We start from the raw sequence: 55,726 nt of genomic DNA on the forward strand, positions 1-55,726 counted from the left end.
TTTGTGCCAACCAAGGTTGGCACCTACCAAAGGCGGTTCCAGGGCGGTGCGGCTGGCGGCATTGCCCGCAGTTGGTGGGTACCAACCTTGGTTGGCACGATCCGTCCGGCGCCTGGGCCCCAGATGGGGTGAAGGTCTCTGGCTGTTTGTGCCAACCAAGGTTGGCACCTACCAAAGGCGGTTCCAGGGCGGTGCGGCTGGCGGCGTTGCCCGCTGTTGGTGGGTGCCAACCTTGGTTGGCACGATCCGTCCGGCGCTTTTTGAGCCCCATATGGGGTAGGGCCTCTCCCTGTTTGTGCCAACCAAGGTTGGCACCTACCAAAGGCGGTTCCAGGGCGGTGCGGCTGGCGGCGTTGCCCGCTGTTGGTGGGTGCCAACCTTGGTTGGCACGATCCGTCCGGCGCTTGGGCCCCCTATGGGGTAGGGCCTCTCCCTGTTTGTGCCAACCAAGGTTGGCACCCACCAAAGCGGTAGCCGGGCCGCTGAACCAACCACCGTCCGCGCGACACTGCGTCGCATCTACCCCCTGCCACAGGGCACGAAAACAGGGTAAAATGTCGCGCTTCCCCACATCTCGGGTATGCCGATGCTGCGCATCCAGGCTGAAGCACTCACTTACGACGACGTCTCGCTCGTCCCCGCCCATTCGACCATCCTGCCCAAGGACGTCAACCTCGAAACGCGGTTGACTCGCGACCTGAAGCTGAAGCTTCCGATCCTGTCCGCAGCCATGGATACCGTCACCGAAGCCCGCCTGGCCATCGCCATGGCCCAGCTTGGCGGCATGGGCATCATCCACAAGAATCTCAGCCTGGAACAGCAGGCCGCGGAAGTGGCCAAGGTCAAGAAGTTCGAGGCCGGTGTCATCCGCGACCCGATCACCGTCGGCCCGGAAACCACCATCCGCGACGTGCTGGCCCTGACCCAGGCGCACAACATCTCCGGCGTGCCGGTGGTGGGCAGCGACGGCCTGCTGGCCGGCATCGTGACTCATCGCGATATGCGCTTCGAGACCGAGCTGGACGATCCGGTCCGCCACATCATGACCAAGAAGGATCGCCTGATCACGGTCAAGGAAGGCGCCGCGTCTGACGAAGTGCTGCAGCTGCTGCACCGCAACCGCATCGAAAAGGTGCTGGTGGTCAATGATTCGTTCGAACTGCGTGGCCTGATCACCGTCAAGGACATCCAGAAGAACACCGACTTCCCGAACGCTGCCAAGGATCTGTCGACCCGCCTGCTGGTCGGCGCTGCCGTCGGCGTGGGTGGCGATACCGACCGCCGCGTGGAAGCGCTGGTCGCCGCCGGCGTGGACGTGATCGTGGTCGATACCGCGCACGGCCACTCGCAGGGCGTGCTGGACCGCGTCAGCTGGGTCAAGAAGAACTTCCCGAACGTGCAGGTCATCGGTGGCAACATCTGCACCGGCGAAGCCGCACTGGCGCTGCTGGACAGCGGCGCGGACGCAGTGAAGGTCGGCATCGGCCCGGGCTCGATCTGCACCACCCGCGTGGTTGCCGGCGTCGGCGTGCCGCAGGTCACCGCCATTGATCTGGTAGCCGAAGCGCTGCAGGACCGCATCCCGCTGATCGCCGACGGTGGCATCCGCTACTCGGGCGACATCGGCAAGGCGCTGGCCGCCGGTGCTTCGACCATCATGGTCGGTGGCCTGCTGGCCGGTACCGAAGAATCGCCGGGCGAGACCGAGCTGTACCAGGGCCGTTCGTACAAGAGCTACCGCGGCATGGGTTCGCTGGCTGCCATGGAGAAGGGGTCGAAGGACCGCTACTTCCAGGACGCCGCCACCGCCGACAAGCTGGTGCCGGAAGGCATCGAAGGCCGCGTGCCGTACCGCGGCCCGGTGGGCGGCATCATCCACCAGCTGATGGGCGGCCTGCGCGCCACCATGGGCTACGTGGGCTGCGCCACCATCGAAGACATGCGCAGCAAGCCCAAGTTCGTGAAGATCAGCGGCGCCGGCCAGCGTGAGAGCCACGTCCACGACGTGACCATCACCAAAGAGCCGCCGAACTACCGCGCCTGATGCGCTTGCAAACTGCTCTTGCGATCACGGGCAGCCTGCTGATGGCAGGCTGTTCGTTGTCCGAACCGCCGCCGCGCTCCGGGTTTCCGGGCGCGGCGGTTTCGCAATTGCAGGACGTACAGGCCTGCCAGAACGCGTTCTCGCTGCCGAAGGGCTGGCAGGTGCAGGCCGCTGGCGAACAGCGCTGGCTGCTGAAGGGCACTGGCGAGCGCCCGCTGCAGGTCACGCTGCAGTGCATTACCGAGCTGCTGCACGGGCCGGATGATCCGGTGCTGACGCCGGTCCTGGGTGCGCTGGAGCCCGCGCGGATGAGCGTGCGCTGGGCGTCCTGGGGCGCTGCGGGTTCGGGCGTCTCGATGGCGGCGCTGCAACGGCGCATCGTGCCCGGCACCGAAGTGCAGGAAATCGCCGAGCTGCCGCGCGCCGACCGCTCCAACCCCAACGCGCCGCATGGCCTGCTGATGCTGCGCTGGGACGAGGAAGACACCTCACATATTCAACAACGCGAGGCATTCATCGCCACGCTGACGCAGAGCCTTGAAGCGCCGGGCGCTGCGAAAAACACCACTGGAACGGCACCATGACCAACATCCATAACGACAAGATCCTCATCCTCGATTTCGGCGCGCAGTACACGCAGCTGATCGCCCGCCGCATCCGCGAGCTGGGCGTCTACTGCGAAATCTGGGCGTGGGACCACAACCCGGCCGAGATCGCCGCGTTCGGCGCCAAGGGCATCATCCTGTCCGGTGGCCCGGAATCGACCACGCTGCCCGGTGCTCCCGCCGCACCGCAGGAAGTGTTCGACAGCGGCCTGCCGATCTTCGGCATCTGCTACGGCATGCAGACCCTGGCCGCGCAGCTTGGCGGTGCCACCGAAGCCGCGGACCAGCGCGAGTTCGGCCACGCCGAAGTGAACGTGATCAACCCGGATGCACTGTTCAAGGGCCTGAGCGACCACGGCGGCGAGCCGAAGCTGAATGTCTGGATGAGCCACGGCGACCACGTCTCCGTGGCACCGCCGGGCTTCACCATCACCGCCACCACCGACCGCATTCCGGTGGCCGCCATGGCCAACGAAGAAAAGCGCTGGTACGGCGTGCAGTTCCACCCGGAAGTGACCCACACCCTGCAGGGCCAGGCGCTGCTGCGCCGCTTCGTGGTGGACGTGTGCGGCTGCCAGACCCTGTGGACCGCCGCCAACATCATCGACGACCAGATCGCCCGTGTGCGCGAACAGGTGGGCGATGACGAAGTGATCCTGGGCCTGTCCGGCGGCGTCGATTCGTCCGTGGTGGCCGCGCTGCTGCACAAGGCCATCGGCGAAAAGCTGACCTGCGTGTTCGTGGATACCGGCCTGCTGCGCTGGCAGGAAGGAGACCAGGTGATGGCGATGTTCGCCGAGCACATGGGCGTGAAGGTGGTGCGCGTGAACGCCGCCGACCGTTACTTTGCCGCGCTGGAAGGCGTGAGCGACCCGGAAGCCAAGCGCAAGATCATCGGCAACCTGTTCGTTGAGATCTTCGACGAAGAGTCGAACAAGCTGAAGAACGCCAAGTGGCTGGCGCAGGGCACCATCTACCCGGACGTGATCGAGTCGGCCGGCAGCAAGACCGGCAAGGCGCATGTGATCAAGAGCCACCATAACGTGGGCGGCCTGCCGGAGCACATGAAGCTGGGCCTGGTGGAGCCGCTGCGCGAGCTGTTCAAGGACGAAGTGCGCCGCCTGGGTGTTGAACTGGGCCTGCCGCGCAGCATGGTCTACCGCCATCCGTTCCCGGGCCCGGGCCTGGGCGTGCGTATCCTGGGCGAAGTGAAGCGCGAATACGCCGAACTGCTGGCCAAGGCCGATGCCATCTTCATTGACGAGCTGCGCAAGGCGGATCTGTACGACAAGACCAGCCAGGCGTTTGCCGTGTTCCTGCCGGTGAAGTCGGTGGGCGTGGTGGGCGATGCGCGGGCTTATGAGTGGGTGATTGCGCTAAGGGCCGTGGAGACGATTGACTTCATGACCGCGCATTGGGCGCATCTGCCGTATGAGTTCCTGGGTACGGTGAGCAACCGGATCATCAATGAGTTGCGGGGGGTGTCGCGGGTTGTCTATGACATCTCGGGGAAGCCGCCGGCTACTATTGAGTGGGAGTGAGTTGAAAGAACGAGGGCGCCGAGAGGCGCCCTTGTTGTATGCGGCGCGCGCCCTCGTGTTCTCATTTTGAAGCTCTTGGCGCGTTGAAGCTCTTGGCGCGTCGCGCTGGACTTGTACCAAGGCCAGAATCTGCGGGCTCGCCCCGGGAGAGTTGCCAGGGATATGTACCGTTCATCGACGTGGTGGGAATGACTTAGGAGAGGTTCCATCCTCAGATACCTTGGCTTTGGATGCCTGATATCTGCTGATGGCTGGAAATGAACGTCAAGACTGGCTTTCGGCGTATACGAAAACTAGTGTGAATCAGCTTACGATAGATGCGAGTCTGTCCACGTGCTGGATCATGTTCCTGCGCATGGAGAAGGCGGCGCAAAGGCTTGGATAAGAGCGAGGTGCAGCAAATGCTACTTCCGGAAGATATTGAGCTGGGATTTTCATTCTCTGGCTACGATAAGAGAAGTCGAGTACGCGTGATGCTGTTTCACCCAAAATGGGGAAGTTACCCACGGGGAACTTTTTTCTGCGACGATGGCTTCTTCCATGCTGATGAGGATCTGGTCTTCTCCGTTGTGCGCTGCACTGGCTGGCGGTCCATCAACGAAGATGTTCCATTTTCCGAGTTCGCTTGGGCTTCGCCTGCCCAGGTAAGGGTGTTGGGTGCGCTTCTTTTTTGTCAGACCTTTGACGGGGCTAGGATCCTTCTCTACCCGGTGGTTGGGCAGGAGTTGACTTTGAGTGCGGATGGGCTCTGTCTCGATGGACAGGACTCGGTCCGAATGATCAAAGAGAAGCTGCTGCTATCTGCGAAAGAGCAGCATCATCGAGCGAACATTCCGTGTGTTCCGGCCGGATTGGTGAGTGAGCCTTACGACCTGTTGGATCACGACCTTGATATGGGCCGCTTCCTGTCGTCGTATCAGAGGATAGATCCTTCAAACTTTGTACTTGTGCGAGGAATTCAGGCGTTAGTGAAGTCAGATATGTTGGGGCGGCATCGAGAGTTCGGTGAGGAATCGGTCATTGCCGCATTCATCGCGTTAGATGCTTCGTTCTCACTTGTCTTGCGGGAACTAAGGCTGGAGGGGCTGAATAATCCATCGGCGAATGATGCAGCCCGTTGGCTACATCGTGTTCTCTACGAGGCGTTTGGGCATGAGCCGCCCGGAGCACTGGAGAAATACTTTGAGGAATTCTACGCAAGTAGGATTTCAACGATGCATCCAAGCAATCGGTTCGGGGACTTTCCGTACTCGCCGACCATGTGGGACGACGCAATTTACTTGAGATCGCAGCTAAGGCAGGTCTTCTCATTCCTCGTGCATGGAAGGCATTTCACGGACTTCAAAGATGCGGTCGACGATTTCCGTGCTCAGCGCAATCTTGGGTCTGCGGTGTTAAATGGATGAAATTCCAATATTAAAGGGAGCGAGGGATGGGGGATGATGCCTTTAGCATCTGGGTGCCGCACCAGGCGTTCTACATTCAGTCGATGCTCTTCAATACGACATCGACCTTCGAGTCGTGCGGAATTGCGGAGGGGATCATCAAGAGAATATTGAATGACGAGATTGATCCGCAAGAGGAGAAAGACGTTCTGCTGGACTGCTTGCAAAATATAGTAAACCAGTCCGGATCTATATCGCGGTACTTCTTCCCATCGCGTGATGGGGTGAAGGCGGGAGATAAGAAGAGTATTCACAAAGATCGCGGACGTTACCTATCAAAGGTCTTCGGTGTGGAGGGCGACAGCCCCCTGATGAATCGATCATTGAGGAATTCGATTGAGCACTTCGACGAGCGGCTTGATCTCTATCTTCAAGGTGGGATAGTTGGATGCATTTTTCCTAGCCTTGTTCTCCCTGAGCCTGAAGACTCGGATGTGCCTCATCACATCTTCAGGGCTTACTACTTGAGGGAAGGAATATTCCAAGTGTTAGATGAGAGATACAAAATACAGCCGATTATTGATGAGGTGGCCAGAATTCATGATCTCTTAGTAAGATTTGATGGCAACGGTGGGGTCTTTCGTTTGTAGGAGTGAAATTTGCGCCTTGTCATTATTGTGCCCTAGGTGGCTCTCCAATGCTCTTGAGTAGGGCATTGTATTGATGGGGGTCTGAGGAGAATATTTTATCTAAGACAAAGTTGGCCACTTTGGATATCTCTGGAATTTCTATAGGTTTGAATCCACGATCTGGTGTCGATTCAAGATGAGAAAATTCATTGTTGAGTCGATTAATTAGGGATATTGCAGTTGCGTCTTCATTTCCAAAGAATTTCTTGATTCGCTCAAGCGCATCGTTCTTGTCGTCGTGGTAGGGGAGCTTGAAGAACAAGAAGGCTTCTAGGAACTTGCGAAGGTTGTTCCCAAAGCTATAGAACGGCTCGTGCGCATCATGCGCGGTGTGTTGGTTCCGGCATTTGTATATCTGATGGAAGAGGTAGTTGAACTCAGTGACGTAGTCCTTCAGATAGGACGGCATCAGTAATATGTCGCTTGTGGGGCCATTTCGCTCCACCATGAAATGCTCACTGTCATCAACGCTCTTGGCCTTCCCTTCCCCAGTTGGCAACTTTTTTTTAGGTGTCGACAACCTCTTGAGATATTTTAAGAAGTCAAGGTTGTGAGTGGAGATGAAGAGCTGACGGTAGCGATAGCCATTAGATCCGTCCGCATTCTTGAACGGCTTGGCAATCAGGCTCTCGATCAGGCTGAACATGAAGAAGATGTGGTTCCCGTCTAGGCTGGAGATCGGATCGTCAATGTAGACAATCAAATCCTTGCCCTTGCTTTCAGGTTCTTCCAGTCTGGCAATGAAGTAGCAAAAGGCAATCAGACTGCATTCGCCTTCACTTAAGTTGTAGGCGGGTTTCCCATCTCGAACTATCTCAAATTTGACGACGTTCCTCTCCGCATTGTCCCTGGCCTCAAGCTTGATTCCATCATGACCAAAGAAATGGTTGAGCAAGGAATTGACATGCTCCGCACCTTTGCGTTCATCCTTTTGTTGGCTTAGGAGGAGGGAGATATGGGCTTCGAGCTTGATAATCTCGGCTTCCGCGTCACCATACGCAGTACTGGTAATGTCGGCGTCTGTCTTAAGGTCCGCTATGCGGGCCACCTCTGCATCGTAGTTGATGGCGCTGATGAAGGAGGCAACATCGGCGAGTCGTAATGCCTCTCGCGCGGAGCCCTTGTCCTTCTCTAGGGAGTCGGTTCGGCCATTGCTCTTTCCGATTAGATCATTTATATCGTGGGCACATCTCTGAATTGCCTCTGGATCATGCTTGGAGAGCGGCATGGCAACCTGCTGAAAGAGGTTGCTCTTTCTCGCATTTAATGCGGCCTTGAGCATTTCCAAGTCTTGCTTGTAAACCACTAGGCATTCAGTGAGTAATCCTTTGCTGGCCTCAAACGAAGCCATTTCCTCTGCATAGAACTTGTCGCCACTTAAAGTCAAGAAGCTAGGTATGGCTTGAATTTCGCTGGTGAGCAAGGCCATGCATGAATCGATGGATGACTCAAGATCAGATGATTCCTTGCTGAAATGTGAGTCCAGAACCTCCCACATGTTATGAGGAAGGCTCTGACGACAAAAGGCGCACGTGTCTCGCTTGTCTTTGTGCAGTGCTATGCCTTGCTTCACCCACGCTTGAAGGGTGGCCTCAATCAATAGCTCCTGAATCGCTTGAGTTGGCTTGATTAATCTTGAAAGTAGCTCTTCAGCGGTCTTGCTCAGTGAGTCGTGCTTGAGGCTGATCGTTACGGTGTCGGCAATGTCAGGTAGGGCCTCTTGCTTTAAGAGGTTTACCTTTATTGCTTGTTCTTCGGTTGTCAATGGCGTGAATCCGGCCTTTTTGACGGAAGTGATGTCCCTCTTGATGCTTTCTATGTTATAGACGGCGGGGCCATAGGTGCGGTTCTGCTTAATGTTCTCGTTGGCATGAGAGCGAAGCTTGCTTTCCAGTGCATCAAAAGCACTCTTATGGTTGTTCTTGTTCCGATCTCTTTCTTTCCTCTTGGTAGCTAGATCGTGCCGAAGGCCCGTCTTGGATTCTGAGCTGCCAAGTTTTTCCTGGATGGCTGTGATTTCATTCTCGATCTCCTTGTTCTTCTCACCGACGATTGCGAAGGACTTTATCTCCCCTCCAACGTCCTGATTGATCAGGAAGCTAAGATTTTCACTGACGAAATCCCGGTTGTAGACTCGGATATCGTAGTCATGGTCAGCGATGCTAGTCTGAGTTACATCACCTTTGTCTCCGCGGATGGTGAAGGTCGCGCCAGCGTAGTTTGAAGGCATGCGTCCCGTTTCGAGCGCCCGGAAGATTCGGGAAAGAGTGGTTTTACCAGAATAATTGCGACCATAGAGGATATTCAGACGCTTGAAATCCTGGACTGCGTTGCCACGATCACGCACGCTCTTCTTCCAGTTAAGACCACTGAAGCTTCCGAATTGGGTGATGTCAATCTGGTTAAACATGCCCCCTCCCCCTAAGAGTGACCATTGGTGTGGCGCAGACGTAGCAGTTGTAGATTATCTTTGGGGCTGCTGCAACTTTGAGAGTCTGACTGCACCAGCTATGGGTTCATTCTGGCGCGGATCAATATCGCGATGGAACCTCCAACGAATGTCCGCTTCTAGCCGGAATCGGACGTCGGTCGATACCTCGCTCGAGGAAGTCTGGCGCAGGTGTGCTTGGATCAAGTAGAACACTCCGGCCTAACCTCCCGGCAAGCCCACTCAACCAGCCCCCGGCAAGCCAAGAACAGGCCATCCACAACCCCCTCATCCAGATGCCGCTCCGGGTCTGCTGCCACCCGGCAGCGATCCGCTGCATGCAGCAGCTCCAGTACCGTCAGCGCCCCGACCATTGCGCGCTCGCTCCGCGCCAGGCTCACGCGGCGGCCGGGTGACACATCGGTTTCTGGCCAGGGATGACCATCAGCGCCCTCGCAGCCGCGCATGCGCTTGAGGATGCCGAGCAGGGAGTTCAGGTCGGGCAGGGGAGTGTCGTCGTTGATGGGTTCAACAACGGTGTACGAGGAGAAGGTGTCGGATTCGTTCATGGCGTCGGCTTCCGTGGCTGTGCTTAACAGCGCCACCGTGTGAGCGGGTGGCGGACGGTGCGGGTTGCAAACCGGGACGCAGAGAAGTGACCGGCGGGCCCGAAGGCCCCCACGCACCGTCCGCCATATAGGCCGACGGATTGCCAGCCGGCACCGCCCCAAGGACGGTGCCGACTGGCAAGCGTTTTCACTCTACGTCTCGGGTTTGCACGCCCGGCCACCCGTTGTCGGTGGCGCGCCATGGTGTTTACACCGCCGCTTCGAACGCCAATAGAAAATGGCGAACACGAAGTGGAATTCGAGAGCGAAGAACTATTGTTGCACGCAGCATTCGTGCAGGCCGCGACACCGCCGGACGCATTCGCGAAGCTGCTCCGTTGATTGCGAATCAAAGTGGCGCAATCGCCCACGCGACAAGCGAATAGCGCGACGACCTGCTTTGCAAAAGCTCTTAGTCCGCCTCGCCAAGCAACGGCGCGCGATCAGCCGCATAGCCCGAAAAGCGGTTCAAACCCGACACCGCTGACAAGCCCCCGGCTTCAACCAACGCCAGCCTCAGCCGCATTCCCCACCAGCAATTCAATCATCGCCCGCGCCGCCGCCGACTGACGCCGATGCGGCGCATAGATCACCGAGAACGGCCGCGACCGCCCGCGCAGCTGCGGCAACACCTCCACCAGCTGCCCCCGCTGCAACCGCTCGCGCACGATGAACTCATAGCTCTGGCAGATGCCGATGCCCTGTTCGGCCAGCGACACCACGCCCAGCACATCGTCGGAGGTCTCGATGGACGAACGCGGCAGCCAGTCCACGTCGCGCCCGCCGTCGCGGAAGATCCACGGGGCCAGCCGCCCGGTGCGCGGCATCACGAACGGCAGGCACAGGTGCTGCTGCAGATCGTCCAGCGTCTGCGGCGTACCCCGGCGCTGCAGGTAGTCTGGCGCGGCCACCAGCAGCAGCGGGGCGTCCTCGAGCTTGCGCGCCACCAGCCCGCTGTCCGGCAGCTGGCCCAGGCGGATGGCCAGGTCGAAGCCTTCGGCCACCAGGTCCACGTTGCGGTTGGTAATGTTCAGTTCCACCTGCACCTGCGGGTACTGCTGCGCAAAGCGCGCCAGCACGGGCGGCAGCCGGTAGTGCCCATAGGTGGTGGGCACGCTCAGGCGCACGCGGCCGGCCAGCGCGCCGTCCTGGGCCAGTACGTCGCGCTCGGCGTCGTCCAGCAGGCCGAAGGCGGTGCGCACCTGTTCCAGATAGAGCCGCCCGGCGTCGGTCAGGCCCACGCGGCGGGTGGTCCGCTGCAGCAGCTGTCGGCCCAGCCGCGCTTCCAGGCGGGTGACCGCCCGGCTCAGCACCGAGGGCGTAGTGGACAGCGCGACCGCGCCGGCCGTGAACGAGCCGTGCTCGACCACCGCCAGGAACACCTCCACATCGCCCAGGTAGTCGAACTTGCGGCTCATTTGGCTCTCCGGCGAACAGATGTTTTGCGATGGGGCCAATTTATCGCCGCTGGGGCGATGAATAAAGTGGCCGCCATTCCCCGATAGGAGTTCCCCATGAACCTGATGACCCGGCTGGCCGCAGCGCTGGCTCTGACCCTGGCCGCCACCGGTGCGCATGCCGCCAACGTGCTGGTGGTGCTGTCCGACGAAAACCACCTGGACCTGAAGGACGGCAAGGTGCTGTCCACCGGCTTCTATCTCAACGAGTTGATGCAGCCGGTCAAGCTGCTGCTGGACGCGGGCCACGAGGTGACCTTCGCCACGCCGCAGGGGCGGGCGCCGACGGTGGATGCGTCCTCGGTGACGGCGGCGTACTTCGGCAACGATGCCGCGCCGCTGGAGCTGCACAAGGATCTGCTGGAGAAACTGGCGCTGACCTCGCCGACGGCCTCGCCGGTGGTCAGCCTGGCGCGCGTTGAACAGCAGGGCTACGCACGTTTCGATGCGGTCTACATTCCCGGTGGCCACGCGCCGATGCAGGACCTGCTGAAGAGCCCGGCGCTGGGCCGGTTGCTGGCCGACTTCCACCAGCGCAACAAGACCACCGCACTGGTCTGCCACGGCCCGATCGCGCTGCTTTCCACGCTGCCGGATGCGGCGGGTTTCGTGGCAAAGCTGGAAGCGGGTGCGACACCTGCCACGCCGAAGTGGATCTACAGCGGCTACCAGATGACGGTGATCAGCAACCAGGAAGAAGCGCAGGCCAAGCCGCTGTTGGGTGGCGGTGAGATGAAGTTCTACCCGCAGACCGCGCTGCAGCGGGCCGGGGCGAAGTTCAGCAGCAATGCCGCGCCGTGGACCGGGCATGTGGTGGTGGACCGCGAGCTGATTACCGGGCAGAACCCGGCCTCGGCGCTGGAGGTGGGGCAGCGGTTGGTGGAGCGGTTGAAGTAGGGCAGGGATACACAGCAGGCTGCCAGCCTTGTGGGCCGAGGGGCCCGCTCCTCGGCCTGACTATGGAAGTGCCAACGTGGTCGGCAGAGAGGGCATCAGCCCTTCGCGAACGCTGCCCCTGACAGATCTTCAATCTGGGAAAGCGCGTGATGCGTCGCGGTCCAATTGCCGGCGTGCCTGATCGCCACGCCTCCGGCCGCTGTCCAGGCATCACAGTTCGCTTCGAAATCATCGATCAGAACATCGCCCGGCTGGTGCATGAAAAGAGGCTTATGCCTGCCACCAAGCACAGGCAACACCAGGCAGGTTGCTGACAGGTGTTCGCGAACCCACTGTCGCTTCTGCATGGCAGCGAGCGGATAGTTCGATTTCGGGCAGGCGGTGAGAATCACCGGATTCAAGTGGTGGATGCTGTGGAAGAACTCCACTGCACCTTGCATCGGCGGAAGGTCGCGGAAGAATGACGGGTGGTTGTTGATGTGCTTCCACATTTCATCGTCGGCAAGCACGCGGTGGTCCAGGCCAAACAGGGCGGGGAATGCCGCATCGAAGTCGGCCATTACGCCATCAAGATCTACATAGATGGTGCGCCTGGATGCATTCGATCCATCTGTGTGCTGCTTCGCGAGCGGGTCCATCATCGATATCGACTTCACATCATCTGCGTTCATTACCGCGTTCTCCTCTCAAGAGTGGGCGTTCTTCTTCATCCGTTCCCCGCTAGCGGGGCAAAGTGCTTGGTGATTGCGACAGATATGGCAGCAATCACGATGCTGCCGGCGTCGGGCCAGGGCGAAAGGGTGATGGCCTGCAACCCCGCCAATGCGGAACGCCAGAGTGCCTTTTGGGTCCATCAGGCGCTGCTGCAGCGGGACAGTGCGCCGCGCCGTAACAACACAATACGGGCACCACCAGCCAACGGCGACGCCCACCGGCTGATGCCGTAATCGACACGCTTGAAATGCGGCTTATATCGTGGCGTTCTTTCTAATGCATGCCGAGTGGCTGCTCTGGCCGTTGGCCAAGAAGGATGGCCCGCACCCACTGGCTCATTTCACTAACCAAGGAGCAATCTGGCGCGCTGGTGAGTGGATAATCCCCAAGCGTTACGGAAAGGCCGAACGGGGATATACCTGTGGCGCTCGGTCCGGACTCAATCCAGGGACGTCACAGAAAATGGATGCTCAGGCAGACTCAATATAGCACGCCGACCCGCGCGATCATCATGCCGGAGCGCGTGTGTTCTGTACGCGCCCTTGGCCGCGGCTGATCAGCGCGAGCGGCCTGAAGCCGCTCGATCTCCAGTCGTTCGATTGGGCATGGCGGGGCTGCCGTGGCACCATGGCGGGCTGGCCTCGTCCTTCCGGGCGGGGCTGTTTTCCCAGGGAAGCCCACGAACACGACATGCGAACGTCCTCCTTCATTCTCTCCGCCCTGTGCCTTGGTCTGCTATCCGGCTGTGCCAGTGGCCCGGAGGAACACGCTTCTAGCCGCGAGATCACCAGTGCGTTCGTGGCCGACGACGGCCAGCTGTACCTGCTACCGCGCTATGACGAGCCGATGCGTTTCAATGCCGCGCCGTTCCGCGAGTACCGCGCGCTGATGGACAGCCCGCTGCGCGAGGCCGTGGCCTGCGCGCAGATGTACTTCCATGAGGATTGGCGCGACCCGGCCAACAAGGCCAAGGTGCACGGCAGCTATGCGCTGCTGCTGCGGCCGGAGCAGGTGACGCCGGAACAGGCCGCGCAGTTCAAGCTGGAGCGGATTGAGGTGCTCCCGCGCGAGGCGAAGTATGTGGATGAGCGGGCGCGCTACTACCTGCCGCAGGATCGCAGCCGCTACGCGCTGGCGTTTGATCGCGCCTGCAATCTTTCAAGGAAGGGCGGCAGCTATTACAGCGCGCTGTTCGAGGGCGACGGCGAGCGGGTGAAGTTGCCGGATGCCGCTGCGCTGGCGGAGAAGGGCAAGCTGGCGCAGCCGATCAGTGCGCGGGCGCAGCGGATCCTGCCGGAGAGGGAGGACAAGCCGGGTGTGGGGACGGCGGCCGGCAAGGTGCTGGGCGCGGCGTTGATTCCCGTGGCGGTTCCGGTGTTTGTGTTGAGCCTGCCGTTCCTGGGGCCGGATCATTGGAAGTGATGGGGCGTTGAGAGAGAGCATCCGCGCGTGACGTGGATCTACCCCTGGTCAGCTGTCAGGTGGAGGCGCTTAGGCCTCCACTTCAACCGCCTGTTCGACGGCTGCCTGTCGCTGCAGTCGGGCTGCGAAATAGGCGGCAACTTGCGGATCGGTCGCGTAGACGTAGCAGCCCTTCATCCCTCGTGTCATCAAGGTGCGGTAGGTGTTCTTGATGATGGTGTCCGCAAGCTCGGCGGCATGGGCGGGATGGGACTTTGAGAGCTTCACGTACCCCAACATGGTCTTGTCGTGCCGAGCGCGCGCGCGTGGCACTGTCTTGAGGGCGCCGTTTTCCATAACGAGGTCCGGTCCGATGATTACCCCGATGTAGTCGACTTCCAGCCCCTGGCTGGTGTGGATGCAACCCACCTGGTCAATCGAGTCTGGGGAGACGATCCAAGGGATTTCAGCGTCGTTGAGGTTCCATTGCCGCTGATAGCTGCCGATGACAATATCCATCTCCTCATCGTTCTTCTTGCTTTTCCACGGCCAACAGTAGCCGGCTACGACGCGTGCACGGTTGGCGGTGTTCTTTGCTTCGATGGCGGCATGAAGCGCGGATGGGTCGTTGAAAATCTGGAAGTCGTAACTGATCTCGTCCAGCGTGGTGTTTGCGGTTGGGCGGATTTGAAGCACGTCATCCAGCCATGCCAGATAGCCGTCCGAGCCTGCACAGCGGAACTGCGAAGACAGCGCGTATTCCTCTACGGTGGCACCGCGGGCGACCGCAAATTCCCGAATGGCTTCCTTGGTGCCAATATCCTTGAGCGTGACCCGTTGGTCTTCATCAATGAAGAACACACTGCACCGGGCGGCATTGATCAGCTCCATGATCTGGTTCTTGCCCTCGTTTCCGTAGAATCCGCCTTGCTCGGTAAGCCGGTGCGCTTCATCGACGATCAGAGCGTCAAAGTCGTTCTGAGGGGAATCGATGAACTGGCCGGAGCCGTCAAAAAGCTGGTGCAGATGTGCGTTGTCTTTTGATTTTCCGAGCGAGCGACTGTAGACCGCGCGTGGTGCGGCATTCTTCGAGACGTACCTGACGTTCAGGCCATTACGCAGCGTGGCAAGAAGATTCACGGCGACGACTGACTTGCCTGTGCCCGGACCCCCCTCAACGATGATGACACGAGGTTTTCCGTCAGCATGTGCTTGCGTGCATGCTGCCTTGGCGGCTTCGAACACGTGTTTCTGCTCGTCAAGCAAGGTAAAAGCGCTGTTTCCCGATAGCAGCCGATACACTTCGTCGGCGAGCACCTTGGAGGGACGGATGCGGCCGCTGTCCAGTTCGGCCAACACCGGGAGGCCATTGCCCTTGCTTGTGTATCGACTGATGAAGCTACGCAGCCTCTCAAGTTCAGGCGTGCCCTTGAGGAAGAGTGGGGCGCGCTGGATGTAGGGCTGATAGTGCGGTGAGTTGATGACGCCATCTGGCTCGTACTCGTGCAAGTAGGCGCAAGGGTGGAGTTGGAGCCGTCCTTCATGGACGGCCTCGTTGAAGCCTTCCAGGAACGCTGCATAGGACCAGGCCTGATAGCTTGGATGGACGCGCAAGTTCCCGGCGTGCAACTCGATCATGGCGTCGCGACTGGACGGTTTGACGGCTGACCACTGCTTGAGTTCTACGATGATGACGTGTGGCGAACCATCTTCGGCATGCCCGGTCAGGACAACATCGATGCGCTTTCGCGATTGCGGAAGAATGAACTCCACTGCTACGCCGATGTCACCGGGGATGGAAGGGTCGTTCAGCGCACGCGCGACGTATCCCAGTGAGGCGCGCCAGGATTTGACTTCGGAATCGCTGACCTTGGTGTTGGTCGCTGCCTTGTAGCTGGCGAGGATGACCTGGTCGATCTCCTGATCGTTGCACTGACGAAGGAAGGTGCCCTTGTCTGCCTGATAGACGATCATGGCTGCACCAGCTTGTTGTACTTGGTGCTGACGCCACGCGAGAGGTCGACCGGGTATTTGGCGGCATTCATGGCCAGCTTGCTGCTGACGGCTTCATTCAGGTCGATGCCGAGCACGTCCGACAGCCGGATGAGGTACAGGGCTACATCGGCGATCTCATCGCGCACCGCCTTGGCGGTGGCTTCAGAGGAAGCTGCCTTGAAGGAGTCGGCCTCCGTCATCCACTGGAATATTTCGTTCAGCTCTCCAACTTCACCAGAGAGGGCCATGACAAGGTTCTTGGGGGAGTGGAACTGCGCCCAATCACGGGCTTCGGCAAATTCCTTGAGCGCTTGGGCAGCGCCCTGAACCTCGACAAGAGGGTGTTCCATGGCATGGCCTTATGCGACACGATTTGGCCAATTCTACCCATCCCGACGGGGCGTAAGCGACATTTCGCTCTTGATATCCAGGCAAGCAGCAAGGGCGCCGATGGGCGCCCTTGTGGGTGGTGCGATCAGGCGACGGTTGGCCGCCGAGGTGTCAACCTTGACACCTCTGCCTACCGCCAGCCACGCAGCTGGCCCGCCAATGCTCCCAAGCCTTGGTATCGATGCCAGCCTTCAGCGCGATGGTCTGCAACTCTGCCCAGCTCCTCGGTGAAGGCGCGGCCAGCAGTCCGCGCATGAAGGCCTGCATTTTCGCTTCGCCAACCTGCTTCTCCAGCGAGAGCAGCAGCAAAGGGGCATAGACGTAGCGATACATCTCGCCCAGATCCGAGCTGCCGTCGATGGCATCGAATGCGGGCAGCGGCTTCTCCTGCGTGTCGATGGCCGATTGCAGTCGCGCGATATAGCGATCCGCCGCGGCATCGCCACTGATCTCACGCAGCGCCTTGATCGACAGGAACTCGGCGCTGGATTCCAGCAGCACCCAGAAGTAGGGACCCTGCGGACGGTTCAGCGTACCGAAGTAGTAGTGGCCCATTTCGTGCGCGATGTACTGCACGCGTCGCTCGGCGTTCTCGCCACCGGCCAGCAGCGAATCCGCGACGTTTCCGACGCTGCCGCTCATGGCGATGGTCGGCCAGGTGGCAAAGCCCCATTCGCTGCCCTCGCGGTCGCGCTCGATCTGGTTGAGCGTGACCATGCGCAGGAAGGTGGGGCGGTCGGCCAGTGGCACGCCCATGTAGCGGCTGTGCACGTCGGCTATCTTCTGCACCGTGCTGGACAGTGCCTCGACCTTGGCCGGGGGCAGGCTCTCATTGAGGATCGTGACCTGCGCGGTGCGGGTGATCGGGCCGCTGCCGCCGAACAGCAGGATCGGCCGCGCGTTGTCGCTGCGGAATCGCCCCTGCGCGCCTTCGATGGCTGGGCTGCCGTTGAGATACAGGAAGCGGCAGCCGCTGCAGTCCACCTGCAGGTCGTAGCGGCTTTCGCTGCTGCGCACGCGGGCCTTGGGATCAAACGCCTGCGGCAGCCATGCGGACTGTTCGGTGAAGCGAGCACTGTCGCCGTTGAAGGCCATCAAGCCCTTGAAGTCCGTCGGGGCGTCGTGCTTCGGGTACAGCGGGAACGCGCCCACGTACTGCACGCAGAGCGTGGCAGCGGGCTCAGCCAGGGTGTAGATGCGTGCCTCGCCGTCCACGCCCGGGTCGTACCAGCCATCGAACCCTACCGGCTTGCCGTCACCGTCGGTGACCCGCGCGACGTTCAGGCCGGCGTTGAGCACGAATGAGCCCTCTGATGCGTCTGGGAGGTTGGACACGCAGACATCGCCCTCGACACGGCCGCTGGCAATATCAAGCCGCACGCTGCCGGTGGTGAGTGGCGTCGCGTCCTGAGCAGGCGGCGCGGCCTGGCTGATGGCAGGGGCGAGCAGTGCGGCAACTACGGTGGGCAGCAGGGCCTTGCAGGGGTTCATCGGGCCATCCATGGGTGGATTGGGGTGAATATAGGGGGAATGTGGATTTTTGCCGAGGGGAAGCATCCACGCATGGCGTGGATCTACTGATCCAAGCGTGTGGTGGATCCAGAGGGCTACACTGCCTTCCTACGCCCCTTGGAAGCTCACCCATGTTCTCTGGAAAGGTTGCGGTGGTCACCGGCTCCACCAGCGGTATCGGTCTTGGCATTGCCACGGCGCTGGCGAGGCAGGGTGCCGACATCGTGCTGAATGGATTTGGTGATGCGGCGGAGATTGAACGCCTCCGTTCCCGGTTGGAAACCGAGTTCGGTGTTCGCGTGGCGCATGACGGTGCCGACCTGTCCCGTGGCGAGGCGGTGCGCGGACTGATCGATCGCGCCGTCGCGACGATGGGCCGCATCGACATCCTGGTGAACAATGCCGGCATCCAGCACACCGCGTCGATCGAGGAGTTTCCGGTCGAGAAGTGGGATGCGATCCTGGCGCTGAATCTCTCGGCGGTGTTTCATGCCACGGCGGCGGCCTTGCCCCACATGAAGCAGCAGGGCGCCGGCCGCGTCATCAACATTGCGTCGGTACACGGGCTGGTCGGCTCGGTGAACAAATCGGCCTATGTGGCGGCCAAGCATGGCGTGGTGGGCTTCACCAAGGTGACCGCGCTGGAGAATGCGGGCACCGGCATCACCGCCAATGCCATCTGCCCGGGCTGGGTGCGGACGGCGCTGGTCGAGCAACAGATCACTGCGTTGGCGGAGCGCGAAGGCACGGATCAAGAGTCCGCCGCGCGCGCGCTGTTGGCCGAGAAGCAGCCTTCGTTGCAGTTCGTGACGCCCGAGCAGCTGGGCGAGGTGGTGGTGTTCCTGGCCTCGGATGCCGCCGCCCAGATCACCGGCACGGCGTTGCCGGTGGACGGTGGCTGGACCGCCCGCTAGCGGACCCGCATCGGCCGCATTGCCGACGCCGCAGCAGCCAAGGCGCCTGCGGCGTCGTCCCGACGCAGCCGTTTACTGCGGTTTCGCAAACACATCCAGCCCCTTGCCGGTCTCCAACAACGACTTCAGGCTCGACAGCACGATCGGCCAGCCCTGGCGGATGCCGGTATCCATGCCGCTGCCCGGTTCCAGTTCGTCGTGGGTGACGGTCAGGCGCACCATGTCCTGGTAGGGCACGATATCGAAGGTGACGCGGCTGTAGGCATCCGGGTTCTCTGCCTGCGAGGCGGCGGCCCAGGTGATGACCAGCCGCGAGGGTGGGGTGCTTTCCACCACTTCGCCGACCAGTTCAACCGAGCGCGTTTCGTTGGCGCGCACATGCTGCCAGCGCGAGCCGGGTTTCCAGTCCGAAACGTTTTCGTGGCCCCAGTAGCGGCTGGCGATCTCGGGGCGGGTGATGGCCTCGAACACCTTCTGCGGCGTGGAGGCGATGTAGATCACGTGGATGAAGCGGGTGGACGCTGCGGACATCGTCATTCTCCTTCCAGTTCTCGTTTCAGGTCATGCAGCAGACTGAGGCGCTGCTGCTCGAACTTGCGTACCCAGCGCTCGTAGACCTCGTGCAGCGGCATCGGGTTGATGAAGTGCAGCTTCTCGCGTCCACGGCGCACGGTGCTGATGAGGTTGGCGTCTTCCAGCAGGCCGAGGTGCTGAGTGACCGATTGCCGGGCCATCTCCAGGTGCTCGCACAGCTGGCCGAGCGTCTGCCCGTTGTCTTCGCAGAGCAGATCCAGCAGGGTCCTGCGGGTGGGATCGGCCAGGGCTTTGAAGACCTTGTCTGGATCCATGCGCGGCGTCTTCAATTCCAGTTGTCGATCCTGATGTCGTGTGGGTTGGGCTGGCCCTTGCCGGATTCCACCAGCGCTTTGAGGCTGAGCAGGAAAACCGCCCACTTGGTACTGCAGTGGGAGGTGAACTCGACGCGTTCCTTCCAGCCTTCATGGGTGAACAGGACGATGCAGTAGTCACCTTCCTGCTTCAGCACGAAGCGCGCGCGGGTGCCGATCCATTCAGCAGGTCCGGCTAGGAACCGCCAGAGCACGAGCTCGCCTGGAATGAGCTGTTCCAGCTTCATTTCCATCGCGCCGATCTCCTGGCCGTTGTTCGTGAAGCGAGCCCTGACCGTGCCGCCGACCTCGCAGTCGCCCTGGGTGTCTTCGGCCCACCAGGCAGCGACGCCTTCGGGCGTGGCCAGGGCCTGGTACACCTGGCTTGCGGGGGCCTTGATGCCGACCCTGTGTGCGATATCCACCATTGCGGGTTCCTCGCGATGGGCCGGCAGGCGCCGCCCTTGAGCGGACTATATGCAGGTAAATACCTGCATGTCAAATCCGGCCCCGGAAGACCGGGGGTGGGCGGGCGGGGCTAGTGTTGTCTGGGCACGAACTGCTCGCGTACTGCCTTGGCCAGAACGTCCGGCGGCAGCAGGCCCTGGTCGATGAGGAAGTTGTTGAATGCAAGGCGGTCGAACCGGTGGCCCAGTGCGATCTCGGTTTCCATGCGCAGTTCGAGGATGCGGCTGTAGCCATAGAAATAGGCGCCAGCCTGGCCCGGTGCGTTGAAGGTGTAGCGATCCAGCTCCTGCTGGATCATCGCTTCGGACAGGCCGACGTCGTCGCGCAGGATGCGTGCTGCGGCGGGACGGTCGATCTGGCCCAGGTTGATCATCGGATCGAGCATGGCCCGTGCTGCGCGCATCAGGCGGAACTGCAGGGCGATGAACTGGCCGTCGAGCGGTTCGTACGGGACCATTTCTGCTTCGGTATACAGCGCCCATCCTTCGATGTTGACGGAGTTGAACGCGAACAGCGTGCGTGCCAGCGAGACCCCACGCTCGATCATCGCGGTGAACTGCAGTTCGTGGCCCGGCCGTCCCTCGTGGGCGGACATCGTCCAGCGCGCGGCATCGAAATTGAAGTCGTCGTAGTGCAGGGTGTTGCCGTTGGCAGTGGCCAGTGCAACGGGCAGGACGAACTGACCCTGCTGCCCGGTGTTGCCGACCAGCGGCGCCGGCAGCAGATGCGGGGCCTGCACCACGGCCGATTCCGCCGGGGTGCCAAGGCGGACGATTATCGGCCGGGCCGGCAAGTCGACGATGCGCTGGGTGCGGATGATGGGCTCGATCGCCTTGATGGCCTGCTGATAGCGCGCGACCAGCTGCTCGTTGGGGATGGCATTCTTCTTCAGGGCGCGGACCACTGCGACGTGATCGTGCGGATCGGTGACCTGCAATCCATGTTCCTTGACCACACGGGGTGCCAGCTGCTGCATGGCCGCGCGTGTTTCCATGAACTCCACCTGCGCGCGCTGCACCAGCAGCTGCGGATCGATGTCGATGCCGATCTGCCGGAGCTGGTTGGCATACAGCGCAGGCGGCAGCCGCGTATCTACGCGCGCATCGGGCAGCACCGTCGTACGCACCCATTGCGCGTAGTCCTTCAACTGCGCTTCCATCAATGCCAGGCTGGCCTCGGCACCAGGCTGCGGGTAACGGGCGAACAGGGACCGGATGCCGGTGATGTAGGTGTTGATGTTGCCCAGGGCCTGTTCGACCTCTGCCTTGGAGGGCCGAAGCAGGCGGTGATCAGTCGCGTGTTCGGTGTAGCGGGCCTTGGCCAGTTCGGTGAACGGCGGCGATGTGCCGTCCTGCCCCACGTACCGCTGCAGGCGTTGTGCCGCGAATGCGCGGCGCTCCGGCGTGGCCTGATCGGAGAGCAGGGTGCGGAGACCGTTGAACATGATCTGCGGCGCATCGCGCCACGGCAGTGACAGCTGCTCGTTGAGCTGGCTGCTGGCAATGGCCTCGTCGGCGGCGCGGATCATGATGTCCAGGTCCTGACGGACGTTCGGGTCCTGTTCGTTGGCCCGCTGTGCCTTCAGCTGGTCGCGGGCCTTCGCGCTGGCGGCGCGGAAGCGCGCGGGGAAGCCCGGTTGCAGGTCGGTGATGAGGCGGTCGTAGCCGGGGATGCCCATGAACGACATGTCCTCGGGGCCGAACGGCGCCTGCGCATCCAGCAGGATCTGTGCGTACTGGTTGCTGCGGGCGACCCAGGCAGCCGATGACGTGGGGCCTGGATGCACCTCGGCCGCTCGGAGTGGCGTGGCGGCGAGGGTCCACGATGCCGAGAGGGTGAGCGCGATCACGAAAGGAAGGCGGCGGTTCATGGGGCATCCTTGGTGGGTGGTTCGCCGCAGATTCGGTGGCGGTCTTCGGGGTGAACAGCGCTGGAAGTCATGTGGACTTCCGACTGCTTCAGTCCGGTACAGGTGGCTGCGGTGGGCGCCGGACTGATCGAGTTGACCGACGATCGCGGCTATCCTTCACTGGGGTTCATGGCATGACAGGCGTGGAACGTATGACGGGAACAGGAAAGGACATCTTGAACGTCCGCCGTGCCAGCGAGGCCGATGCCCCTGCGGTGCTGGCGCTCTTCGACGAAGTCATCGAATGGTTCGTATCGATCGGCAATGTGCAGCAATGGGGCAGTGAGCCGTGGTCGACGATGCCGCGCAGGATCACCCAGGTGACCGATGCGTGCGCGCTGCCGGGAGCATGGGTTGCGCAGAACGAGCAGGGTGATGCGCGCGCGTTCCTGGCGCTGGGTGAGTCGATGCCCTATGTGCCTGCACCCACCGGGCCGGAACTGTATGTGCGGGTACTGGTGGCCTCGCGTGACGTGCGCGTGCGTGGCATCGGCCGCCGCCTGATGGCCTTTGCCGATGAGCAGGCGCGGGCTGCCGGGTTCGACCATCTGCGCGTGGACTGCTACGGCGGTGGCAACGGTGACCTGGTGCGCTTCTATGAGTCTTGCGGCTATACGCGCATCGCGCCGTTCAACGTGGACGGCTGGCCGGGCATGCTGCTGGGGCGACAGCTCTGAAGTGGCTGCGTCATTCGGTCGCAGCGTGCTGCCGGCCAGCGGCCGGCACTACCTGGAATCAGCAGCCGACCAGCCGATCCGCACCAATCCCGCTGCGGTGCTGGCTGCGGTATTCGGTCGGGCTGGCCTCGACCTGGCCACGGAAGTGGCGACGGAACGATTCCTGCGAACCAAAACCGGCCTGCTCGGCAATCCACTGCAAGGGCCGGTCGGTGGTTTCCAGTAGCTCACGGGCGAAGGCCACGCGCTCGCGGATCAGCCAGTCGATGGGTGACAGGCCGGTCGCTTCCAGGAACTGCCGTTGCAGGGTGCGCTGGCTGAGTGCGGCCTGCTCGGCGAGGCTGCCAAGCGAGTGCGGCTCGCGCAGGTTGCGGCGCATCCATTCCATCAGTTTTGCCAGGCGCGAGGGCTCGCCATGGGGAATGGCGCGGCTGACGCGCTGGCTGCGTCCGGCATCACGCCACGGTGCCAACACCAGCCGTTCGGCGACCAGGTTGGCCACGCGCGCGCCGTAATCCTTGCGCACCATGTGCAGCATCATGTCCATGCCGGTGGCCGATCCGGCCGAGGTGATGATGCTGCCGGTGTCGACGTACAGCACGTCCTCACGCACGTCGATGCGCGGGAACTCCCGCGCAAGCGCTTCGGTGAGGCGCCAGTGGGTGGTGGCCTGGCGGCCATCGAGCAGCCCGGCCCAGGCCAGCACGAAGGCACCGGAGCAGATCGAAGCGATGCGTGCGCCGCGTGCGTGGGCGCGGATCAGTGCATCGAGCAGGGCCTGTGGAGGACGTTCACTGGGTTCGCGCCAACCGGGGATGACGATGATGTCGGCGTCTTCAACGGCGTCGAGCGAGTAGGGCAGCTGCATCTGGGTGCTGCCGAGCATGCGCAGCGTGCCGGGTTCGCCCGCGCACAGCTGGGTGCGGTACCAGGCCACGCCCAGCTCGGGCCTTATCGGCGCGAACAGGCCCACCGCACAGCCGAACTCGAACAGCCCCTGGCCATGGCAGGCGACGATGGCGACGAGCGGCGCGGTGGGATCGGCGGGTGGGCTGGGCATGGCTTGATGCTACGGGTGGAGGTGCGCGGCGCGGAGTGGTGCGCGGGCATGAGGTGATGCCTGCGGGGTATATGGAGGCCGGGGCCGCCTAACGTCATTACCAGCGGTCATGTGGGTGGCCGGATATGACGGTTGGGTGACGCGATCCCGCCTGTCGCCGTGGGTGAACAGGCCCTTGAATGGAAGCGTGTTTCCGGCCCACCCCCACGAGCCCCCATGCCTGCCGCCCACGCCCCTGTCCTGAGCACTCTTGCTGTTCTGATCACAGCCATTCTCGCCGCCACACCGAGCCATGCGGCTGAAGCCGATGCAGATCCTGCCACCACCGCGGCGACGGCCAACGTTGCTGCATCCACGCTGGATGCGGTGGTGGTGACCGGCTCACGCACCAGCACGCGTACGGTGAAGAACAGCTCTACACCGATCGACGTGATCTCCGCCGAGGACCTCGCTGCTACCGGGCAGGGCAACCTGCTGGAAGCGCTGCAGCGCAGCTTGCCGTCGCTGAGCCAGATCGGCGGTTACCAGAGCGATCAGGAAAGCCTCATTCGCGGCTATCAGCTGCGCAACCTGTCGCCGGGCTACACGTTGGTGCTGGTGAATGGGAAGCGCCGCAATGCCAGCGCCTATGTAAGTGGTGCCAATGGGGGCGGCTTCCCCGGCCATGCGTGGGCTGACCTGGCGTTGATTCCGGTCTCGGCCATCGACCATGTGGAAGTGCTGCGCGATGGCGCTTCGGCCATCTACGGTTCGGATGCGATCACCGGCGTGGTCAACGTGATCCTGAAATCGCAGGCGCACGGTGGCGATGTGTCGGTGGAGAGCGGGCAGAGCATCGATGGTGATGGTTCGCGTACCAGCGTGCGCGCCAATGTCGGCCTGCCGTGGGGCGAGGATGGCTTCGTCAACTTGTCTGGTGAGACCACCCGCCAGCATCATGCAATCCGCACCCGGCGCTACATCGATGGCTACCTGAGCTATCCGGCAGTGGATGGCAGCGGCAATCTGGTGGCGCTGCGGCCGAACAATCGTTTGCCAGCAGGTGCCACGCCGAATCCAGCCGAGGCCAACCGAAATGCCGAGGCCAACACCATCCTCAGCTCGCCGTCGTATGCGTTGAAGGCCTTCGCGGTGAACGTGGGGCATGGCCTGGGTGAGAGCGCGCAGTTCTACGCCAATGCCACGGCCAGCGATCGCGCCGCGCAGGCGATCCAGAACTTCCGCCTGCCGGCGACCATCTTCACCACCTACAAGGCCCCCGGCGTGCTGGGCGTGTTTCCCGATGGCTTCCTGCCAGTGCTGGAAACCAAGGAGAAGCAGTACACCGGTACGGCCGGTGTGAAAGGCCAGATCGCGGGTTGGGATTACGACGCCAGCCTGACCGGCAACCGCAGCACGGTGCGCACCTACACGCGCAATTCGGTGAATTACTCGCTGCCGTACCCCGGGTCGCCCACTGATTTCTATGACGGCAAGCTGGACTACCAGCAGGGCATCGCCAACCTGGACCTGCGCCGAGGTTTCGAGGTGGCGGCGTTTGCTTCGCCGGCGGAGGTGAGCGCGGGCGCCGAGTATCAGCACGAGCAGTACGAGCGCGGGGCAGGGCAGTGGGAGTCGTACACCGGCTTCGGTGCGGCGGCCTTCGTCGGCTATTCCATTGCGGACGCGGTGAAGGCCACCCGTAACAGCAAAGCGGTGTACGCGGGTGCGGCCACCAACATCACCTCGCGCTGGTACCTGGATGCTGCCGCGCGCTGGGAAGACCATTCCGATTTCGGCAGCGTTTCCACCGGCCGCCTGACCACCCGCTTCGACTTCACCGACGCGCTGGGCCTACGTGCCACGGTCAGCAACGGTTTCCATGCACCCAGCCTGGGCGCGCAGTACTACCAGGCCACCGGCAGCTGCCCGTGCGGGACCACGCTGGTGGCGCAGGTGTCTTCGCCGGCGGCGGTTGCGTTGGGTGCCACGCCGCTGAAGCCAGAGAAGGCCACCAACTACAGCCTTGGCGTGACCTGGGACCCGAGCCCGGCGTTCCACCTGGCAGTGGATGCCTATCAGATCGACATCCGCGGCCAGCTCGGGCAGTCCAGCCAGATCGGCTACAACGCGCAGGATCCGGCGCGCATCACCGACAACAGCGGCACGGTGCTGAGTGCGGCGCAGAAGAGCACGATCGATGCGCTGCTGGGTTCGGCCGGCATCAGCATCCTGCCGGGTGATGCGTTCTATGCCAGCTATTTCACCAACGTGGGTAACACGCGTACGCGCGGTGTCGAGCTGACCCTGGAGGCAAACCAGGACACCGCGTGGGGCAAGCTGCGCTGGAGCTACGCGGCCAACGTCGGCCGCACCACCATCCAGAAGGTCAGCGACATTCCGGCGGCACTGCAGGGGCTGCCGAACATCAACCTGCTGACCAAGTCCAGCGAGTACGCGCTGCGCTTCCGCACGCCCAGCTACACGCAGGTGGCTGGGCTGGGCTGGCAGGACGGGCGCTGGCGCTCGAACCTGGACTTCACCTACTACGGCCCGATCAAGCGACTGAACAACGGCGTGGAATACAAACAGCCGCCGGTGCTGGTGACCAACCTGTCCGGTGGCGTGGAACTGGGTGCGGGCTGGAGCGCGGCGTTGGGCATCAACAACGTGTTCGACAAGCGCACGCGCAAGGTGCCGGAGTACGCGCGCAGCGCGACCGATGTGGCGAGCATCGAGACCACCTGGGACAGCGGCGATGTGCTGAGCAACATTGGGGCCTACTGGTATGGCCGGGTCAGTTACCGGTTTTGAGGTTCAGGCGAAACGTCGCCGGGCACGGCCCGGCGCTACCGAGGAGCGGGTCATGTCTTCTGCATTGAAGGTGGTTGCATTGGTCGGGTCGACGACGAGTTCGGCGACATCGCGCACGTTGCTGCTGGTACGGCATCTGCTGGCGTCGCTGCAGCAGCGGATGCATGCCAGCGTGGACCTGCTGGAGCTGGCGCCGATCGCGCGTTCGCTGGGCCAGTCGTTGTCGCGCGCTGAAGTGGAGCCGGCGGTGGAACAGGTGCTGCAGACCATCGAGACCGCCGAACTGCTGGTGGTGGCCGCGCCGGTGCATCGCGGTTCGTATCCGGGGCTGTTCAAGCACCTGGTCGACTTCATCGAGCTGGAGGCGCTGGTGGATACGCCCGTGCTGTTGGCGGCAACCGGAGGCAGCGAGCGCCATGCGCTGGTGATCGACCACCAGTTGCGGCCGTTGTTCAGTTTCCTGCAGGCGCACACGCTGCCGGTCGGGGTATATGCCACGCCTGCCGACTTCGAGGGCGAGCACATCAACAGTGCAGCCTTGCAGGCACGCATCGCGCTGGCGGCCGAGCGTGCGGCCGGGCATCTGGCTACGCAGGGGCTGGCGGTAGCGGCGCCGCTGCGGCGCATCGCCTGAAGCCATAACCGGCGGCGCTTTGCTTATGGCCACGCCGCATCAGCATGACCGGATCTGACCGCCGATTGTCGCCAGGCATCGCTGCATCGACCGCCGGCATCTCTAGCATCGATATCGAAGCGGCATCGCATTGCCGGCCCCGATAAGGACGACTCCAGTGACTTTCGACGCAGCAAGCAAACCCATCCTGTTCCTGCTGGACCGCGAGTTCGAGGACGGCCAGATCCCCGGCCAGCGCTTCTTCTGCCGGCACAGCCTGTTGCTGGAGGGCGCGCTGTCGAGCATCGATGGCCTGGACGCGCAGCTGGATGTACGCCGCATCGGTTTCGCGCGGCCGCGCCGCGAGGTGATCGCCGAGATCGGTGAGCAGGACCAGTCGCTGCCGAAGCTGGTGCTGCCGCAGGGCGTGCGCAGCGACCTGGCCAGCGGCGCGCACCAGGACCGCCAGTACATCTCCGGTGCCGAGCCGATCCTGGCCGCGCTGAACGGCTTGCTCGGCATACCCGTGGCCCACCCCTGAGCGAGGACGCGACCATGAGCTATGAGATCAGCGTGCTGGACAAGAGCCCGGTGGCCGAGGGTGCCTCGCCAGAGCAGGCGCTGCGCAACAGCCTGCAGTTGGCGCAGCGCGCCGAGCAGCTGGGCTACCACCGCTACTGGTTTGCCGAGCACCATGCTGCGCCGACGCTGGCCAGCCCGGCACCGGAAGTGCTGGCTGCGTGGGTACTGGCACAGACCCGGCGCATCCGCATCGGCAGTGGTGGGGTAATGCTGCGCCACTACGCGCCCTACAAAGTGGCGGAGAACTTCAACCTGCTGGCAGCGTTGGCGCCAGGGCGCGTCGATCTGGGCGTGGGCAAGGCCCCCGGTGGCCTGCCGGCCTCGACCGCCGCGCTGGCGGCCGGGCGTCCGGCGTTCACCGACTTCGATCAGCAACTGCGCGACCTGGAAGGCTATCTGTCGGGGACAGACACCGAGGCGCTGGCGCGGCCGATTCCGCAGCAGGCACCGGAACGCTTCCTGCTCGGGGCCAGCCCGCAGAGCGCAAAGCAGGCGGCCGAACTGGGCTGGCGCTTTGTCTACGCCGCGCACTTCGATGGCGACCCGAAGCACATCGAGGCCGCGTTCGACGCCTACCGCAACGTCTCCTCGCAGCCACCGCTGCTGGCCACGGTAGCCTTCGCCGCGCCGACTGCCGAAGCAGCAGCGCGTCATATCGGTGCGCTGCGCGTCCACAAGCTGCACCTCGGCCCCGGGCAGACGGTGAACCTGCCCAGCCCCGAGGCGGCTGCAGAGTACGCGCGCCAGGTGGGCGTGGCCGACTTCCGCATCGAGGAAACGCGCCCCAGCGTGCTGTCCGGTGATGCGCAGCACGTGCGTGACGAACTCGATGCGCTGCACCGGCGTTTCGGCGTGGGCGAGTTCATTCTCGATGCGCCGGTGGCCGATCTCGACGCGCGCCTGACATCCCTTGAACTGCTGTCGCCCGCGCCGCGCGCGGCGGTGGCCTGACCTGCAGGAGCCATTCCCATGAGCACGACCCCGCGCCACATTCCGTTCGGCATCATGCTGCAGGGCCCCGGCAGCCACATGCATGCCTGGAAGCACCCGTCCAATCCGCCCGACGCCAGCGTCAACCTGCAGTTCTACATCGACATCGCGCGCACCGCCGAGGACAACGGCATCGCCTTTGGTTTCGTGGCCGACGGCCTGTACATCAACGAGAAGTCGATTCCGCACTTCCTCAACCGCTTCGAGCCGATCTCGCTGCTGTCGGCGCTGGCCACGGCAACGAGGAAGATCGGCCTGGCCGGCACACTGTCGACCTCGTACAGCGACCCGTTCACCGTGGCCCGCCAGTTCGCTTCGCTGGATCTGCTCAGCGGCGGTCGCGCTGGCTGGAACGTAGTGACGTCGCCGTTGGAGGGCTCGGGCCGCAACTACGGCCGCCCACACCCCGAGCATGCACTGCGCTACCAGATCGCCGACGAATACCTGGAGGTGGTGCAGGGGCTGTGGGATTCCTGGGACGACGATGCCTTCGTGCGCGAGCGCGACAGCGGTACGTTCTTCGCGCCGGAGACGTTCCGCCGCCTCGACCACAAGGGGCGCTTCTTCCAGGTGGAAGGGCCGCTCAACATCCAGCGTTCGCCCCAAGGCCAGCCGGTGATCTTCCAGGCCGGTTCGTCCGACGATGGCATCGCGTTGGCTGGCAAGTACGCCGATGCGGTGTTCACGCATTCGCCGTCGCTGGAGGAGACCCGCGCGTTCACACAGAAGGTGAAGAACTCGGCGATCGCACACGGTCGCAGCGGCAACGACGTGAAGATCTTCCCGGGCATCGGCCCCATCGTCGGGCGCACGGCCGAGGAGGCCGAGGCCAAGTACCAGGCAATTGCCGCACTGGCGACGCTGGAGGATGCGCTGGCCTATCTGGGCCGGTTCTTCGATCATCACGATTTCAGCCAGTACGACCCGGATGCGCCGTTCCCGGAGCTGGGTGACATCGGCAGTAATTCGTTCCGTTCCACCACCGATCGCATCAAGCAGGACGCGCGCGAGAAGGGCCTGAGCCTGCGCCAGGTGGCACTGGAAGGGGTGAGCCCGCGGCCGAACTTCATCGGCACGCCGGAGCACGTGGCCGATGAGCTGATCCGCTGGTTCGATGCCGGCGCCAGCGACGGCTTCATTCTCGGTTTCGCTGCACAGCGCGAAGGCCTGGATGATTTCGTGACCCAGGTGCTGCCGATCCTGCAGGCGCGCGGCTACCACCAGCTTGAGCTGGAAGGGCAGACCCTGCGCGCGCATCTGGGCCTGCCGTACAAGGCCAGCCGCCACTCGACCGACGCCGAGCCGGCGCGGAAGGCAGGGTAAGGCGATGAGCGGAGAAAGCGCGGCAGCACCGGGCGATGCCCAGCGGAACCCGGCAACGACGGGTGTGCTACCTGAAATCGCGGCACGCGCCGAGGCAGCCATCGCGATCCGTCATGACCTGCACCGGCACCCAGAGCTGGCCTTCGAGGAGCACCGCACCAGCGCACGTGTGGCCGAGCTGCTGCAGCAATGGGGTTATGAGGTGACCACCGGCCTCGGTGGCACCGGCGTGGTCGGCACGCTGCAACGCGGGCAGGGTAGCCGTCGCCTCGGCCTGCGCGCCGACATCGATGCACTGCCGATCCACGAGGACTCCGGCCTGGCCTATGCCAGCCAGACCGAGGGGGTGATGCATGCCTGCGGCCACGATGGGCACACCGCCATCCTGCTGTCTGCCGCGCATTACCTGGCCCATCACGGCGATATCGACGGTACCTTGCAGCTGGTGTTCCAGCCGGCAGAGGAAACCGGCTCGGGTGCTTCGAAGATGATTGCCGATGGCTTGTTCGAACGCTTCCCGGTGGATGCGATCTATGGCCTGCACAACTGGCCGGGTGTGCCGGTGGGCCACTTCGGATTCGTCGATGGCCCAGCGATGGCGTCGGTGGACTGGGCGCGGCTGAAGGTGATCGGCAAGGGCGGCCACGGTGCCGAGCCACAGGGCAGTGTCGACCCGATCCTGGCGGCAGCGCACATCGTCACCGCGCTGCAGAGCGTGGTGTCGCGCAATGTCGATCCACGCCAGATGGGCGTGGTCACCGTCGGTTCGATCCACGGCGGGCAGGCCGCCAATGTGATTCCGGACGTGGTCGAGCTGAAGCTGACCGTGCGCGCCTACCTGCCGGAAGTGCGCGATACGCTGCGGCGCCGTGTTACCGAGGTCGCCGAGCAGACCGCTGCCGCGTTCGGTGCGCGCGCCGAGATCGAGTTCCCGCGCGGCTTCCCCAGCGTGATCAACCATCCGCAGCAGACCGCCTACATCCGCGAGGTCGCTGTGCAGGGATTTGGTGCCGAACAGGTGGTGCCGGCGTTCGCGCCACGCACAGCCAGTGAGGATTTCGCTTTCCTGCTGCAGGCGCGGCCCGGAAGTTTCGTATTCGTCGGCAACGGCGACAGCGCTCCGCTGCACAGCCCGCGCTATGTGTTCAACGACGCCGCCATCGCACCCGCCGCCAGCCTGTGGGCGCGGCTGGCTGAAGACTATCTGGTGAAGGACGTGGCATGAGCAGCAACGAACGCTTCCTCTACACCTCGGTGGACGATCCACTGGCGCGGCCGCTGTTCGACGGCCTGGAGCAGGAGTACGACAGCCGCTACGCCGACGTGCGCCGACGCATCGGTGGCAGCGCCCGCGAGGAGCTGCAGCGCTACCCGGCGCAGGCCTTTGCTGCCCCGGTGGGTGCCTTCGTATTGCTGCTGCGCGACGGTGTGGCGATCTCCGGCGGCGCCTTCATGCCGCACCGCGATCCAGACACCGCCGAATTCAAGCGCATCTGGACGCTGCCGGGGCTGCGCCGCCAAGGCATCGCGCGGCGCGTGCTGCAGGAACTGGAAGACCAGGCGGCGCGCCAAGGCTACCGGCGGGTGTTCCTGACCACCGGCTTCCGCCAGCCTGAAGCCGTCGGCCTGTACCTCAGCCACGGCTACACCGCACTGTTCGACCTGCAGGCTGACCCGGAAACCATCGCGCATCTGCCGTTCGAGAAGCACCTGAGCGTATCGGCGCCGGTCGTTGTGCCATCACAGGCCGTGCTGCACGGAGCCCACGCATGAGCACGCCTTCGACCGCGCTGGATGGCATTGCCGCACGCCCGGCGCGAGCACCGGCGTTGAAGATCGTGCCGGCGCGGCATCCGCTGCAGGTGGTCGGAACCCTTCTGGCGTTGGCGCTGATCCTGATCGGGCTGCAATCCGTGCTGGGCAATCCACGCTGGGGCTGGGCCACGTTCGCCGAGTGGTTCTTCGCGCGCCCGGTGCTGGAAGGCCTGGGCCGTACGTTGTTGCTGACCGCACTCGGTACCGGCCTGGGTTTCGCGCTGGGTACCTTGCTGGCGTTGGCCCGCGTGTCCGGCTCGCCGTTGCTGTCGGCGGTGTCGTGGGGCTATGTATGGCTGTTCCGTTCGATTCCGCTGCTGGTGTTGTTGCTGCTGCTGAACAACCTGGGCTACCTGTACAGCGCCATCGAACTGGGCGTGCCGTTCACCGGCATCAGCCTGTTCTCGTACCCGACCACGCAGCTGATCGGCGTGTTCACCGCCGCAGTGCTGGGCCTGACCTTGAACCAGGCCGCGTTCTCGGCCGAGGTGATCCGCGGTGGCATTCTGTCGGTCGACCACGGCCAGTACGAGGCCGCGGCCGCGCTTGGCCTGCCACGTGGCCGCCAGGTGCGGCGCATCATCCTGCCGCAGGCGATGCGTTCGATCCTGCCGGCGGCGTTCAATGATGTGATCGGCCTGGCCAAGAGCACCTCGGTGGTCTACGTGTTGGCGCTGCCGGAGCTGTTCTACACCGTGCAGGTGATCTACCGGCGCAACCTGGAAGTGGTGCCGCTACTGATGGTGGCTACGGTCTGGTACCTGGTGATCCTGACCGTGCTGTCGCTGCTGCAGCGACGCGTGGAGCAGCGCTTTGCGCGTGGCCAGCTGCAGCGCGAGCGCTCGGTGTCGCGGGTATCGTCGCCGGTGCGGTCATCCAGTGATGCTGCGCCGCGTGTGGCAAGCCGCCCGCGCATCGCCGCGCAGGTTGAAGCGGGCGAGGGGGCATCGGTGTCGCTGCATGGCGTAGGTAAGGTGTTCGGTGATCAGCCGGTGCTGGAAGACGTGAACCTGGAGTTGCGCGCTGGCAGCGTGACGGTGCTGATCGGTCCCTCCGGCGCCGGCAAGTCCACGCTGCTGCGGCTGATCAACCATCTGGAACGCGCCGACGGCGGTTACGTGACCGTCGGCGGCCAGCTGATCGGCTACCGCCGCGATGGCGACACCCTGTACGAGCTACCGGAGCGCGAGATCCGCCGCCGTCGTTCCGAGGTGGGCATGGTGTTCCAGGGCTTCAACCTGTTCCCGCACCTGACCGCGCTGGAGAACATCATCGAGGCACCGATCGCGGTGCGTGGCGTGCCGCGCGCGCAGGCCGAGCAGCAGGCGCGCACGCTGCTGGAACGGGTCGGCCTGGCCGACAAGGCCGATGCCTTCCCGCGCCAGCTGTCCGGTGGCCAGCAGCAGCGCATCGCGATCGCCCGCGCGCTGGCGCTGCAGCCGAAGGTGCTGCTGTTCGATGAACCCACATCGGCGCTGGATCCGGAACTGGTGGCCGAGGTGCTGAGCGTGATCGAGGAACTGGCCCGTTCCGGCACCACGCTGGTGATCGTTACCCATGAGCTGAGCTTCGCCCGCCGCGTGGCCGACCATGTGGTGATGATGGACCAGGGGCGGGTGATCGAGCAGGGCTCGCCCGAGGCGCTGTTCGAACGTCCGCGCCAGCAACGCACCGCCGATTTCCTGGCCAAGACCCTGTAACTGCGAAAGGAACACCATGAGCCCTGCAGCACCGCGTCGCCCCTCGCGCAGCACCCTGTTGGTCGTGGGCGTGCTGGTCATCGGCATTGCCGGCATCGTCTACTCGCGCGTGCGGCAGGCACCGGATGCCAGCACTGCGGTCGCGACCAGCCTGGCCGGTGCGAACACGGCCGTGCTGAAGGGCACGTTCGACCCGAAGGCGCAGGCATTGATCCCGGCCGACTATCGCTTTGTCACGCCTGGTACGTTTACCGTGGCGACCCATCCGGGGCAGCTGCCGCTGGCCGACTATGGCGCCGACAGCAAGGACGTGGTCGGCATCGAGCCGGACATCGCACGGCTGATTGCCGACGGGCTGGGCCTGAAGCTGGTGATCGTGCCGGTCGCGTGGGCGGACTGGCCGCTGGGTCTGGAATCAGGCAAGTACGATGCGGTGCTGTCGAACGTGACGGTGACCGAGGAGCGCAAGAAGAAGTTCGATTTTTCCAGTTACCGCTACGACCTGCTCGGCATCTATACGCGCAGCGACGGGCCGATCCAGAAGATCGAAAAGCCGGCCGACGTGGCCGGGCTGAAGGTGGTGGTCGGTGCCAGCACCAACCAGGACCAGATCCTGCGGCAGTGGGACCAGCAGAACATCGCCGCTGGCTTGAAGCCGGTGGAGTACCAGTACTTCGATGATGCCGTGGTCGGCCGGCTGGCGGTGATCACCGGCCGCGCCGATGTCTCGTTCGAGCCCAATGCCACCGGCGCATACTCGGCACGCGATGGCAAAGTGCGGCGGGTGGGGCTGTTCCCCGGCGGCTGGCCAAACGCCGCGGCGATCTCGGTGACCACGCGCAAGGGCAGCGGCCTGGCCGACGCGGTGACACAGGCACTGAACACCCAGATCGGCAGCGGCACCTATGCCCAGGCGCTGGCACGCTGGAACGTGGCCGAGGAAGCGGTGCCGCAGTCGCAGACCAATCCGCCGGGGTTGCCGGCGTTGTAGACGACGCCGGGCATGGCCCGGCGCTACCGCTGCTTTCTACCAACGCGCTTCCAGCGTCCGGAACGGTTTTGCCAAACGCACGCCTTCGGCATCGAAGTCGGAAACGCTGCGTCCATCCACACGCACCGTCTTCGGCATCGTGCGCGACGGCCACCAGACCTTCACCGCCGTCCCGCTGCGCAAGCCCTTGCCCAGCGTGACCGTCAGCGTGCCGTCGCGCTGCCGCGCCTGCATCTGCAACGTGCCATACGCGGTCGGCAGGCGCTCCACCGCCAACCCATCCCCGGCCACCCAAGACGGCGGCGTGCCCGGCAGCAATGACAACGCATCATCGTCTTCGCGCATCAGCATGCCGAACAGTGTGCGCCCGTACTCGGCGCCGATCCAGGTATGCGGCATGTCGCCCAGGTAGCGCGGGAAACGCAGGCGCGAGTGCACGACCTCGGCCAGAACCTGCCACTCAAGCGGGCGCCGGTCGTGAAGCAGGCCCTGCAACAGCTCGTCAGCCACGTCCGGTTGGCCAAGATGCACATAGCTCAGCACGTTGCGGATTTCGTAGGGCGTGTAGGCGTACAGCGCGCCGGGCTGGCCGCGCTTGCGCACATCGTCCAGATAGCGGGCGAAGGTGGTTCGCAGCGCCTCGGCCGGGAGCACACTCTGCGCGCCGGTGGGATCCAGCGCGATCGATACGCCGGTGGGATCACCATCGCCCAGATCCGCGGAGGAAGGAATGAAGTCGATGCCTTTCCACGCCATCGTTGCGCGGATCGACGCATGCAGGGCGTCGTACAGCGCTTTGTACTGCTCGCGCGCCCAGCGTGCGGTCTCGTGGTCGCCGAGCGATTCGGCCAGCCATGCACCGTCGTGCCAGCCCTTCAGGCCCCAGTAGTCATCCCAGTAGCTGTGGGTGGGCGACGGATAGCCCTCATGGCTGATCGACGGCGCAAGAATGCCGGCGAATCGCTCCGGCGCCGGCTGGTCGGCCTTGTAACCGGGCACCAGCGTGCGTTCGCGCAGTTCCTGCAGGAAGCGCAGCGCCGCTTTCACCTTCGGCAGATAGTCGCGTACCGACTCGGGCCCGCCATCGAGGCGGGCGACATCGGCCACCAGCGCGACGTACTGCCCTTGGCTGTCGTACTCGATGTCCGAACCGAAGCCGGTATTGACGCTGCCATCGTCGTTGAGGATCGGTGAAACCAGGCCATTGGCATGCACGCCATGCGCGCTGTACCAGGCCAGGTAATCACGCGCGACGCGGGCTTCACCCATGCGCAGAAGCACCGCCGAGGTCGCCATGCCATCGCGGATGAAGGAGCGGTTGTAGTTGCGCGGGCCCGGTTGCATGGCTGGGCCGGTCTGGTTGATCAGCATGTAGGCGGCCTGCGCGCGCAGCATGTCGACCAGCGAGGGATCGGGCAGGCGCAGGCCGACCTGGCCCAGCCGCGCCTGCCAATCGGCCGAGGCCTGGTTGGCCAGGGTGTCAAAGGCATCGTTGCCGTCGCGAGGCAGCGAGGAAAGGTCGAGCGCGGGGGGCTCCGGCAGCACGCCGTTGGCATCGGCAGCGGCGGTGCCGAGTGGGAACGCCACCACCACCGCATCGCTGGCACCGGGCGCAAGGCGGATCCGGTAGCTCAATGCGGCCGCGGCCAGTCCTTGCTCATCGCGTGCCTGCTGGGTGGCAGGCAGACGCCCGGCTGCGATGCCGGCGGTGATTTCCGTTGCACCTTCGTTGCCGAACGGCGCGGCGCCGGCAGCATCCACCGGCGTGAGCGAGCGCAGCAGCGTGCGGCCGTTGACGCGCACCGTGTTGGCTTCGACGGCGACCTCGCGGATCGGCGACAGCCCGCCGTTTTGCCATGGCGGGTTCATCTGCATCGGTCGTACCGCCAAGGCCAGCGTGCCGTCGATCGCGGTGCTGCCGGTGTTGTGCAGTCGATGACGGAGGAAGGTCACCGGCTGGCCATCGCGCTCGATGGCGAACACCTCACTGCGCAGCTCCAGTCCCGGCTGCGGTGCCCACGTGGCAGACGGCATCGGCTTCCAGCCGTCGCGCAGCGCGTGCTGCACCTTCTGCCCTGCGGCCCCGGTTGCGCTGCCTTCGGCATTGCGCCAGATCGGCTGCACCAGCGGTGCGCCCTTGAAGGCCTCGATGTTGCCGTACTCGTCGAAGATCGACTTCTGCCGGCCCGCGTGCACGCCGACCGCAGTCCAGTAGGTCTGCTGCATCTGCAGCGAGGCGGGGAACAACGCGCGCTGTGCACCGCTGGCGGCGATCTGGTAACGCTTCATTGGCGTCATCACCGCCTTCGGGCCAAGCAGGCGCAGGCGCGCGATCTGCGGGGCAGCACCGTCCACGCTCAGGCGGAATGCGCGTAGAGGTTGTGCCGTGTCAGCAGCCAGCCAACTCTGCCGATGGCTGGCCGCCTGTGCATCGTGTGCGAGGTCCTGCCAGCGGCCCTGTACGTCCTGCGCCTGCAAGCGGGCGGCGCCGCGCCCGCCATCGACCCAGTCGACCGCGAGACCTGCCGTGGACTGGGCGCGAGGCAGCGTGATCTCGAGCGTATGCGATCCACCTTTTCCGGCTGGAACCGCGACGATGCCACCGCCTTGCCAGAGCGCCGCAGCCCGTGTTGCATCGACACCGCTGATGCGTGCGCTGAGGGTGCTGTCCAGCGGCTCCATCTCGAAGATCGACACGCCCCAGTCGGACGTGCGCTGCGGGCTGGCCAATCGCAGGTAGCGCGCCTGGCGTGGCGCGAAGTACAGCGTTTCCACGTCGCCCAGCGAATCGGCCATGGTGTACGCGGTCTGCCACTGCGTGCCGTCCAGCGAGGTCTGCAGTGAATAGCCCTCTGGATTGGAGACATCCCAGGTGAGGCGTGCGCCCGCCAGCATTGCCGGCGCGCCGAGGTCGATCTGGAACCAGTGACCGGGACTGAAGGCACCGCCGGTGACGGTCTTGGGGTCGCCGTCGATCAGGTGGCTGATCGCCATCGCCGGTACCTGCTGCGAGGAGGCGCTGGCCTGCCATTGGCTACGTGGGGGGAGAGTCTGTGCCTGTGCGCTGAAGGCCAGCGCGGCCAACAGCAGGGCAGCGGCAGGATGCAACGGGAAAAGCGGCGTGGAGACCTTGGAGCGTTCGGCGCGCAACGTCATTACGGACAGCCTCGCAGGTTCGACCGGAATCGGGCGAGCGCTACGCTAGCAAGGGATGTAATCGGTTACATGACGCACTGCAGCGCCGCCGGGCGCTGGCGCTAGCATCGCGGAAGCGCTGACGGATGTGGCTCTGGACGTGTAGCGCGGTTCGGCCAGGGTCACATCGGGGTTGGTCCTTTTGATGGTTGTCATTTGACAACCTGCGTGTGCCGTGTGCAGACTGCGGAGAACAGGGAATGTCTCGAGCGCGTCATCCAGACAAGGACATCGAAGCGGCGTTGCAGTTCGCGGAGGATCGTGGGTGGAGGCTCCGCATTGCGGGCGGCCACGCGTGGGGCCGGATGTACTGCCCGTACAACGACACCGATTGCCGATGTGGGGAATTCTGCATCGTGAGCATCTGGAGCACGCCGCGTAGTGGCAGCAATCATGCAAGGGCCTTACGGCGTGTGGTCGAGAACTGCAGTCGTGAGCAATGAGATCAGGCTTGGTCAGAAGCGATGGGGGCAGTCATGGAATTCAATTTCACCCTGAAGTACCGCCTGGCGGACACAGGTGATGAAATCGGTGTCCTCGAGCAGCGCCTGGCCGAAGGCGGCTGTGACGACGCGCTTGTGGGCCTTGGGCTACCGGGGAGGCTGGCCCTGGCTTTCTGCCGCGAAGCGGAAAACGCAGGGGCTGCCCTGCGTTCGGCGCTGGACGATGTGCAGCGGGCCGTGCCAGGTGCCGAGCTGGTTGAAGTGAGCCCCGATCTGGTGGGGCTCACTGACGTCGCAGACCTGGTCGGAATGTCGCGTCAGAACATGCGGAAGCTCATGCTGGCCAACCCGCAGTCGTTTCCGTCCCCGGTGCACGACGGCTCGACCTCGATCTGGCACCTCGTCGATATTCTCGGCTGGCTGCGAGCGCGTGGCAGCGACAAAGTCACGGTGGAAATGACGGAACTCGCCGCTGCCGCGTTGCAGCTCAATCTGGCCCGGGAAGGGCGCAGGCTTCACCCGAAGACGTAGCGGCGGCCACAGTCGGAGCCCACCGCATTACAGCTCCACCATCTCCCACCAGCGCGTACCCGCCTGCGGCGCCTGCATGTCCAGCGCTTCGCCCATCATCGGCGTGGCCACCGGAACATGTTTTGCGGCCGCCAATGCGGTGATGCGCTCGAAGGGCTGCTGCCATTCGTGCAGGGCCAGGTCGAAGGTGCCGTTGTGGATCGGCAGCAGCCACTTGCCGCGCAGGTCCAGGTGCGCCTGCAGGGTCTGTTCGGGCTGCATGTGCACGAACGCCCAGCGCGGATCATAGGCACCGGTCTCGATCATGGTCAGGTCGAACGGGCCGTACTTCTCGCCGATGGCCTTGAAGCCATCGAAGTAGCCGGTGTCGCCGCTGAAGAAGATGCGGAAGTCGCCGTCCTGGATTACCCATGACGCCCACAGGCTGCGATCGCTGTCACCCAGCCCGCGGCCGGAGAAGTGCTGGCCCGGGGTGGCGGTCAGGCGCAGGCCGCTGGCTTCGGTCGACTGCCACCAGTCCAGCTGCTCGACCTTGCGCGCGTCCACGCCCCACGCAATCAACTGGTCGCCCACGCCAAGCGGGGCGATGAAGCGCGCGGTCTTGCCGGCCAGCTGCATCACCGCGGCATGGTCGAGGTGGTCATAGTGGTTGTGCGAGAGGATCACGCCGGCGATCGGCGGCAGCGCGTCGATGCTGATCGGCGGTGCATGGAAGCGCGCCGGCCCCATCCACTGCACCGGCGAGGCGCGCTCGGAGAACACCGGGTCGGTCAGCCAGTACTGGCCACGCAGCTTCAGCAGGATCGTGGAGTGGCCCAGCCGGAACAGGCTGCGATCCGGTGCAGCATCCAGGGTGGCGCGGTCCAGCGGCTTCACCGGAATCGGATGAGCGGGCACGGTGCCCTTGGGCTTGTTGAACAGGAACGTCCACCAGATCTCCGCGCCATCGCGCAGGCGCATCGCCGGACGCGGCAGGGCATTGCGGAACTTGCCGTCGCGGTACTGCGGCGAATCGGGGAAGTCGGGGAGGGACCAGGACTTGCAGAAGGTGTAGGCGGTCACGGCGAGGATTCCAAGCAAAAGGACAAGGAGCAGGCGCTTCATGGGTGACGTCCGCTGGGTACACTGCACAGTGTAGTTTCGCGTTTTTCAAAAGTACACTGCCGGGTGTAAAATGGTGGCGTCCGTTCAGTTATCTGGTTCCCGCCATGCCCCGTGCCCCGCAACGCCTGACCGACCGCAAACGCGAAGCCATCGTGCGTGCGGCGGTGGAGGAGTTCCGTGCATCGGGCTACGAGGCGACCAGCATGGACCGCATCGCCGAAGTGGCCGGGGTCTCCAAGCGCACCGTCTACAACCACTTCCCGGGCAAGGAAGCGCTGTTCTCGATGATCCTCGAGGAGCTGTGGGAGCGCAGCGTGGCCAGCGACGCACTGCCGTATCGCGCGGACCAGCCGTTGCAGGCGCAGCTGCTGCAGTTGCTGGGCCAGAAGCTGGACCTGCTCAGCGACGGGAATTTCATCGACCTGGCGCGGGTGGCGATGGCCGAGATCATCCACTCACCGGAGCGGGCGCAGGCCATCGTCTGCCGCATGAGCGAGAAGGAAAGTGGTGAGAGCGCCTGGATCCGCGCCGCAATCGCCGATGGCCGGCTGCGCGAAGTCGATCCGGAGTTCGCCGGCCACCAGCTGCATGGGCTGGTGAAGAGCTTCGCGTTCTGGCCGCAGGTGACGATGGGGCAGCCACCGCTGAACGAACAGGAGCGCGCGCGGGTGGCCGAATCGGCGGTGGCGATGTTCCTGGGGTTCTACGCCGTCTAGCTGGCAGCGAAGCGACGGAACTCGTCGGCCGGCAGCGCCGCCGAGTACAGATAGCCCTGGCCGACATCCACCCCCAGTGCGCGCAGTTGCTGTTCCTGCGCCAGGGTTTCAGTGCCTTCGGCCACCACGATCGCACCGCAGCGGTGCGCGACTTCGACGATGAAGCGCACGATCGACTGCGACTTTGCATCGGACAGTGTGGCGATCAACGCCTGCTCGATCTTGACCTCGGCGATGGCCAGCTGCGAAAGCAGGATCAGGGTCGAATAGCCCGCGCCGAAATCATCCAGCGACAGGGTGACCCCGGCCGCCAGCAGCTGTGCGATGTTGGCATCGACCACGTCGCGCTCGACGATCTCGGTCCACTCGACGATTTCCAGCCGCAGCATCGCACCGGGGATGTCGTGCAGCTGCAGGAGCTCCTGCAGGCGCAGACCGAAGTCGGGCAGGCGCAGGGATTCGGCTGACACATTGACTGCGATGGTCAGCGCCGCGCCGTCCTGCTGGAAGTGCTGCAGGAAGTGCACCGCCGACTGCAGCGTGGCCCACTCCAGGTCCGCAAGCCGGCCCTGCCGGCGCAGCAGCGAGATCACCCGCATGGGTGCAATCGGCCGGCCTTCGCCATCGCGCATGCGCAGCAGTGCTTCGGCGCCGACCAGTTGGCGATCACGCAGGCGATGCTTGGGCTGGTAGCAGAGGGGGGCGTCCCCCTGCTGCAGCCAGCGCTCGAGCGCGACTTCGATCAGCGCATCGATCTCGCTGTCGCGCTGGATCGGGTCATCGAAGAACACGACGCCTGATTCGATCGCGCTCAGTGCGAGGGTGATCGCCCGGAACGGCAGGTGACCTTCGTCGGTGGCGCCCGGTGGTTTCAGCTCGACCACCGCGCAGCGGAACAGTGGTCGGAAGCCCGGCCAGTCGCGGCCGACGCGGTCGGCAAGATTGCAGGCCAGCTCGGTGATATGGGCCTGGATGCGCAGCTCGGTCAATGACATGCCGCGTACCAGGATTGCCAGCGCGGCGTCGCCGAACTGGTAGACCTCCACATCGTCCACTGGAAGCGACGGCAGCAACCGGTGGACCTCCGCCGGCGTATCGCGATGCCATAGCCCATTGTCCTGCAGCGGGCCGTAGCGCAGGCGCAGGTCGCGCTGGTTGCCCATTTCGACCACCACCAGGCAGGCCTTGCCGAGGCCGTCGTTGTCGCGCCAGAAATGCTGCAGCCGTTCGCCCAGCGCCCGCATGTTGGGCAGGCCGCTGATCGGGTCGACGCGCAGCCAGGCCTGTTCGCGCTGGCGCTGCGCATCGATCTGGGCATCGTTGTAGACCAGCGCGAACACCGCTCCCAGCATCAGCAGCGATAGTGGCAGTGCCAGCAGCCGCTGGATTGCCAACTCTTCCACCGGCAGCTGATTGGCGCCGATGATTGCTACGCCCAGTGCCAGGCCCAACGCAGTGACGGCGATACGCACGCCCCAGGCCTGCAGGATCATGCGCGGCGAGAGCTCGTTGAGCATGCGTGGGTGCAGGCGCCTGCGCAGCCAGACGCCGGCCAGCATCTGCAACGCGGCCTCAAGGCCGGCAGGCAGGAAGAACTGGGCGCCGACGAACTGGTAGCGGGCGAGCAGGGCGGCGGCCAGGCAGGCCAGGCCGCCGCGCCAACCGCCGAGCAGGCCACTGACCAGCAGGATGTCGAAGCCGAGGTGCAGCTTGACCACACCCTGGGTGTAACGGGCCACGAACCAGGAATTGAACAGGTAGATCAGGCCCAGCGCCACGCCGACATACAGGCGACGGCCTTCAATGGCGTGCCCGGCGCGCCGGGTGGCGATCAGCAGCACGCCGATCATCCCGATCACTGCGGTGGCCTGCAGCAGGTACAGCGGCAGGCTGGGCAGGGCGCTGTCCAGGACCTGGGCCGAGACCCGTGAAAGCGCATCCATAGCAGGTTCCCGCCTGTGACCGACGGCCAGTGACGAGCAGGGTAAACCACGGCCGCGCGCGCGGCCACTGATGCTACCCGACATCGTCCACCTGGGTCAGTAGCGCGGGTCGGCAATGGCTGGCAGTACCAGTTCGCGCACGAAACCGGACGGTGACAGCTGCAGCAGTGCACGCACCATCGCCACGACATCATGGACCGGCACCAGCTCACCGTCGCCGCGCGCTGCGGCCTCGGCCACCGGCACCGACAAGGCGTCGTCGGTGTTGAGGTAGCCCAGCTGCAGGCTGGTCACCGCCAGCCGGCGATCCCGGAAGCCCTCGCGCAGCGCATCGGCGATGCCGTTGAGGGCGAACTTCGAGGCGCCGAACGCCACTTCCGGGCGGCCGCTGCGCGGCAGGGCCGAGGTCGAACCGGTCAGCACCAGCTGCGGGCGTGCTGCGCCCAGTACGCGGGGCAGCAGGCGCTGCAGCAGTACAAGGGTCGCGGTGATGTTGACGTCGACCAGTTGCGTGAGTGCCGCATCGCTTTCATCGAGGAAGGCGTACTCGTTGCTGAAGGCCTTGTCTTCCCAGATACCCAGGTTGTGGATCAGCACATCGATATCGGCCGGTGCCTGCGCTGCGATGTGGTCGGCCGCCGCAGTGGGCTGGGACAGGTCTGCTTCGATCCATTGCAGGGTGACGCCCTCGGGGCATTCAAGGTCGCGCGGGCGGCTGCGCGAAACGCCGATGACGGTGTCGCCCGCACTGCACAGGCCTTCGACGAACGCTCGACCGAGGCCCCTGCTGGCGCCGATGACCATCAATTTCATGTTGCTTCCTTGTTGTGCTGCGGCGGCCTCAGTCGGCCGCCAGAATGGTGTCCCAATCGGCGAACGCACGCAGGCCGCTGCGTTCGGCGGTAATGATCGAGGCGGTGTTGTCGAGCTGGCAACGGTACTGCGGCTGCAGCCCGGCCGCGCGCGCGGACACGGCCATGGCGCGTACCAGCTGGCGCGCGTGCCCGCGACCGCGGGCCTCTGGCAGGGTCAGTACGCCCATATCGGCGAAGGCTGGATCCAGGCTCCAGGGGTACATGCTTCCCGCAGCGACCAGGCGCTCGCCGTCGAAGGCACCGAACACCTGCCAGTGATCCAGCTCGACCCATGCGGCATCGAGATCGTCCTCGCTGGCCGTGGCCTGGAACGCGTTGAACGCTGCCGCGTCGGTCGCGCCGAGGCGGCGGATATGTGGTGGGGCAGGGTGTTCGGCGAGGGCGGCGAGTGTTGCGGTGGGGAAGTAGAAGACACGATCCGCGCCGTGCGTATGCTGGCCGAGCTGCTGCAAGCGCTGTTGCAGCTGCGCCAGTGTCCAATGCGGTTGCGCACGCAGTTGCAGGCGAGCGGCCAGGGCAGGACGCAACAGCGCTCGGGCGGGGCCCGCGACCGGCTGTAACAGCATGCCGTCCTCACCCTCATCGACATCATCGCTGCACGCCAGGTGCAGCTGCGGCCCCTCCTGCAACGTGCGCTGGCCGGCGAACACGCGCTGCCAGGCAGCATCGATCAACGGGGAAATCCCATCATCCATGACAAACGGTTCGCTCAGTGTCGGGGCAGTTCAACCTGCAGGCCTGCGGCCTTCCATTCGGGGTAACCGGCGGCGAGCCGCTGCGCGGTCAGTCCGGCCTCGCGCAGCATCGCCACCGCATCGTTGGACAGCACGCAGTAGGGACCGCGGCAGTACGCGACAATGTGGACGGCACGCGGCAGTTCGTCCATCCGTGCACGCAGTTCCGTAACGGGAATGTTCAGCGCGCCGGGCAGGTGGCCCAGATCGAATTCCTCGCGCGGCCGCACGTCCAGCAGTACCACGCTGTCGCGTTGCTCCAGCAGCTGCTCGACGGTCAGGCCTTCCAGAGCATCGCGGCGCTGCAGGCTGTCGTGGATCACGCCGTGCATCTCGCTGCGCTGGTGGTCGGCGTAGTCGCGCAGCGCGGCCAGCAGGTTGCCCAGCGGACCCTCACCACTGCGGTAGAGGATGCGCTTGCCATCGCGTCGGGTCTGAACCAGGCCGGCACGGCGCAGCTGCTGCAGATGCTGGGAGGTATTGGCCACCGACAGCCCGGTCAGTTCGGCCAGGCGCTCCACTGCGCGTTCGCCCTGGGCGATGTGCTCCAGCAGGGCCAGGCGATGGGCATGGCCGAGCGTGCGGGCGATTTCGGCCAAGGCTTCCAGCGGTGAGAGCGGTGGCTCTGTTGCAGCGTTCATGCGGCGCACGCTAGCATCGTTCTATCATTCAAGCAAATAATTGAAGGTTCGCGATATGACTGGCCTGGCGACATTCGTGATGGATTCGGTGGTAGTCGGCGTGGGAGCGACCGCAGTGATGGACCTGTGGGCGCTGGTGCAGCGGCGGCTGCTCGGCATTCCCTCGCTGGATTTCGCGATGGTGGGCCGCTGGCTGGGGCATCTGCCGCGCGGGCGCTTCCGCCACGATGGCATCGGCCGGTCGGCAGCGGTCAGTGGCGAGCGCGCGCTGGGTTGGACCGCGCATTACGTGATCGGTGTGGTCTTCGCCGCGTTGCTGCTGGCCGTGGTGGGGAACGGTTGGGTGCAGGCGCCGACACTGTGGCCGGCGCTGGCCTTCGGCATCCTCAGCGTCGCCGCACCGTTCCTCATCCTGCAGCCGGGCATGGGTGCGGGCATTGCCGCTTCAAAGGCCCCGGCGCCGGGCAAGGCGCGCCTGCGCAGCCTGGTGGCGCACAGTGTGTTCGGCCTGGGCATGTACCTTTCCGCGTTGTTGTTGGCTGCGGTCCATGCAGGATGAGCGAGAATCCGTGGGGTCACCGGCAACAGGAACACCTCGGCATGGAAGCACCCAAATCCATCACTGATGACATGCCGCTGCCGTGGGCGTGGCAGGAGGCGTTGGCCGATGCGCGCATCGAGCGGCAATCGATCGGTGTGTCGCGTGCGGATGTTGCCCGCGTGCATCGGCCGGGCCAGGCCGATGCCTTCCTGAAGTCGGAAGTGATCGACGCCTTCAGTGAGCTGGGCGATGAGATCGCGCGCCTGCGCTGGCTGAAGGCGCACGGCCAGCTGGCGCCGACGGTGATCGCTACCGCCGAGGAGGCGGGGCGGCGCTGGTTGCTGATGAGTGCGTTGCCCGGCCACGATCTGGCCTCGTCGCCGGCGCTCGCGCCCCAGCACCTGGTGGAACTGCTGGCCGATGCGCTGCGGGGCCTGCATGCCCTGCCGGTGGCGACCTGTCCGTTCGACCAGCGGCTGGCCTTGCGCCTGCAGGCCGCACAGGCTCGGGTCGAGGCCGGCCTGGTCGACGCCGATGACTTCGATGACGAGCGCCTGGGGCAGAGCGCGCAGCAGGTGTTCGCCGAACTGCGCGCCACCCGGCCTGATCACGAGGATCTGGTGGTCAGCCATGGCGACGCCTGCCTGCCGAACCTGCTGGCAGCCGAGGGCTGTTTCAGCGGTTTCATCGACTGTGGCCGGCTGGGCGTGGCCGATCGCTACCAGGATCTGGCGCTGGCCGCGCGCAGCCTGGTCCACAACTTCGGCGACACCCGGTGGGTCGCGCCGCTGTTCCGCCGTTATGGCGTTGTGGCCGACGAACGGCGGCTGGCGTTCTATCGTCTGCTCGACGAGTTCTTCTGAAGCCGCGCGGGGCAGGGCTGAACGCTGCCCTGCCGGCGGGCCTCTTCATTCTGTAAAAAGGACGAACGTTCGTTCATTATCTGCGGCATGAGCCGAATCGACCGCAATGAGCAGCGCGTGACCCTGATCCAGCAGGCGGCCCTGCAGTGCTTCCTCGCCAAGGGGTTCCACCAGACCAGCATGCGCGACATCGCGCAGGCGGCCGGTGTCAGCCTGGGCAATCTCTACAACCACTTCCCGGGCAAGGAGGCGATCATCCTTGCGGTGGCCGTGGCCGAAAGCGAGGAACTGGCCCCGATGCTGCAGCGGCTGGCGGCGGCCGACGGCGAGCGCGCGCAGGTACTGGTATTCCTGCAGGACTTCCACGCGTTGTGCCGGCAACCGGCGTGGGCAACGCTCGCGGTCGAGGTGCTGGCCGAGAGTGCACGCAACCCTGCCGTAGCCGAGGCCTTCGCGGCCAACCGCAGGCAGCTTCAACAGGTGCTGGGCGATGCGCTGCAGGGCATTGCGCGGCGCGAGCGGTGGCGCCCTGCGCTGGCCCCGGCACTGCAGGCGCAGGTGTTGCTGGATGCGATCGAAAGCGATGCGCTGCGTCGGGGGCTGGGTGAAGCCGGCAACGCGGAGGACGCCGCGCTGGACCTCGAGCTGCTGGCACGGCTGCTGGGATCACGTGCATGAGCGCCGATGACCGGCGGCTGCACGGCCTGGATCTGGCGCGGTATCTGGCGCTGGCCGGCATGGTGCTGGTCAACTTCCGCCTGGCGTTGGCCGTGCCTGCAGAGGGGACGAGCTGGTTGGCCGGCGTCTTCCGTCTTCTGGAAGGCAAGGCCTCGGCGACCTTCGTCACCCTGGCCGGACTTGGCCTGGTACTGGCCACGCAGCGCTCGGGCTGGATGCAGGCCAGCATGCAGACCTGGCGGCGTGCGGCGTTCCTGCTGGCGCTGGGCCTGCTCAACCTGACCCTGTTCCCGGCCGACATCCTGCACTACTACGCGGTGTATTTCGCGCTGGCGGTGCTGTGGCTGCGAGCATCGCCGCGCGTCCTGCTGGCCAGCATTGTGGCGTTGGCCGTGGTTTCGTTCTGGGCGCTGCTGCACTGGAACTACAGCGAAGGCTGGAACTGGCAGACGCTGGAATATGCCGATCTCTGGAACTGGCCGGGTGCTGTGCGCAATCTGTTGTTCAACGGCTTCCATCCCCTGCTGCCCTGGATGTGCTTCTTCCTGCTGGGCATGCTGCTGGCGCGCCTGCCGTTGTCGCAGCCGCGGGTGCAGCTTGCTTTGTTGTTGCTGGGCGTGCTGCTGCTCGGTGCGGGCCAGGGTGTGCAGTGCCTTGCGCAGGGAACGCCGTGGCAGGCATGGCTGGGAACGCAGCCGATGCCGCCGGGTCCTGCCTATGTGCTGACCGGGGCGGGCGCGGCCTGCAGTGTGATTGCCGCCTGCCTGTGGCTCACGCGGGTACACCCGGGTGACTGGCTGGAACCCTTCACTGCGGCAGGGCGCATGACCCTCACCCTGTACGTCGGCCACATCCTGCTGGGCATGGGTACGCTGGAATGGCTGGGCCTGCTCGATGGCAGCGCTTCGTTGCCGGCCGTGCTGTTGTGGGCGTTGTTGTTCCTGATGCTGGCCACCGGTGCAGCGTGGCTGTGGTCCTGGCGGTTCGCGCGGGGGCCGCTGGAGGCGGTGATGCGGCGCATCGCGGGCTAGCACGTTGGTCGCGCAGGCACGATGTTGTGACGGACATGTCTGTGTCTCGGCCCGCGCATCTGCGATAGTGGCGGCAGGTAATACTTTCCGTTTGCATCCATGTCATTCGCTTCGGCGCAGCATCTCGGCGAAGTCCTTCAGCAGTCCTATGGCATCACCGCCAACGCCGTGGTGCCACGCCCGGTGGGTGCCGATGCCAACGCCAGCGTGTATCGCATCGATGCACGGCGCGGGCAATGGTGGTTGAAATGCCGCAGTTACCAGGTTGCCCCTGCCGTCTGGGACACCCTGCATTGGCTGCGCGGTACGCTGGGCATCGAGGAAATCGTCGCGCCCTGGCCGGCCCTGACTGGTGGAGCGTCAGTGCAGCGCTGGGGCCTGCAGTTCACCCTGTTCCCGTATGTGGAAGGCCAGTCGGGTTTCGAGGCTGCGTTGAGTCGCACGCAGTGGCAACGGTTGGGCGAGGTGCTGCGGCGCCTGCACGAGGCATGTCCGCCACCGGAGCTGCAGGAGGCGCTGCCCAGCCTGCGGATGGAAACCGCAGCGCTTGATACGGTCGGGCAATGGTTGGCCGGCGAGGGCCTGGCCGCGGCCAGGGATGGGCTGGGCCGTGCCTTTGTTTCCGTATGGGACCAGCAGCACGCACGCATCGCGGCGCTGCATGCGCAGGCAGTGCAGCTGCACGCGGCGTTGCAGGAGGTCCCGGTGGCGCTGCACCTGTGCCATACCGACCTGCATGCCGGCAATCTGCTGATGGGCAACGACGGCGGCCTGCACCTGATCGACTGGGATGGCCTGTCGCTGGCACCGCGCGAGCGGGACCTGATGTTCATCGGTGCCGCTGTGGGCGGGCGCTGGGGTCGCGAGAATCCACTGGGATTCGAGGAAGGCTACGGCAGCGACCACGGCGATCCGCGCTGGATCGCCTGGTATCGGCACTGGCGCATCCTGCAGGACCTGATCGAGTTCCAGCAGGTCCTGCTGGGCAGCGATGGCGAGGATCGTTCGCCGCAGCTGCGCCGGCAGTCGCTGCATTTCCTCAGCGAACAGTTTGCACCGGGCAATGTGTTCGACGCGGCAGAGCGGGTGTATCGCGCGCTGTAAGGCGCACAGCAATCATCCGCGCGTGGCGTGGCTCTACTCGGCGGGCTTGGCCGCTGCAGAGGCGGCCAAGCTCGCAGCGCGGCGCGACAGCACGGCTTCGCGGTGGGCGATATAGGCGTTGGCGGCAAGGATGATGCCGGCACCCATGATCGTCCAGCGGTCCACGCTTTCGTTGAACAGCAACCAGCCGAACAGCGTCACCAGCGGCAGCTGCAGGAAGCTGATCGGAGTCAGTGCGGAGACTTCGCCCAGCCGTAGCGCGCGGGTCCACAACAGCTGGCCGACGGTGCCGAGCACGCCGGTGGCCAGCAGCCACAGCCAGGCCGACCCGGTCGGCCAGACCCAGACGAACAGCGCCGGGACCAGCGACAGCGGCACCCAGAACACGTAGGTATAGAGCACCACGGTATCGGCACTGTCGACGCGGGTCAGCTGCTTGATCTGGATCGCCACCAGCGAGCTGAGTACCGCCGCACCCACCGCGACCAGGCTGCCGGCGGTGAAGCCGGCGGTGCCGGGACGCACGATCACCAGTACGCCGATGAAGCCGACCACGACCGCGGCCCAGCGGCGCACGCGCACGGTTTCACCCAGCCACAGCACGGCGGCAATGGTGACGAACAGCGGCGTGGAATAGGAGAGCGAAACCGCCTGCGCCAACGGCAGATGACCCAGCGCCCAGAACGCGCACAGCATCGAGCCCAGGCCGATTGCACTGCGCACGAAATAGCGTGGCAGCTGCTGCGTCTTCAACGGCGCACGGCCGGGCCGCAGCAGCATCGGCAGCAACGCGAGCAGGCCGAAGGCATTGCGGAAGAACGCCACTTCCTGGGTTGGCACGTAGCGCGTGGCATAGCGGATGGCCACCGCCATCAGGCCGAACGCCATGGTGCTGCCGAGCATCAGCAGCGCCGCCCGCATCGGGGTGGCGGTGGGGGAGAGGGCGGGGGTGTTCACCACTGTGCGCCGAGCAGGCGGGGCTCCGGTTCGATTGGCACGCCGAATTTTTCCAGCACGGAAGCAGAGATGCGTCGCGCCAGCGCCAGCAGTTCAGCGCCGGTGGCGTTGCCGTGGTTGACCAGTACCAGTGCATGGCTGGGGGCCACGCCGGCATCGCCATCGCGGAAGCCCTTCCAGCCACAGGATTCGATCATCCAGGCCGCCGAGACCTTGCGCTTGTCGTCCTGCTCAGCCGGGAACACCGGCAGGTCGGGGAAGTGCTGCAGCAGCACGTCGACCTGTTCCAGCGGCAGAACCGGGTTCTTGAAGAAACTGCCGGCGTTGCCCAGTACATCCGGGTCGGGCAGCTTGCGGCGGCGGATCGTGATCACCGCATTGGCCACGTCCACCGCGCTCGGCAGCTCCACGCCCTGTGCCTGCAGTTCCTCGCGGATGCCGGCGTAGTCCATGCGCAGATCGTGCAGCAGCGGCAGCTTCAGTTCGATGGCGGTGATCAGGTAGCGATCGGGCTGTTGCTTGAACACGCTGTCGCGGTAGGCGAAGCCACATTGTTCGTTGTCCAGCCGTACCCAGACCTGCTCCTGGCAGTCCCAGGCTTCGACCGCCTGGATGAACTCGCCGACCTGCGCGCCATAGGCGCCGATGTTCTGGATCGGTGCGGCACCGGCCGTACCGGGAATCAGGGCCAGGTTTTCCAGGCCGGACAGGCCTTCCTGCAGCGACCACATCACCAGGCCGTGCCATGGCACACCCGCACCGGCGCGGATCACCGCGTGGTCGGCGCGGTGTTCGAGGAAGCTGATGTCACGGTTGCCGAACACCAGCACGGTGCCCGGCAGGTCCTCGGCGATCAGCACGTTGCTGCCGGCACCCAGCACCAGCAGCGGGCCGTGGGCCACCTCGGGCAGTGCCAGCACCTCCGGGAGCAGCGTGGGATCGTGCAGTTCCAGCAGCTGCGCGGCGCTGGCCTGCACGTGGAAGGTGTTCAGTGCCTGCAGCGGCGCATTGCGGGTGAGCGTCCAGCGCAGCGGGGCGTTGCCGTCGATGGTGTCCATGGGCGCGGTCACAGTGGGGCCACCGCACCGCGGCTCGGCGCTTCGCGGCGGCGACGGATTGCCTCCACGCATTCGGAGACGAGGGCCGGGCCACGGAAGATCAGGCCGCTGTAGCACTGCACCAGGGCTGCGCCTGCGGCCATCTTGGCTACGGCGTCGGCACCGGACAGGATGCCGCCAACACCGATCAACGGCACCGACTCGGGCAGGCGCGAACGCAGGCGGCGCAGCACCAGCGTGGACTGCTCCAGCACCGGCGCACCGGACAGGCCACCGGCCTCGTTGGCCAGCGGGTCGCCAGCCACCTTGCCGTGGTCGATGGTGGTGTTGGTGGCGATCACGCCGTCCACCTGCAGCTCGCCCAGCACGCGGGCGGCGGCATCGATGTCGCGCTCGCTGAGGTCCGGCGCCACCTTCACCAGCATCGGCACGCGGCGGCCGTGCTGGGCTGCGAGGTCTTCCTGGCGGTCGCGCAGCTGGCTGACCAGCTGGCGCAGCGCGGTTTCTTCCTGCAGTTCACGCAGGCCGGCGGTGTTGGGCGAGGAAATGTTGACGGTGATGTAGTCGGCCAGCGGGTACACCTTGTCCAGGCAGGCCATGTAATCGTCCACGGCCTGTTCATTGGGGGTGTCCTTGTTCTTGCCGATGTTGATGCCGAGCAGGCCGCGGCGGTTGCGCGCACGCTCGACATTGCGCACCAGCGCGTCCACGCCCGCATTGTTGAAGCCCATGCGGTTGATGATCGCGTTGTGTTCCGGCAGGCGGAACAGGCGCGGCTGCGGATTGCCGGCCTGCGGGCGCGGCGTGATGGTGCCGATTTCAACGAAGCCGAAGCCGAGCGCGAACAATGCATCGATGTGCTCGCCGTTCTTGTCCAGGCCGGCGGCCAGGCCGACCGGATTGGGGAAGGTCAGCCCGAACACCGTGCTGGGCATCGGCGCGATGCGTGCGGCCAGCAGCGGCGTGGTGCCGGTGCGATAGGCCAGGTCCAGTGCGGACAGGCCGAGGCCGTGGGCGCGCTCGGCGTCGAGCGAGAACAGGAAGGGGCGGGCAAGCGAATACATGCGTCGGTTCAGTCCAGCGTGCCGAGGAAGGCTCGGGTTCGATATTCAAAAGCAACCTGGCCGTCGACCGCGTGGGCGGCGAACAGGTGCTGCAGAGCGTCGATCATCGGCGCGTGGTGCGGATGACCGGATTGGGGGGCGTAGGAGGAGGACAGCAGGCGCCCGCGCAGGGCATCGAAGTCCAGGTGCTGCACGTTGGGCAACTCCACCATGCCGCGCAGGCCTGCGCCGAACCAGGCCTGCATGGTGGCGTCGTCCTGGTAGCGTTCGGCCACGGCGGTGTAGTCGGTGCCGTAGTCCAGCAGCAGCTGTTCGTAGCCGATCAGGAACGGACTGGCATCGAGCAGGCGCGAATTCCAGTAGATCAATGCCTGGCCGCCGGGACGCAGGATGCGCTGCCACTCAGCGCGTACCGCCACGGTGTCGAACCAGTGGAAGGCCTGCGCGACGCTGACCAGATCGACGCTGGCATCGTCCAGTGTGGTGGCCTCGGCGCGGCCGTCCACCGCGCGGAACTGCGGGTACTGCGGAGCCAGCCATTGTTCGGCCGCGGCCCGCATGGCCGCATTGGGCTCAACCGCGACAACGGGATGGCCGGTGGCCAGGAACAGGCGGCTGGAAATACCGGTACCGGCGCCGATGTCGGCGACACGCGCCTGCTGGCTGACACCCATCGGGCCATGCAGCCACTCCAGCAGCGCGGGCGGGTAGTCGGGCCGGTAGCGGACGTAGTCGGCGACGCGGCTGCTGAAGCGTTCGGTGCTGTCGGAAGTGGTCATGGCGTCAGTTCGACACCGCCGCCAGCCAGGCCAGGCCGCCGAAGAACAGGATGAAGACCAGGAGGGCGGCGATCACGGCGCCGACCATCACCCAGCCCAGCACCAGGCCGGTGACGGCCAGGCCATCGCCTTCCAGTTCGTGCGGGCGGCGGCGGATTTCGGCGCGGGCCATGTGGCCGGTGATGATGGCCACGATGCTGGCCACGAAGGGCAGGACGGTCCAGCTGGCGATGCCCATGACCAGGCTGACCACGGCCAGGGCGCTTGTCTGTCGGGGTGCCACGCTCATCGGGGTCCTCCTTGGCAGTGTGCACATGATAGTGCGTCTGCCCCGGCAATCCCATGGGCAGTGCCCAGTAGAGCCGAGCCCATGCTCGGCTGAACTCCGGGCCGATGCGGTGTGGACCGCGCTTTGCGCGCAAGCCGAGCATGGGCTCGGCTCTACAGATTCAGCCCATCAACACCTGGCCGCCATCCACGTTGAGCACGCTGCCAGTGACCCAGCGCGCCAGCGGCGAGCACAGGAACAGGGCGGCGTCGGCGATCTCGCGCGGTTGGCCAAAGCGGCCGAACGGAATCTTCGCCAGGGTGCCGTGGTACAGCGCTGGCTCCTCGACGCGACGGCGGTCCCAGAGGCCGTCATCGAACTCGATCGAGCCCGGCGCGATGGCATTGACCCGGATCCGGTCCTTGGCCAGCGCCAGCGCCTGTGAGGTGGTGTAGTGCGAAAGGGCGGCCTTGGCGGCGGCATAGGGCGCGCCACCGGGACGCGGCTGCTGCGCGGCAATCGAAGACAGGTTGAGGATGCAGGCGTCGCTGGAGGCACGCAGCCACGGCAGTGCAAGGCGCGAGGCACGCACGGCGGCCATCAGGTCGACCTGCAGGCTGGCGGCCCAGCCGTCCTCGTCGTCGGCCATGCCGTAGCCGGTGGCGTTGTTGACCAGCACGTCGATGCCACCGAGCGCGTCGGCAGCGGCCTGCAGCCAGGCCTGGATCTGGCCGGGGGCGGCCAGATCGGCGGAAAACGCGTGCAGTTCGAAGCCCTGCGCCCGTGCATCGGCGCGCAGGGCATCCAGACCGGCCTGGCCGCGCGCGCAGACCGAGACCTGCGCACCGGCGCCGGCAAACGCCAGCGCCATTTCACGGCCAATGCCCTTGCTGCCGCCGGCAATCAGCACGCGGCGCCCACTGAAATCGAGGGTCGGAGCCCCGGAGGGGCTCTGACCCATGGACGTGTCCGCGTCGTTTGCCATCACAGGTCGAACTTGATGCCCTGGGCCAGCGGCAGCGAATCCGAATAGTTGATGGTGTTGGTCTGGCGGCGCATGTAGACCTTCCACGCATCCGAGCCGGACTCGCGGCCACCGCCGGTGTCCTTCTCGCCACCGAAGGCGCCGCCGATCTCCGCACCGGACGTGCCGATGTTGATGTTGGCGATGCCGCAGTCGCTGCCGGCAGCCGACAGGAACTTCTCGGCGGTCTTCAGGTTCTGGGTGAAGATCGAGGACGACAGGCCCTGCGGCACGCCGTTCTGCATGTCGATGGCTTCGTCGATGCTGTCGTACGGCATCACGTACAGGATCGGCGCGAAGGTTTCGTGCTGGACCACGGCGTCGCTGTTCTTCAGGCCGGAGACGATCGCCGGCAGTACGAAGTTGCCGGCGCGGTCGATGCGGGTGCCACCGGTTTCGATGGTGCCGCCGGCGGCCTTGGCCTGGGCGATCGCATCGAGGAACTGCTGCACGGCGCCGTCGCTGTTGAGCGGGCCCATCAGGTTGGCGGCGTCGGTCGGGTCGCCGATCTTGCCTTCCACCTGCTTGTAGGCCTTGACCAGGGTGGCCAGCACGTCGGCGTAGATCGAGCGGTGCACGATCAGGCGGCGGGTGGTGGTGCAGCGCTGGCCGGCGGTGCCGACGGCGCCGAACACGATGCCCGGCACGGCCAGCTTCAGGTCGGCGGTTTCGTCCAGGATGATGGCGTTGTTGCCGCCCAGTTCCAGCAGGCAGCGGCCGAGGCGGCGCGCGACCTTCTCGTTGACGGTGCGGCCGACCTGGGTCGACCCGGTGAAGCTGATCAGCGGCACGCGACGGTCATCCACCATCTTTTCCGACAGCGCGGTGCCGGCATCGTTGATCAGGAAGAAGATGTCCGGGAAGCCGGCTTCGCGCAGTGCATCGTTGCAGATCTTCAGCGAGGCGATGGCGGTCAGCGGCGTCTTGTTGGACGGTTTCCAGATGCACACGTCGCCACAGATGGCGGCCAGGAACGAGTTCCAGCTCCACACCGCGACCGGGAAGTTGAAGGCCGAGATGATGCCGACCAGGCCCAGCGGGTGGTACTGCTCGTACATGCGGTGGCCGGGGCGCTCGGAATGCATGGTGTAGCCGTACAGCATGCGGCTCTGGCCCACGGCGAAATCGGCGATGTCGATCATCTCCTGCACTTCGCCATCGCCTTCCGGCTTGCTCTTGCCCATTTCCAGGGCAACCAGCGAACCCAGGGCGTCCTTGTGCCTGCGCAGCGCTTCGCCGCACAGGCGCACGGCTTCACCGCGGCGCGGGGCCGGCGTGGTGCGCCAGGCCTTGAAGGCTTCCTGGGCGCGGGCGACGACGGTCTCGTACTCGGCCTCGGTGGTCGCGCGGACCTGCGCGATCGGCTCGCCGGTGGTCGGGTTGACCGGGGTGATCAGCTCACCGCTGGTCGCGCTCGACCACTCCCCGTTGCCCAGGTACGTGCCAGCGTTGATCGCGTCCAGGCCAAGGGACTTGAGCAGCTCGGAAGACATGCAGACTCCTGTGTTTCGTTACGTTGTTTGGCGCCATCGCGGGCAGGTGGGGGACGCGATGAACTGAATCGCCGATGGTAGCAGAGCGCCCCGTGCGGACATGGTGCAACGCGCCAGCGGAGCCGGGCCGGACATGAATGCTTGGAGGGCAGGGCACGTTGCCTGTAAACTTCCCGGCTGCATGGCCCCGTAGCTCAGCTGGATAGAGCGTCCCCCTCCTAAGGGGAAGGTCGCCCGTTCGAATCGGGCCGGGGTCACCACCCACGCGCCGCCCGGGACGCCGTCTTCGAGCGCTA

Annotated in this window: 52 protein-coding genes and 1 tRNA gene (1 of these 53 running past the window's edge); 27 read left to right on the plus strand and 26 right to left on the minus strand. The window is 64.9% G+C overall.

The window, feature by feature from the left end:
- Positions 1-586: 586 nt before the first annotated feature.
- The 5 genes from guaB (at position 587) to CCR98_RS09075 (ending at position 6,225) form a co-directional block, all read left to right on the plus strand.
- Positions 587-2,044 (plus strand): IMP dehydrogenase, encoded by a 1,458-nt coding sequence (gene guaB / locus CCR98_RS09055; RefSeq protein ID WP_005409308.1) that lies wholly within the window; start codon positions 587-589, stop codon positions 2,042-2,044.
- A 107-nt stretch (positions 2,045-2,151) separates the two neighbouring features.
- Positions 2,152-2,628 (plus strand): hypothetical protein, encoded by a 477-nt coding sequence (locus tag CCR98_RS09060; protein ID WP_198361084.1) that lies wholly within the window; start codon positions 2,152-2,154, stop codon positions 2,626-2,628.
- Entirely contained in the window at positions 2,625-4,190 is a 1,566-nt protein-coding gene (gene guaA, locus CCR98_RS09065; RefSeq protein WP_087922318.1) for a glutamine-hydrolyzing GMP synthase, read from the plus strand. The genes CCR98_RS09060 and guaA overlap by 4 nt, the downstream gene beginning before the upstream one ends.
- Positions 4,191-4,567: 377 nt before the next feature.
- Entirely contained in the window at positions 4,568-5,596 is a 1,029-nt protein-coding gene (locus CCR98_RS09070) for a hypothetical protein (RefSeq protein ID WP_157721522.1), read from the plus strand.
- A 26-nt stretch (positions 5,597-5,622) separates the two neighbouring features.
- Positions 5,623-6,225, plus strand: a complete 603-nt coding sequence (locus CCR98_RS09075; RefSeq protein WP_087922320.1) for a hypothetical protein — start codon at positions 5,623-5,625, stop codon at positions 6,223-6,225.
- A gap of 22 nt (positions 6,226-6,247) precedes the next feature.
- Here CCR98_RS09075 and CCR98_RS09080 read toward each other — a convergent pair whose 3' ends face one another.
- The 3 genes from CCR98_RS09080 to CCR98_RS09090 form a co-directional block, all read right to left on the minus strand.
- Positions 6,248-8,674 (minus strand): AAA family ATPase, encoded by a 2,427-nt coding sequence (locus tag CCR98_RS09080; RefSeq protein ID WP_087922321.1) that lies wholly within the window; start codon positions 8,672-8,674, stop codon positions 6,248-6,250.
- A 221-nt stretch (positions 8,675-8,895) separates the two neighbouring features.
- Positions 8,896-9,261: a hypothetical protein gene (locus tag CCR98_RS09085; protein ID WP_087922322.1), complete on the minus strand. Its 366-nt coding sequence runs from the start codon at positions 9,259-9,261 to the stop codon at positions 8,896-8,898.
- Between the two features lie 539 nt (positions 9,262-9,800).
- Complete coding sequence (locus tag CCR98_RS09090; RefSeq protein WP_087922323.1) at positions 9,801-10,718, minus strand: LysR family transcriptional regulator; 918 nt, start codon at positions 10,716-10,718, stop codon at positions 9,801-9,803.
- 96 nt (positions 10,719-10,814) lie between these two features.
- On the opposite strand from CCR98_RS09090, the gene CCR98_RS09095 reads away from it, so the two are divergent.
- Positions 10,815-11,654 (plus strand): type 1 glutamine amidotransferase domain-containing protein, encoded by an 840-nt coding sequence (locus CCR98_RS09095; RefSeq protein ID WP_087922324.1) that lies wholly within the window; start codon positions 10,815-10,817, stop codon positions 11,652-11,654.
- Positions 11,655-11,749: 95 nt separating this feature from the next.
- Here the strand turns inward: CCR98_RS09095 and CCR98_RS09100 are convergent, their stop codons facing one another.
- Complete coding sequence (locus CCR98_RS09100) at positions 11,750-12,325, minus strand: hypothetical protein (protein WP_087922325.1); 576 nt, start codon at positions 12,323-12,325, stop codon at positions 11,750-11,752.
- 733 nt (positions 12,326-13,058) lie between these two features.
- On the opposite strand from CCR98_RS09100, the gene CCR98_RS09110 reads away from it, so the two are divergent.
- Entirely contained in the window at positions 13,059-13,790 is a 732-nt protein-coding gene (locus tag CCR98_RS09110; protein WP_087922327.1) for a hypothetical protein, read from the plus strand.
- 69 nt (positions 13,791-13,859) lie between these two features.
- Here CCR98_RS09110 and CCR98_RS09115 read toward each other — a convergent pair whose 3' ends face one another.
- From CCR98_RS09115 to CCR98_RS09125, 3 genes are all read right to left on the minus strand, one after another.
- The gene (locus CCR98_RS09115) at positions 13,860-15,743 is read right to left on the minus strand and encodes a DUF2075 domain-containing protein (protein ID WP_087922328.1); all 1,884 of its coding nucleotides are present in this window, start codon (positions 15,741-15,743) and stop codon (positions 13,860-13,862) included.
- Positions 15,740-16,114 carry a nucleotide pyrophosphohydrolase gene (locus tag CCR98_RS09120; protein WP_087922329.1) on the minus strand — a complete coding sequence of 125 codons (375 nt, stop codon included), beginning with the start codon at positions 16,112-16,114 and terminating at the stop codon, positions 15,740-15,742. Before CCR98_RS09120 ends, CCR98_RS09115 begins: the two co-directional genes overlap by 4 nt.
- 151 nt (positions 16,115-16,265) lie before the next feature.
- Positions 16,266-17,645, minus strand: coding sequence for a hypothetical protein (locus tag CCR98_RS09125; RefSeq protein WP_087922330.1), 1,380 nt, complete (start codon positions 17,643-17,645; stop codon positions 16,266-16,268).
- A 152-nt stretch (positions 17,646-17,797) separates the two neighbouring features.
- On the opposite strand from CCR98_RS09125, the gene CCR98_RS09130 reads away from it, so the two are divergent.
- Positions 17,798-18,580, plus strand: coding sequence for a 3-hydroxybutyrate dehydrogenase (locus CCR98_RS09130; RefSeq protein WP_087922331.1), 783 nt, complete (start codon positions 17,798-17,800; stop codon positions 18,578-18,580).
- Positions 18,581-18,652: 72 nt separating this feature from the next.
- Here the strand turns inward: CCR98_RS09130 and CCR98_RS09135 are convergent, their stop codons facing one another.
- The 4 genes from CCR98_RS09135 to CCR98_RS09150 form a co-directional block, all read right to left on the minus strand.
- On the minus strand, positions 18,653-19,111 hold the full coding sequence (locus tag CCR98_RS09135) for an SRPBCC family protein (protein WP_087922332.1): 459 nt from the start codon (positions 19,109-19,111) through the stop codon (positions 18,653-18,655).
- Between the two features lie 2 nt (positions 19,112-19,113).
- A complete protein-coding gene (locus tag CCR98_RS09140) occupies positions 19,114-19,428 on the minus strand; it encodes a metalloregulator ArsR/SmtB family transcription factor (RefSeq protein WP_087922333.1) in 315 nt (104 codons plus the stop codon).
- An 11-nt stretch (positions 19,429-19,439) separates the two neighbouring features.
- Positions 19,440-19,895, minus strand: a complete 456-nt coding sequence (locus tag CCR98_RS09145; RefSeq protein WP_087922334.1) for an SRPBCC domain-containing protein — start codon at positions 19,893-19,895, stop codon at positions 19,440-19,442.
- A 110-nt stretch (positions 19,896-20,005) separates the two neighbouring features.
- Entirely contained in the window at positions 20,006-21,805 is a 1,800-nt protein-coding gene (locus tag CCR98_RS09150) for a DUF885 domain-containing protein (RefSeq protein WP_087922335.1), read from the minus strand.
- A 191-nt stretch (positions 21,806-21,996) separates the two neighbouring features.
- Between CCR98_RS09150 and CCR98_RS09155 the strand changes: the two genes are divergently transcribed.
- Complete coding sequence (locus tag CCR98_RS09155; RefSeq protein WP_087922336.1) at positions 21,997-22,521, plus strand: GNAT family N-acetyltransferase; 525 nt, start codon at positions 21,997-21,999, stop codon at positions 22,519-22,521.
- A 58-nt stretch (positions 22,522-22,579) separates the two neighbouring features.
- Here the strand turns inward: CCR98_RS09155 and ftrA are convergent, their stop codons facing one another.
- Positions 22,580-23,581: a transcriptional regulator FtrA gene (gene ftrA / locus CCR98_RS09160; protein ID WP_087922337.1), complete on the minus strand. Its 1,002-nt coding sequence runs from the start codon at positions 23,579-23,581 to the stop codon at positions 22,580-22,582.
- Positions 23,582-23,797: 216 nt separating this feature from the next.
- Here ftrA and CCR98_RS09165 point away from each other — a divergent pair, with 216 nt between their 5' ends.
- The 9 genes from CCR98_RS09165 (at position 23,798) to CCR98_RS09205 (ending at position 34,388) form a co-directional block, all read left to right on the plus strand.
- On the plus strand, positions 23,798-26,374 hold the full coding sequence (locus tag CCR98_RS09165) for a TonB-dependent receptor (RefSeq protein ID WP_087922338.1): 2,577 nt from the start codon (positions 23,798-23,800) through the stop codon (positions 26,372-26,374).
- Positions 26,375-26,426: 52 nt separating this feature from the next.
- The gene (gene msuE, locus CCR98_RS09170; protein ID WP_087922339.1) at positions 26,427-27,008 is read left to right on the plus strand and encodes an FMN reductase; all 582 of its coding nucleotides are present in this window, start codon (positions 26,427-26,429) and stop codon (positions 27,006-27,008) included.
- A gap of 157 nt (positions 27,009-27,165) precedes the next feature.
- Positions 27,166-27,528 (plus strand): DUF3088 family protein, encoded by a 363-nt coding sequence (locus tag CCR98_RS09175; RefSeq protein ID WP_087922340.1) that lies wholly within the window; start codon positions 27,166-27,168, stop codon positions 27,526-27,528.
- A 14-nt stretch (positions 27,529-27,542) separates the two neighbouring features.
- The gene (locus CCR98_RS09180; RefSeq protein WP_087922341.1) at positions 27,543-28,520 is read left to right on the plus strand and encodes an MsnO8 family LLM class oxidoreductase; all 978 of its coding nucleotides are present in this window, start codon (positions 27,543-27,545) and stop codon (positions 28,518-28,520) included.
- 18 nt (positions 28,521-28,538) lie between these two features.
- Positions 28,539-29,882: an LLM class flavin-dependent oxidoreductase gene (locus tag CCR98_RS09185; protein WP_087922342.1), complete on the plus strand. Its 1,344-nt coding sequence runs from the start codon at positions 28,539-28,541 to the stop codon at positions 29,880-29,882.
- Between the two features lie 4 nt (positions 29,883-29,886).
- Positions 29,887-31,107 (plus strand): M20 aminoacylase family protein, encoded by a 1,221-nt coding sequence (locus CCR98_RS09190; RefSeq protein WP_087922343.1) that lies wholly within the window; start codon positions 29,887-29,889, stop codon positions 31,105-31,107.
- Positions 31,104-31,655 carry a GNAT family N-acetyltransferase gene (locus tag CCR98_RS09195; RefSeq protein WP_087922344.1) on the plus strand — a complete coding sequence of 184 codons (552 nt, stop codon included), beginning with the start codon at positions 31,104-31,106 and terminating at the stop codon, positions 31,653-31,655. Before CCR98_RS09190 ends, CCR98_RS09195 begins: the two co-directional genes overlap by 4 nt.
- Complete coding sequence (locus tag CCR98_RS21385; protein WP_087922345.1) at positions 31,652-33,397, plus strand: amino acid ABC transporter permease/ATP-binding protein; 1,746 nt, start codon at positions 31,652-31,654, stop codon at positions 33,395-33,397. Before CCR98_RS09195 ends, CCR98_RS21385 begins: the two co-directional genes overlap by 4 nt.
- A gap of 16 nt (positions 33,398-33,413) precedes the next feature.
- The gene (locus CCR98_RS09205; protein ID WP_087922346.1) at positions 33,414-34,388 is read left to right on the plus strand and encodes an ABC transporter substrate-binding protein; all 975 of its coding nucleotides are present in this window, start codon (positions 33,414-33,416) and stop codon (positions 34,386-34,388) included.
- 36 nt (positions 34,389-34,424) lie between these two features.
- On the opposite strand, the gene CCR98_RS09210 is transcribed toward CCR98_RS09205, so the two are convergent.
- Positions 34,425-37,544: a discoidin domain-containing protein gene (locus tag CCR98_RS09210; protein WP_087922347.1), complete on the minus strand. Its 3,120-nt coding sequence runs from the start codon at positions 37,542-37,544 to the stop codon at positions 34,425-34,427.
- Positions 37,545-37,783: 239 nt separating this feature from the next.
- Here CCR98_RS09210 and CCR98_RS21390 point away from each other — a divergent pair, with 239 nt between their 5' ends.
- Positions 37,784-38,026: a hypothetical protein gene (locus CCR98_RS21390; RefSeq protein ID WP_087922348.1), complete on the plus strand. Its 243-nt coding sequence runs from the start codon at positions 37,784-37,786 to the stop codon at positions 38,024-38,026.
- A 33-nt stretch (positions 38,027-38,059) separates the two neighbouring features.
- Positions 38,060-38,557, plus strand: a complete 498-nt coding sequence (locus tag CCR98_RS09220) for a DNA-binding protein (protein ID WP_087924163.1) — start codon at positions 38,060-38,062, stop codon at positions 38,555-38,557.
- A gap of 27 nt (positions 38,558-38,584) precedes the next feature.
- Here the strand turns inward: CCR98_RS09220 and CCR98_RS09225 are convergent, their stop codons facing one another.
- Positions 38,585-39,661: an MBL fold metallo-hydrolase gene (locus CCR98_RS09225; RefSeq protein WP_087922349.1), complete on the minus strand. Its 1,077-nt coding sequence runs from the start codon at positions 39,659-39,661 to the stop codon at positions 38,585-38,587.
- Positions 39,662-39,765: 104 nt separating this feature from the next.
- Between CCR98_RS09225 and CCR98_RS09230 the strand changes: the two genes are divergently transcribed.
- Positions 39,766-40,377, plus strand: a complete 612-nt coding sequence (locus tag CCR98_RS09230) for a TetR/AcrR family transcriptional regulator (protein ID WP_087922350.1) — start codon at positions 39,766-39,768, stop codon at positions 40,375-40,377.
- Here the strand turns inward: CCR98_RS09230 and CCR98_RS09235 are convergent.
- The 4 genes from CCR98_RS09235 to CCR98_RS09250 form a co-directional block, all read right to left on the minus strand.
- Positions 40,374-42,320, minus strand: coding sequence for an EAL domain-containing protein (locus tag CCR98_RS09235; RefSeq protein WP_087922351.1), 1,947 nt, complete (start codon positions 42,318-42,320; stop codon positions 40,374-40,376). The genes CCR98_RS09230 and CCR98_RS09235 overlap by 4 nt on opposite strands.
- Positions 42,321-42,416: 96 nt before the next feature.
- The gene (locus tag CCR98_RS09240) at positions 42,417-43,133 is read right to left on the minus strand and encodes an SDR family oxidoreductase (RefSeq protein ID WP_087922352.1); all 717 of its coding nucleotides are present in this window, start codon (positions 43,131-43,133) and stop codon (positions 42,417-42,419) included.
- 28 nt (positions 43,134-43,161) lie between these two features.
- Positions 43,162-43,890, minus strand: a complete 729-nt coding sequence (locus CCR98_RS09245) for a GNAT family N-acetyltransferase (RefSeq protein WP_087922353.1) — start codon at positions 43,888-43,890, stop codon at positions 43,162-43,164.
- Between the two features lie 14 nt (positions 43,891-43,904).
- Positions 43,905-44,570 (minus strand): metalloregulator ArsR/SmtB family transcription factor, encoded by a 666-nt coding sequence (locus CCR98_RS09250; RefSeq protein ID WP_087922354.1) that lies wholly within the window; start codon positions 44,568-44,570, stop codon positions 43,905-43,907.
- Positions 44,571-44,625: 55 nt separating this feature from the next.
- Between CCR98_RS09250 and CCR98_RS09255 the strand changes: the two genes are divergently transcribed.
- The 5 genes from CCR98_RS09255 to CCR98_RS09275 all read left to right on the plus strand — a co-directional run bounded on the left by CCR98_RS09255 (position 44,626) and on the right by CCR98_RS09275 (position 48,787).
- Positions 44,626-45,129: a DUF2938 domain-containing protein gene (locus CCR98_RS09255; RefSeq protein ID WP_087922355.1), complete on the plus strand. Its 504-nt coding sequence runs from the start codon at positions 44,626-44,628 to the stop codon at positions 45,127-45,129.
- 41 nt (positions 45,130-45,170) lie between these two features.
- The gene (locus CCR98_RS09260) at positions 45,171-45,974 is read left to right on the plus strand and encodes an APH(3')-II family aminoglycoside O-phosphotransferase (protein WP_087922356.1); all 804 of its coding nucleotides are present in this window, start codon (positions 45,171-45,173) and stop codon (positions 45,972-45,974) included.
- An 87-nt stretch (positions 45,975-46,061) separates the two neighbouring features.
- Positions 46,062-46,652, plus strand: a complete 591-nt coding sequence (locus CCR98_RS09265) for a TetR/AcrR family transcriptional regulator (protein ID WP_087922357.1) — start codon at positions 46,062-46,064, stop codon at positions 46,650-46,652.
- Entirely contained in the window at positions 46,649-47,683 is a 1,035-nt protein-coding gene (locus CCR98_RS09270; RefSeq protein WP_087922358.1) for a heparan-alpha-glucosaminide N-acetyltransferase domain-containing protein, read from the plus strand. The genes CCR98_RS09265 and CCR98_RS09270 overlap by 4 nt, the downstream gene beginning before the upstream one ends.
- 99 nt (positions 47,684-47,782) lie before the next feature.
- Positions 47,783-48,787 carry an aminoglycoside phosphotransferase family protein gene (locus CCR98_RS09275; protein WP_087922359.1) on the plus strand — a complete coding sequence of 335 codons (1,005 nt, stop codon included), beginning with the start codon at positions 47,783-47,785 and terminating at the stop codon, positions 48,785-48,787.
- A gap of 33 nt (positions 48,788-48,820) precedes the next feature.
- Here the strand turns inward: CCR98_RS09275 and CCR98_RS09280 are convergent, their stop codons facing one another.
- The 7 genes from CCR98_RS09280 to CCR98_RS09310 form a co-directional block, all read right to left on the minus strand.
- Positions 48,821-49,708 (minus strand): DMT family transporter, encoded by an 888-nt coding sequence (locus CCR98_RS09280; RefSeq protein WP_087922360.1) that lies wholly within the window; start codon positions 49,706-49,708, stop codon positions 48,821-48,823.
- A 32-nt stretch (positions 49,709-49,740) separates the two neighbouring features.
- Positions 49,741-50,802, minus strand: coding sequence for a UDP-N-acetylmuramate dehydrogenase (gene murB / locus CCR98_RS09285; RefSeq protein WP_087922361.1), 1,062 nt, complete (start codon positions 50,800-50,802; stop codon positions 49,741-49,743).
- A gap of 8 nt (positions 50,803-50,810) precedes the next feature.
- A complete protein-coding gene (locus CCR98_RS09290; RefSeq protein ID WP_087922362.1) occupies positions 50,811-51,866 on the minus strand; it encodes a quinone-dependent dihydroorotate dehydrogenase in 1,056 nt (351 codons plus the stop codon).
- An 8-nt stretch (positions 51,867-51,874) separates the two neighbouring features.
- Entirely contained in the window at positions 51,875-52,645 is a 771-nt protein-coding gene (locus tag CCR98_RS09295; protein WP_087922363.1) for a class I SAM-dependent methyltransferase, read from the minus strand.
- Positions 52,646-52,649: 4 nt separating this feature from the next.
- Complete coding sequence (locus CCR98_RS09300; RefSeq protein ID WP_087922364.1) at positions 52,650-52,934, minus strand: DUF4190 domain-containing protein; 285 nt, start codon at positions 52,932-52,934, stop codon at positions 52,650-52,652.
- 160 nt (positions 52,935-53,094) lie between these two features.
- Complete coding sequence (locus tag CCR98_RS09305) at positions 53,095-53,898, minus strand: SDR family NAD(P)-dependent oxidoreductase (protein ID WP_198361072.1); 804 nt, start codon at positions 53,896-53,898, stop codon at positions 53,095-53,097.
- Entirely contained in the window at positions 53,898-55,430 is a 1,533-nt protein-coding gene (locus CCR98_RS09310) for an aldehyde dehydrogenase family protein (protein ID WP_014036960.1), read from the minus strand. Before CCR98_RS09310 ends, CCR98_RS09305 begins: the two co-directional genes overlap by 1 nt.
- Before the next feature lie 183 nt (positions 55,431-55,613).
- Between CCR98_RS09310 and CCR98_RS09315 the strand changes: the two genes are divergently transcribed.
- Positions 55,614-55,690, plus strand: a tRNA-Arg gene (locus tag CCR98_RS09315).
- A gap of 33 nt (positions 55,691-55,723) precedes the next feature.
- Here the strand turns inward: CCR98_RS09315 and CCR98_RS09320 are convergent.
- A protein-coding gene (locus tag CCR98_RS09320) for a dihydrodipicolinate synthase family protein (RefSeq protein WP_087922365.1) crosses the window boundary here: on the minus strand, positions 55,724-55,726 show its 3' end. Its footprint extends 888 nt past the window's final position; 3 of the gene's 891 nt are visible here — the last part of the coding sequence; its start codon lies off the right edge, out of view; its stop codon occupies positions 55,724-55,726.

Source organism: Stenotrophomonas sp. WZN-1, from assembly GCF_002192255.1.
Lineage (GTDB): Bacteria > Pseudomonadota > Gammaproteobacteria > Xanthomonadales > Xanthomonadaceae > Stenotrophomonas.

Excerpts from the sequence above, each read along its gene's own strand:
- CCR98_RS09195 (WP_087922344.1), top strand. The coding sequence starts at position 31,104 with ATGAGCAGCAACGAACGCTTCCTCTACACCTCGGTGGACGATCCACTG.
- CCR98_RS09150 (WP_087922335.1), bottom strand. The coding sequence starts at position 21,805 with ATGAACCGCCGCCTTCCTTTCGTGATCGCGCTCACCCTCTCGGCATCG.
- CCR98_RS09080 (WP_087922321.1), bottom strand. The coding sequence starts at position 8,674 with ATGTTTAACCAGATTGACATCACCCAATTCGGAAGCTTCAGTGGTCTT.
- CCR98_RS09155 (WP_087922336.1), top strand. The coding sequence starts at position 21,997 with ATGACGGGAACAGGAAAGGACATCTTGAACGTCCGCCGTGCCAGCGAG.
- CCR98_RS09225 (WP_087922349.1), bottom strand. The coding sequence starts at position 39,661 with ATGAAGCGCCTGCTCCTTGTCCTTTTGCTTGGAATCCTCGCCGTGACC.
- CCR98_RS09310 (WP_014036960.1), bottom strand. The coding sequence starts at position 55,430 with ATGTCTTCCGAGCTGCTCAAGTCCCTTGGCCTGGACGCGATCAACGCT.
- CCR98_RS09250 (WP_087922354.1), bottom strand. The coding sequence starts at position 44,570 with ATGAACGCTGCAACAGAGCCACCGCTCTCACCGCTGGAAGCCTTGGCC.
- CCR98_RS09270 (WP_087922358.1), top strand. The coding sequence starts at position 46,649 with ATGAGCGCCGATGACCGGCGGCTGCACGGCCTGGATCTGGCGCGGTAT.
- CCR98_RS09260 (WP_087922356.1), top strand. The coding sequence starts at position 45,171 with ATGGAAGCACCCAAATCCATCACTGATGACATGCCGCTGCCGTGGGCG.
- CCR98_RS09165 (WP_087922338.1), top strand. The coding sequence starts at position 23,798 with ATGCCTGCCGCCCACGCCCCTGTCCTGAGCACTCTTGCTGTTCTGATC.
- CCR98_RS09205 (WP_087922346.1), top strand. The coding sequence starts at position 33,414 with ATGAGCCCTGCAGCACCGCGTCGCCCCTCGCGCAGCACCCTGTTGGTC.
- CCR98_RS09190 (WP_087922343.1), top strand. The coding sequence starts at position 29,887 with ATGAGCGGAGAAAGCGCGGCAGCACCGGGCGATGCCCAGCGGAACCCG.
- ftrA (WP_087922337.1), bottom strand. The coding sequence starts at position 23,581 with ATGCCCAGCCCACCCGCCGATCCCACCGCGCCGCTCGTCGCCATCGTC.
- CCR98_RS09180 (WP_087922341.1), top strand. The coding sequence starts at position 27,543 with ATGAGCTATGAGATCAGCGTGCTGGACAAGAGCCCGGTGGCCGAGGGT.
- CCR98_RS09235 (WP_087922351.1), bottom strand. The coding sequence starts at position 42,320 with ATGGATGCGCTTTCACGGGTCTCGGCCCAGGTCCTGGACAGCGCCCTG.
- guaA (WP_087922318.1), top strand. The coding sequence starts at position 2,625 with ATGACCAACATCCATAACGACAAGATCCTCATCCTCGATTTCGGCGCG.
- CCR98_RS09275 (WP_087922359.1), top strand. The coding sequence starts at position 47,783 with ATGTCATTCGCTTCGGCGCAGCATCTCGGCGAAGTCCTTCAGCAGTCC.
- CCR98_RS09130 (WP_087922331.1), top strand. The coding sequence starts at position 17,798 with ATGTTCTCTGGAAAGGTTGCGGTGGTCACCGGCTCCACCAGCGGTATC.
- CCR98_RS09220 (WP_087924163.1), top strand. The coding sequence starts at position 38,060 with ATGGAATTCAATTTCACCCTGAAGTACCGCCTGGCGGACACAGGTGAT.
- msuE (WP_087922339.1), top strand. The coding sequence starts at position 26,427 with ATGTCTTCTGCATTGAAGGTGGTTGCATTGGTCGGGTCGACGACGAGT.
- CCR98_RS09280 (WP_087922360.1), bottom strand. The coding sequence starts at position 49,708 with ATGCGGGCGGCGCTGCTGATGCTCGGCAGCACCATGGCGTTCGGCCTG.
- CCR98_RS09085 (WP_087922322.1), bottom strand. The coding sequence starts at position 9,261 with ATGAACGAATCCGACACCTTCTCCTCGTACACCGTTGTTGAACCCATC.
- CCR98_RS09075 (WP_087922320.1), top strand. The coding sequence starts at position 5,623 with ATGGGGGATGATGCCTTTAGCATCTGGGTGCCGCACCAGGCGTTCTAC.
- CCR98_RS09290 (WP_087922362.1), bottom strand. The coding sequence starts at position 51,866 with ATGTATTCGCTTGCCCGCCCCTTCCTGTTCTCGCTCGACGCCGAGCGC.
- CCR98_RS09265 (WP_087922357.1), top strand. The coding sequence starts at position 46,062 with ATGAGCCGAATCGACCGCAATGAGCAGCGCGTGACCCTGATCCAGCAG.
- CCR98_RS09145 (WP_087922334.1), bottom strand. The coding sequence starts at position 19,895 with ATGGTGGATATCGCACACAGGGTCGGCATCAAGGCCCCCGCAAGCCAG.
- murB (WP_087922361.1), bottom strand. The coding sequence starts at position 50,802 with ATGGACACCATCGACGGCAACGCCCCGCTGCGCTGGACGCTCACCCGC.
- CCR98_RS09300 (WP_087922364.1), bottom strand. The coding sequence starts at position 52,934 with ATGAGCGTGGCACCCCGACAGACAAGCGCCCTGGCCGTGGTCAGCCTG.
- CCR98_RS09135 (WP_087922332.1), bottom strand. The coding sequence starts at position 19,111 with ATGTCCGCAGCGTCCACCCGCTTCATCCACGTGATCTACATCGCCTCC.
- CCR98_RS09240 (WP_087922352.1), bottom strand. The coding sequence starts at position 43,133 with ATGAAATTGATGGTCATCGGCGCCAGCAGGGGCCTCGGTCGAGCGTTC.
- guaB (WP_005409308.1), top strand. The coding sequence starts at position 587 with ATGCTGCGCATCCAGGCTGAAGCACTCACTTACGACGACGTCTCGCTC.
- CCR98_RS09125 (WP_087922330.1), bottom strand. The coding sequence starts at position 17,645 with ATGAACCCCTGCAAGGCCCTGCTGCCCACCGTAGTTGCCGCACTGCTC.
- CCR98_RS09110 (WP_087922327.1), top strand. The coding sequence starts at position 13,059 with ATGCGAACGTCCTCCTTCATTCTCTCCGCCCTGTGCCTTGGTCTGCTA.
- CCR98_RS21385 (WP_087922345.1), top strand. The coding sequence starts at position 31,652 with ATGAGCACGCCTTCGACCGCGCTGGATGGCATTGCCGCACGCCCGGCG.
- CCR98_RS09100 (WP_087922325.1), bottom strand. The coding sequence starts at position 12,325 with ATGAACGCAGATGATGTGAAGTCGATATCGATGATGGACCCGCTCGCG.
- CCR98_RS09185 (WP_087922342.1), top strand. The coding sequence starts at position 28,539 with ATGAGCACGACCCCGCGCCACATTCCGTTCGGCATCATGCTGCAGGGC.
- CCR98_RS09095 (WP_087922324.1), top strand. The coding sequence starts at position 10,815 with ATGAACCTGATGACCCGGCTGGCCGCAGCGCTGGCTCTGACCCTGGCC.
- CCR98_RS09120 (WP_087922329.1), bottom strand. The coding sequence starts at position 16,114 with ATGGAACACCCTCTTGTCGAGGTTCAGGGCGCTGCCCAAGCGCTCAAG.
- CCR98_RS09255 (WP_087922355.1), top strand. The coding sequence starts at position 44,626 with ATGACTGGCCTGGCGACATTCGTGATGGATTCGGTGGTAGTCGGCGTG.
- CCR98_RS09090 (WP_087922323.1), bottom strand. The coding sequence starts at position 10,718 with ATGAGCCGCAAGTTCGACTACCTGGGCGATGTGGAGGTGTTCCTGGCG.
- CCR98_RS09115 (WP_087922328.1), bottom strand. The coding sequence starts at position 15,743 with ATGATCGTCTATCAGGCAGACAAGGGCACCTTCCTTCGTCAGTGCAAC.
- CCR98_RS09245 (WP_087922353.1), bottom strand. The coding sequence starts at position 43,890 with ATGGATGATGGGATTTCCCCGTTGATCGATGCTGCCTGGCAGCGCGTG.
- CCR98_RS09230 (WP_087922350.1), top strand. The coding sequence starts at position 39,766 with ATGCCCCGTGCCCCGCAACGCCTGACCGACCGCAAACGCGAAGCCATC.
- CCR98_RS09295 (WP_087922363.1), bottom strand. The coding sequence starts at position 52,645 with ATGACCACTTCCGACAGCACCGAACGCTTCAGCAGCCGCGTCGCCGAC.
- CCR98_RS09210 (WP_087922347.1), bottom strand. The coding sequence starts at position 37,544 with ATGACGTTGCGCGCCGAACGCTCCAAGGTCTCCACGCCGCTTTTCCCG.
- CCR98_RS09140 (WP_087922333.1), bottom strand. The coding sequence starts at position 19,428 with ATGGATCCAGACAAGGTCTTCAAAGCCCTGGCCGATCCCACCCGCAGG.
- CCR98_RS09305 (WP_198361072.1), bottom strand. The coding sequence starts at position 53,898 with ATGGCAAACGACGCGGACACGTCCATGGGTCAGAGCCCCTCCGGGGCT.
- CCR98_RS21390 (WP_087922348.1), top strand. The coding sequence starts at position 37,784 with ATGTCTCGAGCGCGTCATCCAGACAAGGACATCGAAGCGGCGTTGCAG.